At 58.1% G+C, this 57,364-nt stretch carries 54 protein-coding genes and 7 pseudogenes (1 of these 61 cut by a window edge); 30 read left to right on the plus strand and 31 right to left on the minus strand.

What is annotated here, in order from left to right:
• The 3 genes from NDI89_RS21890 to NDI89_RS21900 form a co-directional block, all read left to right on the plus strand.
• Positions 1-119 (plus strand): integrase core domain-containing protein (locus NDI89_RS21890; protein WP_277521295.1); only part of this gene is annotated, 119 nt, incomplete at its 5' end.
• A 221-nt stretch (positions 120-340) separates the two neighbouring features.
• The gene (locus NDI89_RS21895; protein WP_277524773.1) at positions 341-1,513 is read left to right on the plus strand and encodes a hypothetical protein; all 1,173 of its coding nucleotides are present in this window, start codon (positions 341-343) and stop codon (positions 1,511-1,513) included.
• The gene (locus NDI89_RS21900) at positions 1,513-3,267 is read left to right on the plus strand and encodes a GMC family oxidoreductase N-terminal domain-containing protein (RefSeq protein WP_277524774.1); all 1,755 of its coding nucleotides are present in this window, start codon (positions 1,513-1,515) and stop codon (positions 3,265-3,267) included. The genes NDI89_RS21895 and NDI89_RS21900 overlap by 1 nt, the downstream gene beginning before the upstream one ends.
• 191 nt (positions 3,268-3,458) lie before the next feature.
• On the opposite strand, the pseudogene NDI89_RS24005 reads toward NDI89_RS21900, so the two are convergent.
• Positions 3,459-3,649: pseudogene (locus NDI89_RS24005) on the minus strand (DNA polymerase subunit beta); the annotation flags it as partial.
• A 236-nt stretch (positions 3,650-3,885) separates the two neighbouring features.
• On the minus strand, positions 3,886-4,626 hold the full coding sequence (locus tag NDI89_RS21905; RefSeq protein WP_277524775.1) for a DUF5518 domain-containing protein: 741 nt from the start codon (positions 4,624-4,626) through the stop codon (positions 3,886-3,888).
• Between the two features lie 240 nt (positions 4,627-4,866).
• Here NDI89_RS21905 and NDI89_RS21910 point away from each other — a divergent pair, with 240 nt between their 5' ends.
• Positions 4,867-5,181, plus strand: coding sequence for a hypothetical protein (locus NDI89_RS21910; RefSeq protein ID WP_277524885.1), 315 nt, complete (start codon positions 4,867-4,869; stop codon positions 5,179-5,181).
• Positions 5,124-5,303, plus strand: coding sequence for a universal stress protein (locus NDI89_RS21915; RefSeq protein WP_425607774.1), 180 nt, complete (start codon positions 5,124-5,126; stop codon positions 5,301-5,303). The genes NDI89_RS21910 and NDI89_RS21915 overlap by 58 nt, the downstream gene beginning before the upstream one ends.
• A gap of 358 nt (positions 5,304-5,661) precedes the next feature.
• Here NDI89_RS21915 and NDI89_RS21920 read toward each other — a convergent pair whose 3' ends face one another.
• On the minus strand, positions 5,662-6,066 hold the full coding sequence (locus NDI89_RS21920; protein ID WP_277524882.1) for a DUF5518 domain-containing protein: 405 nt from the start codon (positions 6,064-6,066) through the stop codon (positions 5,662-5,664).
• Between the two features lie 354 nt (positions 6,067-6,420).
• Between NDI89_RS21920 and NDI89_RS21925 the strand changes: the two genes are divergently transcribed.
• Positions 6,421-7,449, plus strand: coding sequence for an AI-2E family transporter (locus NDI89_RS21925; protein ID WP_277524776.1), 1,029 nt, complete (start codon positions 6,421-6,423; stop codon positions 7,447-7,449).
• Positions 7,450-8,293: 844 nt separating this feature from the next.
• Here NDI89_RS21925 and NDI89_RS24120 read toward each other — a convergent pair.
• Positions 8,294-8,641, minus strand: coding sequence for a HalOD1 output domain-containing protein (locus tag NDI89_RS24120; protein WP_425607775.1), 348 nt, complete (start codon positions 8,639-8,641; stop codon positions 8,294-8,296).
• A 300-nt stretch (positions 8,642-8,941) separates the two neighbouring features.
• On the opposite strand from NDI89_RS24120, the gene NDI89_RS21930 reads away from it, so the two are divergent.
• From NDI89_RS21930 to NDI89_RS21945, 4 genes are all read left to right on the plus strand, one after another.
• Positions 8,942-9,484, plus strand: a complete 543-nt coding sequence (locus NDI89_RS21930) for an AI-2E family transporter (protein ID WP_277524777.1) — start codon at positions 8,942-8,944, stop codon at positions 9,482-9,484.
• A 428-nt stretch (positions 9,485-9,912) separates the two neighbouring features.
• Positions 9,913-10,545 carry a GAP family protein gene (locus tag NDI89_RS21935; RefSeq protein WP_277524778.1) on the plus strand — a complete coding sequence of 211 codons (633 nt, stop codon included), beginning with the start codon at positions 9,913-9,915 and terminating at the stop codon, positions 10,543-10,545.
• Positions 10,546-10,845: 300 nt separating this feature from the next.
• On the plus strand, positions 10,846-13,431 hold the full coding sequence (locus tag NDI89_RS21940; protein ID WP_277524779.1) for a PD-(D/E)XK nuclease family protein: 2,586 nt from the start codon (positions 10,846-10,848) through the stop codon (positions 13,429-13,431).
• Positions 13,424-16,270 (plus strand): UvrD-helicase domain-containing protein, encoded by a 2,847-nt coding sequence (locus NDI89_RS21945; RefSeq protein WP_277524780.1) that lies wholly within the window; start codon positions 13,424-13,426, stop codon positions 16,268-16,270. The genes NDI89_RS21940 and NDI89_RS21945 overlap by 8 nt, the downstream gene beginning before the upstream one ends.
• Before the next feature lie 393 nt (positions 16,271-16,663).
• On the opposite strand, the gene NDI89_RS21955 is transcribed toward NDI89_RS21945, so the two are convergent.
• Entirely contained in the window at positions 16,664-17,437 is a 774-nt protein-coding gene (locus NDI89_RS21955) for a hypothetical protein (protein WP_277524781.1), read from the minus strand.
• Between the two features lie 87 nt (positions 17,438-17,524).
• Here NDI89_RS21955 and NDI89_RS21960 point away from each other — a divergent pair, with 87 nt between their 5' ends.
• The 4 genes from NDI89_RS21960 to NDI89_RS21975 all read left to right on the plus strand — a co-directional run bounded on the left by NDI89_RS21960 (position 17,525) and on the right by NDI89_RS21975 (position 23,374).
• Entirely contained in the window at positions 17,525-19,003 is a 1,479-nt protein-coding gene (locus NDI89_RS21960) for an McrB family protein (RefSeq protein WP_277524782.1), read from the plus strand.
• Positions 19,004-19,011: 8 nt separating this feature from the next.
• The gene (locus NDI89_RS21965; RefSeq protein ID WP_277524783.1) at positions 19,012-20,259 is read left to right on the plus strand and encodes an McrC family protein; all 1,248 of its coding nucleotides are present in this window, start codon (positions 19,012-19,014) and stop codon (positions 20,257-20,259) included.
• A 145-nt stretch (positions 20,260-20,404) separates the two neighbouring features.
• Entirely contained in the window at positions 20,405-21,763 is a 1,359-nt protein-coding gene (locus NDI89_RS21970) for an FAD-dependent oxidoreductase (RefSeq protein ID WP_277524784.1), read from the plus strand.
• Between the two features lie 174 nt (positions 21,764-21,937).
• Entirely contained in the window at positions 21,938-23,374 is a 1,437-nt protein-coding gene (locus NDI89_RS21975) for an SLC13 family permease (RefSeq protein ID WP_277524785.1), read from the plus strand.
• A gap of 10 nt (positions 23,375-23,384) precedes the next feature.
• Here NDI89_RS21975 and NDI89_RS21980 read toward each other — a convergent pair.
• Positions 23,385-24,639: pseudogene (locus NDI89_RS21980) on the minus strand (RNA-guided endonuclease InsQ/TnpB family protein).
• Between the two features lie 220 nt (positions 24,640-24,859).
• On the opposite strand from NDI89_RS21980, the gene NDI89_RS21985 reads away from it, so the two are divergent.
• The 6 genes from NDI89_RS21985 (at position 24,860) to NDI89_RS22010 (ending at position 33,091) form a co-directional block, all read left to right on the plus strand.
• On the plus strand, positions 24,860-25,510 hold the full coding sequence (locus NDI89_RS21985; protein WP_277524787.1) for a helix-turn-helix domain-containing protein: 651 nt from the start codon (positions 24,860-24,862) through the stop codon (positions 25,508-25,510).
• Between the two features lie 125 nt (positions 25,511-25,635).
• On the plus strand, positions 25,636-27,546 hold the full coding sequence (locus NDI89_RS21990) for an ABC transporter substrate-binding protein (protein WP_277524788.1): 1,911 nt from the start codon (positions 25,636-25,638) through the stop codon (positions 27,544-27,546).
• Positions 27,547-27,730: 184 nt separating this feature from the next.
• A complete protein-coding gene (locus tag NDI89_RS21995) occupies positions 27,731-28,726 on the plus strand; it encodes an ABC transporter permease (RefSeq protein WP_277524789.1) in 996 nt (331 codons plus the stop codon).
• Positions 28,723-29,643 carry an ABC transporter permease gene (locus NDI89_RS22000; RefSeq protein WP_277524790.1) on the plus strand — a complete coding sequence of 307 codons (921 nt, stop codon included), beginning with the start codon at positions 28,723-28,725 and terminating at the stop codon, positions 29,641-29,643. The genes NDI89_RS21995 and NDI89_RS22000 overlap by 4 nt, the downstream gene beginning before the upstream one ends.
• The gene (locus NDI89_RS22005) at positions 29,640-31,733 is read left to right on the plus strand and encodes a dipeptide ABC transporter ATP-binding protein (RefSeq protein ID WP_277524791.1); all 2,094 of its coding nucleotides are present in this window, start codon (positions 29,640-29,642) and stop codon (positions 31,731-31,733) included. Before NDI89_RS22000 ends, NDI89_RS22005 begins: the two co-directional genes overlap by 4 nt.
• 5 nt (positions 31,734-31,738) lie before the next feature.
• Complete coding sequence (locus tag NDI89_RS22010) at positions 31,739-33,091, plus strand: hemolysin family protein (RefSeq protein WP_277524792.1); 1,353 nt, start codon at positions 31,739-31,741, stop codon at positions 33,089-33,091.
• A 75-nt stretch (positions 33,092-33,166) separates the two neighbouring features.
• On the opposite strand, the gene NDI89_RS22015 is transcribed toward NDI89_RS22010, so the two are convergent.
• Positions 33,167-34,186, minus strand: a complete 1,020-nt coding sequence (locus NDI89_RS22015; RefSeq protein ID WP_277524793.1) for an NADP-dependent oxidoreductase — start codon at positions 34,184-34,186, stop codon at positions 33,167-33,169.
• Between the two features lie 557 nt (positions 34,187-34,743).
• On the opposite strand from NDI89_RS22015, the gene NDI89_RS22020 reads away from it, so the two are divergent.
• The 3 genes from NDI89_RS22020 to NDI89_RS22030 all read left to right on the plus strand — a co-directional run bounded on the left by NDI89_RS22020 (position 34,744) and on the right by NDI89_RS22030 (position 36,998).
• A complete protein-coding gene (locus NDI89_RS22020; RefSeq protein WP_277524794.1) occupies positions 34,744-35,553 on the plus strand; it encodes a DUF7847 domain-containing protein in 810 nt (269 codons plus the stop codon).
• Between the two features lie 90 nt (positions 35,554-35,643).
• The gene (locus NDI89_RS22025; RefSeq protein ID WP_277524795.1) at positions 35,644-36,096 is read left to right on the plus strand and encodes an ArsR/SmtB family transcription factor; all 453 of its coding nucleotides are present in this window, start codon (positions 35,644-35,646) and stop codon (positions 36,094-36,096) included.
• A complete protein-coding gene (locus NDI89_RS22030) occupies positions 36,093-36,998 on the plus strand; it encodes a DUF7847 domain-containing protein (RefSeq protein ID WP_277524796.1) in 906 nt (301 codons plus the stop codon). Before NDI89_RS22025 ends, NDI89_RS22030 begins: the two co-directional genes overlap by 4 nt.
• Before the next feature lie 132 nt (positions 36,999-37,130).
• Here NDI89_RS22030 and NDI89_RS23960 read toward each other — a convergent pair whose 3' ends face one another.
• On the minus strand, positions 37,131-37,655 hold the full coding sequence (locus NDI89_RS23960) for a hydantoinase/oxoprolinase family protein (protein WP_277524884.1): 525 nt from the start codon (positions 37,653-37,655) through the stop codon (positions 37,131-37,133).
• A 422-nt stretch (positions 37,656-38,077) separates the two neighbouring features.
• Here NDI89_RS23960 and NDI89_RS22040 point away from each other — a divergent pair, with 422 nt between their 5' ends.
• Positions 38,078-38,392: a YbjQ family protein gene (locus NDI89_RS22040; RefSeq protein WP_277524797.1), complete on the plus strand. Its 315-nt coding sequence runs from the start codon at positions 38,078-38,080 to the stop codon at positions 38,390-38,392.
• Between the two features lie 49 nt (positions 38,393-38,441).
• On the plus strand, positions 38,442-38,915 hold the full coding sequence (locus tag NDI89_RS22045; protein ID WP_277524798.1) for a hypothetical protein: 474 nt from the start codon (positions 38,442-38,444) through the stop codon (positions 38,913-38,915).
• A gap of 115 nt (positions 38,916-39,030) precedes the next feature.
• On the opposite strand, the gene NDI89_RS22050 is transcribed toward NDI89_RS22045, so the two are convergent.
• On the minus strand, positions 39,031-39,219 hold the full coding sequence (locus tag NDI89_RS22050; protein WP_277524799.1) for a multidrug transporter: 189 nt from the start codon (positions 39,217-39,219) through the stop codon (positions 39,031-39,033).
• A gap of 94 nt (positions 39,220-39,313) precedes the next feature.
• Between NDI89_RS22050 and NDI89_RS22055 the strand changes: the two genes are divergently transcribed.
• Both NDI89_RS22055 and NDI89_RS22060 read left to right on the plus strand, forming a co-directional pair.
• The gene (locus NDI89_RS22055; RefSeq protein WP_277524800.1) at positions 39,314-39,667 is read left to right on the plus strand and encodes an ArsR/SmtB family transcription factor; all 354 of its coding nucleotides are present in this window, start codon (positions 39,314-39,316) and stop codon (positions 39,665-39,667) included.
• Complete coding sequence (locus NDI89_RS22060) at positions 39,664-39,978, plus strand: DUF7521 family protein (protein ID WP_277524801.1); 315 nt, start codon at positions 39,664-39,666, stop codon at positions 39,976-39,978. Before NDI89_RS22055 ends, NDI89_RS22060 begins: the two co-directional genes overlap by 4 nt.
• Before the next feature lie 54 nt (positions 39,979-40,032).
• Here NDI89_RS22060 and NDI89_RS22065 read toward each other — a convergent pair whose 3' ends face one another.
• The 13 genes and pseudogenes from NDI89_RS22065 to NDI89_RS22125 all read right to left on the minus strand — a co-directional run.
• Positions 40,033-40,377 (minus strand): Ig-like domain-containing protein, encoded by a 345-nt coding sequence (locus NDI89_RS22065; RefSeq protein ID WP_277524802.1) that lies wholly within the window; start codon positions 40,375-40,377, stop codon positions 40,033-40,035.
• Positions 40,378-40,732: 355 nt separating this feature from the next.
• The gene (locus NDI89_RS22070; protein WP_277524803.1) at positions 40,733-41,140 is read right to left on the minus strand and encodes a hypothetical protein; all 408 of its coding nucleotides are present in this window, start codon (positions 41,138-41,140) and stop codon (positions 40,733-40,735) included.
• A 73-nt stretch (positions 41,141-41,213) separates the two neighbouring features.
• Positions 41,214-42,034 (minus strand): annotated as a pseudogene (locus NDI89_RS22075) (IS5 family transposase).
• Positions 42,035-42,233: 199 nt separating this feature from the next.
• On the minus strand, positions 42,234-42,446 hold the full coding sequence (locus tag NDI89_RS22080; protein ID WP_277524804.1) for a HalOD1 output domain-containing protein: 213 nt from the start codon (positions 42,444-42,446) through the stop codon (positions 42,234-42,236).
• Positions 42,439-43,380, minus strand: a complete 942-nt coding sequence (locus NDI89_RS22085) for an ArdC-like ssDNA-binding domain-containing protein (protein WP_277524805.1) — start codon at positions 43,378-43,380, stop codon at positions 42,439-42,441. The genes NDI89_RS22080 and NDI89_RS22085 overlap by 8 nt, the downstream gene beginning before the upstream one ends.
• Before the next feature lie 87 nt (positions 43,381-43,467).
• The gene (locus NDI89_RS22090; RefSeq protein ID WP_277524806.1) at positions 43,468-43,815 is read right to left on the minus strand and encodes a DUF8013 domain-containing protein; all 348 of its coding nucleotides are present in this window, start codon (positions 43,813-43,815) and stop codon (positions 43,468-43,470) included.
• A gap of 131 nt (positions 43,816-43,946) precedes the next feature.
• The gene (locus NDI89_RS22095; RefSeq protein WP_277524807.1) at positions 43,947-44,168 is read right to left on the minus strand and encodes a DUF8129 domain-containing protein; all 222 of its coding nucleotides are present in this window, start codon (positions 44,166-44,168) and stop codon (positions 43,947-43,949) included.
• A gap of 82 nt (positions 44,169-44,250) precedes the next feature.
• Complete coding sequence (locus NDI89_RS22100; protein WP_277524808.1) at positions 44,251-45,513, minus strand: DUF6498-containing protein; 1,263 nt, start codon at positions 45,511-45,513, stop codon at positions 44,251-44,253.
• A 64-nt stretch (positions 45,514-45,577) separates the two neighbouring features.
• Complete coding sequence (locus tag NDI89_RS22105) at positions 45,578-47,644, minus strand: hypothetical protein (RefSeq protein WP_277524809.1); 2,067 nt, start codon at positions 47,642-47,644, stop codon at positions 45,578-45,580.
• 429 nt (positions 47,645-48,073) lie between these two features.
• A complete protein-coding gene (locus tag NDI89_RS22110) occupies positions 48,074-48,529 on the minus strand; it encodes a toxin-antitoxin system TumE family protein (RefSeq protein ID WP_277524810.1) in 456 nt (151 codons plus the stop codon).
• Complete coding sequence (locus tag NDI89_RS22115) at positions 48,526-49,038, minus strand: winged helix-turn-helix domain-containing protein (RefSeq protein WP_277524811.1); 513 nt, start codon at positions 49,036-49,038, stop codon at positions 48,526-48,528. Before NDI89_RS22115 ends, NDI89_RS22110 begins: the two co-directional genes overlap by 4 nt.
• 243 nt (positions 49,039-49,281) lie before the next feature.
• Positions 49,282-49,395: pseudogene (locus NDI89_RS22120) on the minus strand (transcription initiation factor IIB family protein); the annotation flags it as partial.
• 182 nt (positions 49,396-49,577) lie between these two features.
• Positions 49,578-50,045 (minus strand): annotated as a pseudogene (locus tag NDI89_RS22125) (DNA-binding protein); the annotation flags it as partial.
• Between the two features lie 41 nt (positions 50,046-50,086).
• Between NDI89_RS22125 and NDI89_RS22130 the strand changes: the two are divergent.
• Together NDI89_RS22130 and NDI89_RS22135 are read left to right on the plus strand one after the other, a co-directional pair.
• The gene (locus NDI89_RS22130; protein ID WP_277524812.1) at positions 50,087-51,319 is read left to right on the plus strand and encodes an FG-GAP repeat protein; all 1,233 of its coding nucleotides are present in this window, start codon (positions 50,087-50,089) and stop codon (positions 51,317-51,319) included.
• A gap of 193 nt (positions 51,320-51,512) precedes the next feature.
• Positions 51,513-51,632: pseudogene (locus tag NDI89_RS22135) on the plus strand (MarR family transcriptional regulator); the annotation flags it as partial.
• On the opposite strand, the gene NDI89_RS24165 reads toward NDI89_RS22135, so the two are convergent.
• The 9 genes and pseudogenes from NDI89_RS24165 to NDI89_RS22175 form a co-directional block, all read right to left on the minus strand.
• The gene (locus tag NDI89_RS24165) at positions 51,592-51,795 is read right to left on the minus strand and encodes a DUF8150 family protein (protein ID WP_486641870.1); all 204 of its coding nucleotides are present in this window, start codon (positions 51,793-51,795) and stop codon (positions 51,592-51,594) included. The pseudogene NDI89_RS22135 and the gene NDI89_RS24165 overlap by 41 nt on opposite strands.
• 119 nt (positions 51,796-51,914) lie before the next feature.
• Positions 51,915-52,481, minus strand: coding sequence for a hypothetical protein (locus NDI89_RS22140; RefSeq protein WP_277524813.1), 567 nt, complete (start codon positions 52,479-52,481; stop codon positions 51,915-51,917).
• Positions 52,478-52,834 carry a ribbon-helix-helix domain-containing protein gene (locus NDI89_RS22145; protein WP_277524814.1) on the minus strand — a complete coding sequence of 119 codons (357 nt, stop codon included), beginning with the start codon at positions 52,832-52,834 and terminating at the stop codon, positions 52,478-52,480. The genes NDI89_RS22140 and NDI89_RS22145 overlap by 4 nt, the downstream gene beginning before the upstream one ends.
• A 93-nt stretch (positions 52,835-52,927) precedes the next feature.
• Positions 52,928-53,263 (minus strand): DUF8158 family protein, encoded by a 336-nt coding sequence (locus NDI89_RS22150; protein ID WP_277524815.1) that lies wholly within the window; start codon positions 53,261-53,263, stop codon positions 52,928-52,930.
• Between the two features lie 31 nt (positions 53,264-53,294).
• On the minus strand, positions 53,295-53,807 hold the full coding sequence (locus NDI89_RS22155; RefSeq protein WP_277524816.1) for a PIN domain-containing protein: 513 nt from the start codon (positions 53,805-53,807) through the stop codon (positions 53,295-53,297).
• Entirely contained in the window at positions 53,808-54,110 is a 303-nt protein-coding gene (locus NDI89_RS22160; protein ID WP_277524817.1) for a hypothetical protein, read from the minus strand. It lies immediately after the preceding gene.
• A 26-nt stretch (positions 54,111-54,136) separates the two neighbouring features.
• Positions 54,137-54,508 (minus strand): annotated as a pseudogene (locus NDI89_RS22165) (DUF7558 family protein).
• Complete coding sequence (locus NDI89_RS22170; protein WP_277524818.1) at positions 54,508-54,798, minus strand: DUF8069 family protein; 291 nt, start codon at positions 54,796-54,798, stop codon at positions 54,508-54,510. Before NDI89_RS22170 ends, NDI89_RS22165 begins: the two are co-directional and overlap by 1 nt.
• Before the next feature lie 218 nt (positions 54,799-55,016).
• Positions 55,017-55,457 (minus strand): DUF8030 family protein, encoded by a 441-nt coding sequence (locus NDI89_RS22175; protein WP_277524819.1) that lies wholly within the window; start codon positions 55,455-55,457, stop codon positions 55,017-55,019.
• Between the two features lie 755 nt (positions 55,458-56,212).
• On the opposite strand from NDI89_RS22175, the gene NDI89_RS22180 reads away from it, so the two are divergent.
• Positions 56,213-57,364, plus strand: partial view of an ABC transporter substrate-binding protein gene (locus NDI89_RS22180; RefSeq protein WP_277524820.1) — the 5' portion only. The gene runs 33 nt beyond the window's last position; only the first 1,152 of its 1,185 coding nucleotides appear in the window; it begins with the start codon at positions 56,213-56,215; its stop codon lies beyond the right edge, outside the window.

Consider the following 57,364-nt stretch of genomic DNA (forward strand, 5'->3'; position numbering starts at 1 on the left):
CGTGGGTGGGCAGTCGGGTGAGCGTCAGAGAATGGCTTGAACAGTTCATACACTACTACAACACACAACGACCGCACCAATCACTTAACGAACAGACGCCAGCGGAGGTGCTAAACTAGACAGTGCCGAATAAATATAATAGTAAAAAAATTGCTACGTTATTACTATTAACCATATTCTTTTAATGATACCGACTAATATGGGCTTATAGAGACTATAAATGTCTTAGAGTTCGTGAAAACCTCCACCATCTTTTGGTGTAATTTTGTAATAATGTAGTTTATATCAGTTACATAAGTTTATAAAATGTCGTGTTATTCTCTTGCGGTGGAGTCACACAGTGACGAACGACGGTTGCTGGCGTGACCCGAAACACACCATGCAAGAAAACGATAGAGAGCAAGTGAGCAGACGAGGCGTCGTCAAAGGCATTGGCGGGCTCGCAGCGCTGTCGATGTCGAACGCGACGTTCGAGACTGCGCAGGCAGCGATGGATGGTCCACTGCAAAGTGACCCTCATACCGCGGACACGTACCGATCGATCGTCGACGCGATCGTCCCACGGACACCGGAACTCGAGGACGAACTCGGGCCCGAGCACGTCCCCGGCGGTCTCGACGCCGAGTTAGAGAAGTTCCTCATCTGGGACTTCAACCACTTCCAGGAGATTCGCGCCGAGATGGTGACCGAGAACTCGCTGCTCGATCTCTCGGGCGATTCTGGACCGGAGATGCCGCGGGCCATGTTCGAGGTGACGGTCGACACGACGGGGTTCAGCTCAGATCTGGACGCGATGCTGGACCTCGCGGACATCAGCATCTTGGATCTGGATCTGGACGGCGAAGCGATGGAGGACTACCTCACGTTCGGCCCGGTCGAACGGTTCGAGATCGGATTCGCTGACTTCGACGACGCGACGGAGGGGCCGGCGGAGTTCGAACTGGCTGTCGAGACGACGAACGAATCGGTCCACCGGATCCTCCAGAATTACCCCTATGCGCCGACCTTTACGCTCGTGTTCGATCTCGTGGCCGCTGAGTTCCTCGCTCTCGGGAAGAACGAAGATCCGGTCTCGCCGAACGAGCAGTTCCCGGGCGGCGGGACGTTCACCCGCCTCTCTCGAGAGGACCGACTCCGGTGTCTCTGGACGATCGTCGACGGCGGTGCCATCGATACGATCGACGATCTCCTATCGCCGCTGGTGCCAGACGTCGGCATCCTGAAGTACGTGGTTATGGCCGTCAACGGCCTCCACGGCTTCGGCTACTACACCGAGTGGTCCGGATACGGGGACACGAAAACGAACACGCCAAACGAGCGCGAAATGCAACGGGACCCGGCCGAGGTCCAGAGTCGTCAGCAGAGCGGCTATCCTGGCCCTGCTCCGGGATACGCGGCAGACTGGCGTCACGCCGTTCCGGGCGGGTTCAAGGACCCGAAGGCCAAGAACCTGAATCTCCCGGACGACCTGACCGGCGATGATGTCATCGACGGGATCGGAGGTGACACCTGATGAACGATCCCGACGTCGTCGTCATCGGTGCCGGTGCGGACGGTCCGGCCACCGCGTCACGACTCGCTCGTAAACACGGCCTCGACGTCCTCATCCTCGAGGGCGGCCCGTGGCACGGCAACGAACAGTGGCCCGAACCACACGCCGACGCAGGTGGGACGGTGAGTACGGATCCCGACGATCTCGATGGAAAGTTACTGGACGATCAGTTCACCCATCGGGAAGCCGATGCGAACGACCCTACTCACGGCTACCTCCGCGTGGGACCGGCCGACCACTCGCGAGCGCCGTGGTTCCGGAATCTCCATCAGAACGCGTTCATCTGGCAGGTCGGCGCGGTCGGTGGGACCTCGCTCCACTACTTCGCGAACCACCCCCGGGCGTATCCGTACGCCATCGACGAGCAGGACCACTGGCCGATTTCGTACGAGGACCTCGTCCCGTACTATCAGCTCAACGAGGAAGTGACGAGTACCCAGCAGGCACCGATGACGGCCAAGGAGGAGGTGTTCATCGAAGGAGCGACGAACGCCGGCTACCCGCGTCTCGACACGAAGAACGTCACGGAGACGGGGTGGCGACCTCAAGCGAATGCCGTCGCAGTCCCCGGAGAGGAAACGGCGACCGACCAGCCCCTCGATTCCGACTACGAAGGATCGTTCAGCTACGACGACGGGTTCCGCGGGGACACGCTCGTGGGCGACCACTTCCAGGGCTCGTCCACTCCCGTCGACGCGCCAGTTCGCGAGAAGGCTCGCAAATCCGCGAACGTGAGTTGGGTGCCGCGAGCGCTCGATACGAACGACGAACCCGAACCGGGGAACGTCGCGATCCGCCCGAACGCATTCGTCACGAACATCGAAGCCGAAGAAGGACTCGGAACGATGGAAGCGACGGGCGTCACGTTCCGTGACTCCTGGTCCGGTAGCTCACAAACGGTCTCGGCCGACGTCGTCGTCCTCGCTGCCGGCTGCATCGAATCGCCTCGGCTCTGGCTCAATTCGGGCCTGCCGGACGACGGCTGGGTCGGCAAGGGACTCACGACCCATTGGTTCGACTGGGTCGTCGGCGTCTACGACGACGACACCGTCGCCGAGATCAACCCCGAGAACGAACATATGGACCCCTACGTGGGTCAGAACTCGGCAGTTCGGTTCGACAAACCCGGCGTCGGCGGCATGGAAGACATCGGCATGTCACCCGGGCTCGTCTCCTACGCTGACTACCTCTTCACCGAGGCCGGGTACAGCTTCGACACGCCGGTCGATCCCGGCGAGCCGTGGGACACACGCGGCTACGTCGTCGGCGAAGAACTCAAGCGTCGGATGTCGGACTACAGGCAAACGAAGGCGCTCCTGATCCTGACTGACGACCTCCCGCGTCAGGACAACGGCGTCTCGCTGGACAATACGTTCAGCGACGAACACGGACCGGTTCCGAAGGTCAAGTACGAACCTCACCCCGACGACGATGCGAAGCGCGATGAACTCGCACGTATCGCCGCGAACATTCATCGCGAGGCAGGTGCTGAGCACGTCCACCGCTGTGAGTGGCCTCCGCTGTTGCTCCACATGCAGTCTACGATGCGAATGGGGGAGGTGCTCGACGAGAACGCCGAGGCGAAGAACGTCTCGAGGCTCTTCGTCGCGGACCACTCTGCGATGGCGAACGGGGTGGGTGGTCCGAACCCGACCAACACCGGGCAAGCGCTCGCACTGCGGACTGCCGATCGAATCGGCGACCTCTACTTCTAATCTCTACACTCTGGCTTTGCTCTGTTCTCTGTGTACTGTGGTCGCGAATTCCACTTCGGTACAGAAATTCTCCGTTGCTGAAGTACTGGTCCTGTCCAATACGTTTTTACGATGCCGATGTCCCTGTCAATCTCAAATTTGGAACTCGAAGAGTGTCAATCACGCGGACAACTCCTCACGAGACTCTCTACCAGCAGGTCGAAGGCCCGCCAGATCGTCGGCGAGTCACGTCCGTTGCATCGACGAGATCGGGGATCGTGAACTCCGTTTCGTGGGCGTCGACCAGTAGACGAAGGATATCGTCTGCTGCTTCGATGCGAAATGCGTCAGTGTCCGCGTTTGGATACGCATCGATGCAGATCGTTATGTCTTGTTTCGCCATCTCAGACACTGTCTGATTTTGTGCAACGAGATAAAAAAGGTGGCCACGATCCACTGAGAGGCATACTACTATCAAATTTCTCATATTCGACAGCGGGACCAGGACCGCCACTATCTAACTACCTGTCCCTCTAGGTCGTAGTGAACCCATAATTATATTGATAACCGCTCCGCGGTACGACAGCGACCAACTGCCTGAAAGACGTGGATTTCCGCGTTGCACCGCTGTGATGAGCGTCAGTTTGCTGTAGTTCGGCGTTCCGCAAACCAGCCACCAAGGTATCCGCCGAGACCGCCGAGTCCGGCCCCAAGGGCTGCGGAGACGACCAACGATAGAAGTGCCGTTATACCAACAAAAGCCGCGTTGCCGCCCTGTTCAATAGCAAGAAGTCCGGTGGCTAATCCACCGACACTGAACAGGCCGACTATGAGCAGTGGGAGTAAGGGTAAGACACCTGCAAGCGCCCCGACGCTGATCGTTCGATCAGACTCGCTCTTTTCTAGATACCCCGCGACAGCCCCGCCAAGGGCCGACGAGACCGGGATAAAGGAGAAAATTGCAGTAATGACTGCCCCGAGAACGGCAAACGAGCCGTACGAATTGACGGTGCCATCTGTCCGAGCCCGCCGGTGTGCGCGGTGTCTCACAACAATATATCCGATCGCAAAGACGATCATTCCGAGACCCGTTATGAGCAGGCCTGGACCCATCCACGAGATGACCGCGTCAGTTACTTCAAGCGCTTCCGCGTCAGTAAGTTCAGTCGTACCGACTGTTACCGTCGTGGCTTCTTCTTCGATGGCCTGTTCGAGCAACTCTCGATCAATACCAAATACAAGGGCGGCCCCGACTGCTACAAAGATCAACCCACTGAGCGCAATGAGGGCTCCTAAAAGCCAGTCAACGATCTCCGGGAGTGGGGTACTAGACGTCGTTGATCCGTCCACGTTCGAACTCTCCGATGGCGTAGAACTCATGACGCTTCGTTTTATCACGGCTCTCACACTTAAATCCGGTATTCATCCCTCAGAGAACGTCTGTACTCTATTTCTGGCAACGCACCATCCCTTCTGAGGACGGTGGGGAATAATCGCTGAGTACTGTCCGAGGAGTATCTATTTATCAGAGAATACGTATTGATACTAGAATTATTTTTGAGACTGGTTGCTGTTGGAAAGCGTATTGCTGTGGTATCGTGAGACCATTCTCACCGGGCCATGGTGGCAGGCAACGAACTGCGCTCCCTCTCCATCACACATCTTGGAGTGGGAACCTCGAACGTCACACTCGACGGACATCTCATGGTGGGATTCCACGTCCTGACGGGCATGGGGGAGGTCAAGACCGAGGCACCATTCATCGAGCGAGCGACGGCAGTACAGTGGGACGACACCGGTGACGCACTAGGTATCCTCTACTACGTTCTGGGCGACGCCGAGAACTCCTCGAGAGAGCAGCGGAGATCAGACGGAACTTGGAGACGGAAATACGAACGGAGTCGATCGATGGAAAAGCGGACTCGACTATCGTAACCTATGCGGAGGAACACGACGTCGACCACATCGTCCTCGGCAGTCACGGCCGCAACGGGTTGGCCAGATATCTGCTCGGAAGTGTTGCCGAAAGCGTGGCGCGGAGAGCACACGACCCGTGACGATTATCCGAGAGGATGACCCCCCCACGAGACTCGGAAGGCTGAGTGTCGATTCCCAGAGCGGAAACGATATGTTTCCGGCCATCTCGTTGCGAACTCTCACGTTCGAGTACCGGCCTTCCGGCGAGATGCCCGGTTTCCGTTAGCCCACCCTCCGATCGAACCACCGAGCGCGTCGGGTACCGAATTGAACGCAAACAGGGGGAAGCCGACGGCGAGAGATCCGAATCTCGAGGCGGGCACTGAAAGAACAGCGTCAGGAGTGTTACGATTACCAAAATGTGTTATTTCGATCACTGTCTTTGCGAAGCAGGAGTCCGTTGTTCGATAAAAAGCGATCGGTGGTCTCGGTAGTCGCTCAGGCCCGTGCACCGACTACTTCCCTGGAGGTCCGACGACCCTTTGCCCACGATCCGATCGCGCCACCCAGCGCGCCGGGGATGGCGTAGAACGCGAGCATGAGCAAGCCGAAGACGATCACGCCGAACGTCGGGACAACGCCCGCGAACAGAAGCGTCGTGAACGCCGCGATAGCTAACAGGATGAGCGATCCGAAGACGGTCGCGATACCGCCGTGGAACGCGCCGGAACCCACTGTTCCGCCGACGAGGTAGCCGGCGACGAGGCCTCCGAGGACACCGATGGTTCCCCAGTACAAGACTACGACCGAGGCTTCCGATCCTACGTAGATCACACCGCTGATGAACCCGAGAACGAGGGTCACTACAAATCCAGTTACGACTGCTGACCAATTGATGTTCATGATCAATAATAACTAAGCTGTCATAGTATATATACCCCATCTCAGGGAAGACGGATAGTACGATCATCCTGAGCAGAGATTTGGAAATATTACACTATTCAGAGCAGACACACGAGTCCAGAATCAGGACGCTTGATTCACGTACGCTACTGAATTTTCGGATCCGCTGTACGCCGAGACGCCCTCATGGTATTAAATACGGACCCATGGTATGCTAGCTCAAGATACTCACCGTCCGCCGGTTCCAGAGTACCCGTGATAGAACCCGCGAAAGGACCGATCTCTCGTTGATAGAGTGGAAACCCATGTCGGTACGAGATATCCTCACCCCCTGAGCGGTACCGGTGACTACCCATGACCGAGGATGACGACCTGTCCTCAACGACCTTTCTCCGACTTCTCTTGGTAGTGCTCGGGACGCTGTCCGTCGTCCTCGTATTGCCGTTTTTCCAGCCCGTGCTGGCGGGTGCATTACTGGCGTATCTGGTCGCCCCGATAAACGGTAGACTCTCACAGCGTCTGGGTGCGACCCTCGGCGCAGTCGTGACGATACTCGTCACAGTTATCGTCGTTCTCGTCCCGCTCCTGCTTATCCTCGCCGTCGCAGTGGACCAGGCGGTTTCGATGGCGAGCGGTGCCGAACTCCCCGACATCGCCGCCGTCGAAACGATCGTCCAGGAGCAGCTCGGACCGGATGCGGACCTCCAACGCCTCCTCGAGCCGTTGTCCGGTGCCGTCGAAACCGGTCTCCGCGGCGTTCTGGGGGGCGTCATCGGTATCGTCGGTGGGATTCCCTCGTTCGTCGTCGGCGTGGTGATCTTCCTGTTTACGTTCTACTATCTCTTACGAGACGGAGACGCATTCGTCGCGTGGCTCCGAACGGCCGCCCCGCTCGAGTCGGACGTTATGGATGAGTTGATAGAACGCACTGACGACCTCCTCTGGGCGGCCGTCGTCGGCAACGTTATCGTCGCCGGCTTACAGGCGATACTGACCGTTCTGGCCTTTGTGGTCATCGGTTTCGAGAATATTATCTTCTGGGGAGTAGTCACGTTCATCTTATCATTGCTTCCGCTCATCGGTGCGTCGATCATCTGGATTCCAGCTGTCGGCTATCTCGTGATCTCGGGAAACATTCCAGTAGCCGTGGGGCTACTCATATACGGCTCCGTCGTCGTTAGCGGCTCGGACAACTTCGTCCGACCGCTCGCAATGCAGCGCGGAGCGCGCCTCAACTCTGGGCTGCTCGTTCTCGGCATCTTCGGTGGAGTGGCCGTCTTCGGATTCCTCGGGCTCTTTATCGGCCCGGTCATACTGGGGCTGTCGAAAGCCGTCGTCGATCTGCTGGTGGAAATACGAGGTACGTCTGGAGAGATCCGGTAAGCGGCTGGCCTGTGCGATCCACTGCCCGACGGTAATACTCCACCATCGCTGAATCGGCCGGCGACCGCGCGACGGTACATTAGAGATGGATTGCTTTATTGAAACCATCACTCGGTGATAGGTTTCAGCGGGTGTGCTGAATACAAAGCGCGAATGTGGTACAGTCCGAGACGGGATCTACAGGTGGCATAGCTATCGAGGCGAGACTCACCTTCACCAAATGTTGATAGGATTGGTATACTGACTACAAGGATGTATTCACCACTGACTCTTTTGGCTCACCCACACGAGTGTTCATCAAGAGTCGTCGGGCATGAACTCGCTTCATAGAACGAGACAGGACTGAGGGATGTGTCTACCTCGTTAATCACGATTTTTTTGCATAGCTTCCCTGCGTCACTCCACGTGATCGTCTGCCATTCGTCTTGATCAGTTGGTCGGACAGCCATCTCGTAGCTCCACGCTGTACGGGGCCACTCACAGGACAGATGCAGCAATTTATCCGGTGGTACATCACGGGTCGATTGAAGGACGGTTTCGCCGTCAGCATTCAGTCGCACGTCGACACTCACTGATTTTGCCTGGCGGTTGTCAAGCCGTACATCATATAAATGAGAACGGATCGGAAAGACCTGCAGTCCCACGTCGATAGTAGCAGAACCACATACAACGCCGCCGGCTTTGAGGAGTGTCCGTCGCTTCACCATAGTTTTCTGTTGGAAGATGACTATTGTAAGTGTAGGGTAATATCTGCGCTGTATGTTTAGCACCGCTCTGTCAAAACATTAGATATTTATCAAAATCCCCATCGTTCCATTCGCAGACCGAGACCTCCCCGATTGAGCTACGCAGGCTCGTGAATGACGATCTCCCCATCGCCGTGGACGGTAGTCTGTGTCCCCTCATAGGTGAACGTCACCGTGACCTCATCTCCAGTATTGACGAGTGCATTAAGTGCGTTACACGGAATCGCGTCAGCTAATGGAGGGAGATCTATCGGTCGCTTGTCTCGAAGAGACGCGTGGCTGCGAATCACTGCCTTTGTTGGTGTCTCGTCCGCTATGGAGTTAAATCGGTGAATTCTCCCATTTCCGTTCTCAGTCATAGTCTCCCTTGAGTATTGATCCGCTCGGTGGATTTCTGATCCTACCCTTCGAAGGGAGACGATGAAGAATAATTGTTCACCCAACATTAGTGGGCTCTATATTTTTACCGATGACAAAGATGACCTCGAGTAACGCTTGGACAAGGCGTCGCGGTCCCAGCCTAGTACCGGCGACGATTTGACTTGGTCAAACTGTTCCGCAATAAGATCAAACGAAGTTGTCGTGCTGAACTCATCCTCTGGGCCTTGTTTGAACGCGTGATTTCACGGCTGTGAGTCCTCGATGGCGCGTTCGATGTCATCATCCTCTCGGCGATCATCTACACGGTATTCAACGTCGTCGCGCCCGGCGGACTGGCGATCCCGTCGGCGGTATTGTTCGCCGTCGTGACCGGCCTCTTCACGCTCGTCCCGCTCGTCGGCCGGTCGATCATCTATATCGCGATTGCCGGGACCCTCGCGGTCCAGGCGGCGACGGTCGACCCGCGTCTCCTCTGGTTCCCGATCGCGTTCCTCGCGGTCATGATCGTCGCGTTCGACAATCTCGTCCGGACGTACATCCGGCCGTACCTCTCGGGGCGACTGCTCAACACTGGGCTCGTCATGTTCGCGTACCTGTTCGGCCCGCCACTGTTCGGCTGGTACGGTATCTTCCTCGGTCCGTTCCTGATGGTCTTCATCGTGACGTTCGTCCGAATGATCCTCCCTGTGTTGGCCGATCCCGAGTGCGAACGCGTCGAACTAAATCCCGAACACACGCTCGACGAGTACGCCGAGAATGTTGGGGATCAGCAGAACGTTCCCCGTCCGAGGTGGATCGGACCGACATCGGAACGGGGTGAAATCTACCCACACAAAGTCTCGTCTCCGCTAGTGAGCGCCCCCGTCACCCATTTCAGCACGGACGTTCGTCGAGTGACACCGTGGTGAGAGACGGCCACTGCTTCGTCGGCGATCTGCGAGTTCGTATTCACCCGGGTTCGAGCCTCCGGGTGGAAAGCCTCTGTCCGGTCGCCAAACGCGAACGACGAGTTCTAAGAAACGCCGGTCTCTCGAGACCCCGTGACCGGCTATTCAGCCCGTCACGGACGATCACGATACATTCTCGAGCGAGTCACTCGTCAATATCACGATGGCGCACACTGCGGTGCTGGGTCGAATCGGGAGCGGAGCAACCGCAAGGGAACGCAGTACCTGTAAGAAACCGGAAAATGATCGCTATGTGATCTAAACCACATTAATTGCTTTCGCCGTCCTATTTCTCTGTAGAGAATCGCAACGATGGTGGAAATCGTACGCAGTAGTGAAAGTAGGGCATCTGGTCACGAGACTAAATCGGCACACCGCGAGTGCGAGCTATGAGTCTCCTCGAAGTTCTCCCGCTGGCTATCGTGATGATTGCGGGTCCGCAGATCCTCTCGCCCATCTTCCTCGCCACGAGCGAGAAGTGGCGGACGAACTCGATAGCATATGTCTTCGGTGCGTTCCTCTCGATCAGTCTCGTCGTCGTCGTCGCGTACCTCCTCGGGAACAGTTTCGGCGGTGGTGGCGGTCTGCTCGGTGCGAGCGCGAAGCAACTGCTCTACGTCGTCGTCCTCATCCTCCTCCTCTACGCGGCAGAGGAGACCTACCGAAAGCGGAATGTGACGGAGCCACCAGCGTGGATGGGCAAGTTGACCACCGCGACACCACGGTTCTCGTTTCGACTGGGGTTTCTTCTATTGGGCGTCTTCCCGACCGATATCGTCACCTCGATGAGTGTCGGTACCTATCTCGCAGCGAACGGCGACCCGGTCACGGACGCGACTGGGTTTATCTTACTCACACTGTTCATCTTAGCGCTTCCGTCGCTCGCGGTGGTCGTGGTAGGCGAGCGAGCGGAAGCCGCGCTCCCGGAGATCCGCGACTGGATGAACGACAACTCCTGGATCATCTCCGAAGCAGTGATTGCTCTCTTCATCGTTCTGACGCTGCAGAACCTTCTCGGATAGGTGCGTACGAACTCACAAACCATCACCCGGAAGGACGCTCAGCCACAACACTGGAAAGGTACTGTTCGCCTCTCGGTGGAATCCCTCTTCTGTATCGCACTGTGAGGAGCGTCTATTTTTTGCCATAAACCAACGCCAATGCCTGTCTCGACGCCGCTGATCAAGGATACTAACACAGTTTCCGTCACGTCATCACCAGTACGCTGCCTCGCGGTTTCCGTCGTCTGGATAGTACCATTCCGTCTAACACGTTCTGAAAATGCCGATAGTCTTATCTATCCTAAATTGTGAACTCGAAGAGTGTCAATCACGCGGGCAACACCTCTCGATACTCTCTACGAGCAAATCTCGGACTACGACCTCGTTCTCGTTCCCGATGCACCGCTTGCCAGTGCGCTGAACCGTCGATTGGATAGGCCTCACTTCGGCCCGTTCGCGGTTCCACCTCGGCGTCTCGCGGCAGGTCGACGCGAGACGGCCGAGGATCGAACTGCGTTCCTCGAGCTCGTCGAACACAGCGACCTCGATTGGAAACGCAGCGCTTACGCGATTGGGAACATCCTCCAGTGCTGGGAGCATCAGGGGCGGCTGGATTCCATCCTCGAGTACAATGGCTACGCCGACGCGGTGACCGAAGAAGCGGTAGCGTATATCGACGACCTCGAGACGACGTCGGGACGACTGACCGAGTACCGGATCGATGCCGATACAGACGTCGCGGTGGTGGGTGAAGACCAGCTGACCGCGCTCGAGCGATCGATACTCCCGGCGGAGTACGATACCTACAGTCCATTCAGCGACCAGGCGTTCGAGCGACCACCGTTCCGGATCTTCGAGTCGACGTCGGCGATCGTCGACACAGTGGTCGATAGTATCGCGGGGAACGATTCCGAGAACGTCGCAGTCGTCCTCGACCAGGCGAGTCCGTATTCGACACTCGTGGAATCCGCGTTCGAATCGGCCGAGATACCGTTCTATGGCGGCCCTGGCTTTATCGACGATTCGGACCACCGAGCGTTCTGCCAGTTGCTCCGCGTGGCACATCGCGGAACGGATACCGAGGTCCGCGACGTCAAACCGGTTCTGCGTACACTCGGCGTCGATCTCGCCCTCGAACACGACGAAAAACGGCTGTCCGACCTCGATATCGCTGAGATCGAGTGGGTTCGCGATTTCTGTGACACCATCGAAAATCGGACCGTCGACGAGTCGATCACGGCGTTCGAGCAGCGAACCGGGTGTTCGATGGACGCCTTCCGAGACGAAGTGGCCGCATTGTGTCTCGACGACGAGTTCGTCACCGAGGAGACGGTCGATCGACTCGAGTTTTATCTGCAGACCTACGAGGTTCCGGTCGACCGAGAAAACGAGGGTGTGCTGCTGGCCGACGCGAAGTCGGCCGCGTACGTCGATCGGCCCGTCGTGTTCTTCCTCGGGCTCGACGAGAACTGGACGCACTCCGCACCGCGCCGTCCGTGGGTCGATCGCGATGCCCAGTACACCAGAAACATCCAGCAGTTCCAGCTGCTGTTGCAGAGCGGCGTCGAGCAATATTACCTCGTTCAGGACACGAGTGGCGGGTCTCCGGTTACGCCGTGTCTGTACTTCGAGGAACTTCTGGAGGAAGAGTTCGACCGCTTCAGTGACCTCGAGTCGATACAGCACGCAAAAGCGCCCCGCGAACGAGGGACCGGATTCGAGAAAGAACCCGTCGACGCTACCGCGACCGAGGTGGAGACGATTAGCCAGTCCAGTCTCAGTACGTACGTCAACTGTCCGCGCGATTACTTCTTCAGTCGTCTCGTCGACGGCCCCGACAAGGACTATTTCGAAGAAGGAAATCTGTTCCACGATTTCGCCGAGTTCTACGTCGAGCACCGAGATGCAGTCGACGACGCGCTACTCGACGAGACGGTCGAAGTGATGCTCGAGGAAACGCGGCCGTTCGTCAGGCGCGTCGACCGGAAGACGCGACGAACGAAGTACCGTGTGGGGCTCGAAACGATCCGCGACTTTTTGGATGAAAACGTCCCGACCGACGGGACCTTTCTCACGGCCGAAAGCGGCTGGGGATCGAACTTCTTCGCCGAGCGGTACGACCGACCGATCGAGACGCCGATCACCGAGCGGTGGTTCGAGAACGACGATCTCGGCCTGAAGGGGAAGATCGATCTGATTCACGGCCCGACCAGACTCGTCGATCACAAGAGCGGCAGCCGAAAGCGAGCTTCCCAAGTCGTGACGAACTCGGCGATAGATCCGCCCGCCGAGTCGCCGAACTTCCAGGCGCTGCTGTACCTCACACACTGGCGAACGGAACGGCCGGAGGACGAACTGGAGTTCACCTTCTTTCACTTCCTCGAGACGCTCGACGACGTCGTCGCCGGTGACGCGGACCTCGAGGACACGCTCACCACGGTCACGTACCACCCGACGTCGTTCGAAGGACACGCTGAGTCACGAGCGGTGTTCGAGGATCTCCGCGAGGACGGCGCTGGGAACTGTCGAAAGACGCTCGAGAAGGTCACGTACGACGACTACAGAGCGGTCTTCGAAGTGACACCGATGCCGGACACGCGGGACAGTGACGAACTCATCGAGTCGGAGTTCGGCCAAGTGTTGATTGAGCGGATGAAGGAGTGCGTCGGTGACTACAAGTACGTCTCCTCGGGGTGTAAGCAACTGATGCGCGAGCTGATGCGGGTTCGGAGTCGCAACTACTTCCGCGAGGACCTCGACGCTTTCGAGGAGTTCGTCGACGATCGGATCGCAGAACTGAATCGCCGGCGTCGCGGTGAGGAGCGCTTCCCGGTCGAGGGACTCGCCGGCGAACCCAACTACCGCTACGTGGACAACCGCGATCTCCTGCTGAACACTGATGACTGAACCCAACACGCAACAGCGAGAACTCATCGAAAGCACTGAGGGCACCTATCTCGTCGACGCCGGTGCCGGAACCGGGAAGACGTTCGCCGTCACCCGGCGCTACGCGAATATCGTCGAGCAGTCGGGGGTCGAACCGGACGATGTCCTCCTGGTCACCTTCACGAACAATGCCGCGACCGAAATGAAAGAGCGAATCGTCGGCCAGTGCCAGTACGGAATGCGCGAGCTCGCCGACGCGCCGATCCGGACCTTCCATTCGCTGTGTCACGATCACCTTCAAGAGCACGGTCACACTGCCCCAGCGTATCTCGGTATCGACGACACGATCACCGGCTCGACCCGGATTGTCAGCGACGACGTCGTCGAGGACGGGCTGTTTCGGGAGTTTATCGACGGCTTCAGCGATGACAATCCCGCGTATGACGACCTGTTTCGAGCGATTTCCGCTCCGATGGAACTGCTCGGCCTCATCGAAGAGTTAGCTTCGAAGGGAGTGTTCCCGACTGCCGACGGCTGGTATCGCAACGGAGAGCGCTATCTCGATGGTAACTTCGACGCGTTCAAACGCCTCTTCGACGATCGCAACGAACCGCGGAATGACGGAAGCAAACAGTCGCGGCTGCGATCGAAGCTCTACAGCTACGGGAAGAACAAGAACTACCTGCCGGCCGCTCCGGACAAGGCCGAGATCCGAGGCGACGGGAAGCAGGTTCCGGACGCAGTCGCTTGGGCGGCGTTCGAGGAGGACCGGAGTGATCTGAAGGGGTTCGTTCACGACGTCTACTACGACTATCTCAGATTCGCCCTCCGGCGCAATTACCTGAACTTCGGCTTCCTCCAGCTGTTCGCGTTCGTCCTGCTCTGTGAGAACCACGAACTCCGCGGCGAGGCCGCCTTCGAGTACGTGATGGTCGACGAGTTCCAGGACTCGAGCGAGATTCAGTTCAAACTCGCACTGCTCCTGGCCGGGACCGACAACGTCTGCGTCGTCGGCGACTGGAAGCAGAGCATCTACGGCTTCCAGTACGCCGACGTGGACAATATCGTCGAGTTCGAAACGCGGTTGAACGGGTTCGCCGAGGAGTTGAATCGGGACGCCGATCGCGTTCGCTTCGACACGACCGACGTGACCAGAATCGAGTTCGTCGAGAACTACCGATCGACGCAGTCGATCCTGGATTTCTCCGAACACGGGCTCCTTGTTCCGGCAACCGGCAGCGAGGAGATCGACGTCGAGGACACGCGAGACCGGATCGTCTCGCTCGAATCGAACGCCGATCACGAGAACACGACGATCGAAGCGATACAGAGCGAGGCGGAAGACGAGGCGATCCTGGCCAAAGTACAGGAAATCGTCGGAAACGGCGACTATCGAGTAGAAGACGACGATGGGAACCTCCGAGTACCGGAGTACCGCGACATCGCAGTTCTGACTCGAACGCGCGACTTCGGTCGCGAACTCCTCGAGACGGCCGAGGAGTACGGAGTTCCCACGGCGTACGAGGGTGGGATCGAACTGTTTCGGACCGATCAGGCGAAACTCCTGCTGGCGTGGCTCAGGATTCTCGAGAACGACCTCGATCGCGGGTGGGCCGTCGTCCTCGAGGAAGCCGGATACACGCTCGACGAGATCGATCGGATTCTGGATCGTGGAGACTATCCCGAGGACATGACCGCCTTCCGTGAGGAATTGGGGGCGATGGAGACGCTCGGTGGGATTACACGGCGTGTCTTCACTCGATACGGGTACGACGGGGAGACTGCCGACGTCATCCTGCACACGATTCAATCGATCCACAGTACGACGACGATGACGCAGGGCGATCTCATCCGTGTGATCGAGCGCAGCATCGACGCGGGGAGTACCCACGAGGTCAGCGCGAGTGCGGGAGCGAATTCGGTGACGGTCCAGACGATTCACTCCGCGAAGGGACTCGAGTACCCGATCGTGATCCTCGCGAATATGAACAGCGGCCGCTACCCGCCGTCCGGTGGTGGCAGTAGTTCCATCTCCTATCAGGACCCAGTTGGCCTCCGGCAGCGCAAGGTGTACACCGAAGCGGCACAGGGCCACCCCCACGTCTACGACAATTGGCGCTCGGACGTGCTTCGTCGCTGTCTTCCCCGCGACTACGACGAGGAGCGACGGTTGCTGTACGTTGCCATCACACGGGCCGAGAGCCACGTCGTCTTCACCGCGGGTGACGACCCCAATACGTTCCTCGAGGAGCTTCCCGTGGATATCGAGTCGGTCGTGCCGGACCCTGAGACGGTTGCAGTCGACCAGAGTGAACAGCCCCACCTCGAGATCGACATTCGAGACCCGGAGGGACCGGTTCGGTATTCGCCACACTCACTGATGGACGAGGACGTCTTCGAAGCGGTCGAGGCGGGGCGAGGCCTCGAGTTCGGCTCTCGCGTTCACGATTTCGCCGAGCGATATGCGTTGGGCGAGGCCGTCGAACCCCAGAGCGAGGACGAGAAACGCATACGAGATCTGTTGGATTCGATGGACGGTGAACTCAGGGTCGAAGAGAGCGCGTATCTCCCGCTCGAGGTCGATGGGGAACGAGTGAGTCTTCACGGTATCGTCGACCTGGTTCACGTGACTGGGGATACGATCGAGATCGTCGATTACAAGACGGATCGCGGGCGGCATGCAGAATCCGAATATCGCACGCAGTTGAGCGTCTACTGGCATGTGCTCGATGCGGTGTATTCCGATCGGGAGATCGCGGCGAGTATCTTCTACACGGCGGACGGTGAGCGGGTGGCGGTTGCGCCGTTCTCGAGGGACGACCTCCGTGAACTCGTTCGCGATCAGACCGAGCGGATGTGACGGATTGTACGCATATGGGAGTGCGGTACGGTGTCTCTCGGATCCGACCGGCACCGATACTCTCACGCAGGTCGAAGGCCCGCCAGATCGTCGAACGAGTTGAGTCCGTTGGATCGACGAGATCCGTAGCAGTGACGTAGACACTCACACAGAACTATGTGTCACTGGCCGTAACCATGGATCAGGATGTACAGCGCACTTCGCGTTGGCGAGTATGTTTTTGATACATGGGCACTACAAACGGCATTTGGCAGTATTTCTCTCGCGACGTCGGAGGCCAAGGGCGAGTACAGCGAAGAAAACCTCAGAGCACTTCTCGAACTCTTCTGTGACTGGGGGCCGGCACGGGGAACCGCGTCGTACGCCTCGGCTGCGGATTCGATAGACGAACTCTCACCCGCAGAACAACGCGATCTGTACGAACGGTGTTGTACCGAACTGGCTCGAAACCTCGAGGCCCAGTACGGATACGATGCTTCCGAAAGCGACGTCCGTCGATTTGCCGAGACACTTGCTATCGACGAGACCAACGCCGACGTCGCGGATTTCCTCCTGACGTATCTGTGGCGCTTCTCGCGACAACTCCACGAGTTTGATCCCAACACGGACGGGGTCGATGATGCCCAACCCTTTCTCAACGCGGTTCGAAACCTTCCGGAGGAGTATCAATCGTCTAAACGCGCTCAGTACGAGGGAACGAAGAAAATCAAGCAGGTTCGCTACCAGATTCTCGAGGCCTTCCACGACGACGGCGAGGTCCCGATCGACAAGCTCGAGGATATCAAACGGGAAGAAAACGAGAAATACGACAGGAACATCCACCAGAACTGGCGAAATTATACGATCCTCGGCCAGCTCTATTTCGACTTTTACAAGCCCCGGATCGATGCGTATCTCACGCGTCTCGTCGAGTATCTCGCTACAGAACTCGGCGTTTCGGAGTTCGAAACTCATACGGTTCACTTCACGGATCCGCAAGCGTACCTGTCCGATTTCGCTTGGATGGCAATATATCCAGAGGGTGACGGAGACCAACGAGAAAGATACCAACTGTATCTCGGTATCCACTGGAACCGACTTTCGTACGGACTCCACGTCGGTGACAACATCCGAGGAGATGACTGGAAAACGCACCGTGATCTCGATCAGCTCAACGAGATTGAACATGCGTCGATCGCGACGGTCGTCGAAAAACTCCGTGCTGTCAAGTCCGATTTCCGTTCGCTCAATGGCTTAGACGGTGGCGACGATCCGGTGGAAAAGCCGTCACGTGCCGACGAGATCGCACGACAGTTAGAGAGCTCGAAGCAGGCGGTGTTCTACGGCCCGCCCGGCACCGGAAAGACGTACATCGCGAAACGCTTCGCAGAATGGTGGGTGCAGGAGCGAACCGATACGGAACCGATCGACGAACAAATACAGACGGTCACGTTCCACCCATCGTTCGCCTACGAAGACTTCATGGAAGGCCTCACGGCCACCGCGAACAACGGAAATGTCACGTACGAAGTCGAGGAAGGCGTCTTCAAACGGGTCACAGCGACGGCTCGAGCCGCCTATCTGCGCGCCCGGCAAAACGACGAATCGCCGCCACCGTACGTGCTCATTATCGACGAGATCAATCGTGGGAACCTCGCGCAGATCTTCGGTGAGACGATCACGCAATTAGAAGCCGACAAACGTCTCGACGAAGAGAACGAAACCGCCGTCCAACTCGCGCACTCGGGCGAGTCGTTCGTGATACCGCCGAACCTCTATCTCATCGGGACGATGAACACGGCCGATAGATCGATCGCGCTCGTCGATGCAGCACTCCGACGACGCTTCCGTTTTCTTGCGTTCCCACCGACGTTCGATGACGTTATTGCCGCATATGATCTTCCGGACGATCCGCTTCAGGACGGTGATGCGTTCGAGGCACTGCTCTCGCTCTCCGTCCAGTCACTTCGAGAGTTGAACGATCGAATCACGACGATCGCGGATCTCGGGAAGGGGAAACAGATCGGCCATGCCCGCCTGTTCGGACTCACGACCACCCAAGAGATCCGGGATGCCTGGCGGTACGATATTCTCCCGCTCCTCGAGGAGTACTACTTCGGTCAGTTCGATCGAATTCGCCAAGAGTTGTTCGACGGCAGTGGCGACGAACTGTTCGACTGGGACCGAAAGCAGATTCGAGATTTCACCGAGCAGGAGCTTGCGGATGCCCTGAGTAATCTGGTCGGAGATGACGTCGAACTCTCGTATTCCGCAGCCGATTCGGACACCGATCCGTCGACTGACTCGCGAAAACAGTGGGACGAGGAGTCGTTCTTCGACGAACTGGAGTCGGAGTACGACCCCGAAATCGTTGCCGTGTACAAGGATCTGTACGACTTCGCGGAGAAGGAAGCGGACGAGACCGATTACGGAACCGGCGTCAGGACGGGAGCGATGCAGTTCTACTGGGACGAGTTCAACGACGGTGACTATCTCGTGTTCGAATCACGAACCAACGGCACCGTCCAGTTTCGATTCTGGGGACGCAGCCAGTACGACGACTACGTGTTCGAAAACTTTGCTGAAAACATCGCGTCGGTTCTCGAGGACCCTATCGATGCCAAATATATGCTTTCGGAGGAGTTCGAGGATCTCGAGATTCCCGCCGAGCGACTCATCGATGACGATGCCAGAGAACAGTTCAAAAATACTGTACGGGAGTTCGTCAACGACTGTGCGGCAATGACACAGTAGGGGAGCTCATGGCATCCACAGAACAGGGTCCGTTGCGGACGATCGAACTCGCCGAACACGAGACGTCACACCCGCTAGACCTTCCAGAAGCGGTGCTCGAGACGATCGATTCCAAACTCAACCGATCGAAGCACCGCCTCACGTACGAGTACACGGCTGACGGACAGGTACGCCTCCGGACATCGTCGTACGTCGGTCTCGTCTCGCTCCCGGAGGGGACGCAGGTTCGGATCCGGCCGAAGGCCGCAGGTGGGAACTTCCTCCGGCTGCTCCTCTACGCACAGGGCGCCTCATCAGCGACGATCGATTCGACTGTCGAGGCGCTTTCCGGTGACCTATTCCTCGACGCGATTGGTGCGCTGTTTCTCGAACGTCTGGAGGAACTCATCCAACGCGGCCTCGGGAAAGACTACCGGACACAAGAGTCTCGAGAATCGCATCTCCGCGGGCGGCTCGATGTGCAGCGCCAACTCTCGCGGGGGGACGTCGTGACGACTCAGTTCGACGTCGAATACCAGGAATTGACACACGATACGGTTCCGAATCAGGCCGTGCTCTATGCGACCCATCTCCTGACACAGCTCGTCGACGAGCAATCTCTTCAGGGGAGTCTCCGACAACGAGAGCAGCAGCTCAGACGAGACGTCACGCTCCGTCCCGTCCCGTTATCCGAACTGGACGCAGTCCACCTCGACAGGCGAACTCAATATTACGAGGACATCCTTCGACTCGCCGAACTCGTGATCCAGTCGACGTTCGTGGATAACTTCCGGTCGGGGACGCGGGAGACATACGGGATGCTCGTCAATATGAACCGGATCTTCGAGGCAACTGTCGAACGCGCTGCCTGCGACGCGCTCGAGGGTACTGCGTGGACGATGGACGCACAGTCCCGGCTCGATCGGCTCGTAACCGGGGGGAACCCGTCGATAAACATGTATCCGGATTTCGTTATCAGCGACCCGAACGGAAATCTCGAACTCGTCGGTGATGCGAAATGGAAAACAGGACGGCCGAGCCAATCCGATATCTATCAGTTGACGTCCTATCAGTTAGCGGACGACGTTCCCGGATTGCTTCTTTATCCGTCACAGGACGGTTCCGTTGAAACCGAGTATCGAGTTGACGATCGGTTGCCGCTCCACCTTCGAGAGTTGCCGACCGGAGCGGATGTATCTAATTTCAGTTCGTTCGCAAACAGGCTCTCCGACGTTTTGAAGCAGGAACTAGAAGCGGTCGGAATGAATATCAGCTAACGAAGTTCTCGTATTAACAAACCGAATGGGCATCTGGTGTCATTTCGATAGACACAACCACCATTGCAGGCCATGAAAGTTGGCCAGTAGGTGCGTGATAGTCACTAGCTAACTACCTGTCCCTCGAGGCCGTAGTGACCTCATCATGACTTTGGCAACCGTTCCGCGGTACGACAGCGACCAACTACCTGAAAGACGTGGGAAAGCGGTGGTGAGTGGAGCGAGCATAGCCGGCCTGCTCGCAGGTCGCGTGCTAGCTGATATATTCACCGACGTCACGATCGTCGAACGAGATCGCCTTCCAACCGATCCAGTTGTACGCCGAGGAGTGCCACAAGGCGCACATCCCCATGCGCTGCTCGAGGCCGGACGAGCGACGTTGGAGGACCTGTTCCCCGGATTCGGAGAGGATCTCATCGCCGCTGGAGGCGTTGTCGTCGATTTTGCCAGCGATGTGAATTTCTACAGCGAGGGTGACTTCCTCGCCCACGGTCCGACTCCGATGGAGACGTACTCCGCGACTCGGCCGTTGATCGAGCAGGTAGTCCGAGAGCGCGTTTCCACTCTCGACGGCGTTCACATCCGGTCGGGCTGCCAGGTCACTGACTACCTCCTCGACGATACTCGGACGGCCGTGGAAGGCGTGGTACTCCGTGAGGGTAGTGAGCAGACGGAGATCACCGCGGATCTGGTCGTGGATGCCACCGGACGGACGAGTCGAACACCGACATGGCTCGAAACTCACGGCTACACGCCGCCGGAGGTCGAGGAGGTGCGCATCGACGTGGCCTACAGCACCACCTTTATCGAGCGACCTGCCGACGACCTGCGTACGTTTCTCGTTCCGCCGTCTTCCCCGCACACACGCGGTGGGATGGCTGCGCCCGTCGAAGGAAACCGCTGGGTAGTTAGCGTACACGGCGTCCACAGTGATCATCCCCCGACGGATCCTGAGGGACTGGTGGAGTTCGCAGCAAGCCTTCTGGCACCTGATGTGAAGCATCTCCTCGACGACCATCGACAGGTCTCCACGGACATCGAGCAGTACCCGTTCCCGACCAACAGACGGTACCGCTATGGGGACCTCGACCGATTCCCCGATGGATTGGTCGTTATCGGTGACGCGATTGCGAGCTTCAACCCGATCTACGGGCAGGGTATGTCTGTGGCGGCTCTCGAGGCACTCGAGCTTCATCAGGCCCTGGCTGGGGACGGTCTTGAGGATCTCGCGCCTCGGTTTTTCGATCGGGCCGAAGCGGTCATCGACATGGCGTGGTTGTTGGCGGCAGGCAGTGACTTCGCGTTTCCACAAACGACCGGCCCCAAACCGTTCGGCACTGACCTCATCAGCTGGTACCTCACTCGGTTGATTCACAAAGCTCACACCGATAGCACGCTGTCCAGTGCGTTCTTTCGGGTGCTGACGATGGAACAGCCACCGACCACGCTATTGCGTCCACGGAAAATGTGGCGGGTGTTCAACCCTATTAGCCGAGCAGCCTGATGGATGATCTATTTCACTCGACACGTGGGGTCAGATAGAATATCCCGACACCGTATCGGCTCTCTCGAGGATTCGAGGAAGTCCTCGAGCGGAAAATAACGGCTCTGAAACTGCTCAGTGATTGCGGCAGCGGTGTCACCAGATTCTTCAGCCAGAGCAGCGACGGTGACCGTAATGGGAAATCGGTTCGACGTGCGGGGAATGTCGAAGACGGAGCTGTTCTCGTGGCAATCTTTGGGATTGCTCACTGCCGCTATCGTACTCGCGCTCGGTGTGATGAGTTCCCCACCGACGGCCCTGACTCTCGAGGGACAGCGGACGCTGGCGGTGTTCCTCTCTGCGCTCGTGCTGTGGTTGACCCGACCTGTCCCGTACGTCGTCTCGAGTATTCTCAGCGTCACGTTGTTGTTCGCACTGGGTGCCGTCGATTCGTTCGGTGCGGCGACGACAGGGTTCACGTCGACGCTCGTGTTCTTTCTGCTCCTGTTGCTGTTGTTGGGCGACGCCACGACGAGTGTCGGTCTTGACCGCCAGCTAGCGAGACGATTACTGTCTGCGGATAGTACGCCGCGCCGCGCGTTACACTCCGTCGCCGGGAGTGTCCTCGCACTGGCGTTCGTGATGCCCTCCGCGATGGCCCGCGCGGTAACGTTCATCCCAATCGTGAAGCGGCTCGCCGGCGGGTTCGAATCTGACACCGACGGCGGGTTCGAGAGCGCGGCGTTTCTCGTTCTCGGTCACGTCAACCCGATCGCGTCGATGGCGTTGATGACCGGCGGGGGAATGGCGCTGGTCACCTCCGAAATCGTCGCGACTTCCGTGCGGCCGATAACGTGGGTCGACTGGGCCGTACTGATGCTTCCGCCGACGATTCTCCTCTATACGCTGGCGGTGGTCTGCGCTGGCCTGTTCGCGTTGGTCGACGAAGACGTGACGATACAGACGGACGATACCGCGCGACTGGAAACGGACGGGGACGGAACGACACGATTGACTCGCGACCAACGCCTCGTCGGAGCGGTTCTTCTCGGGGCTATCGTGAGCTGGATCGTCGGCTCGTTCGTCGGGATCCCGACCGTGTTGCCGGCCGTCGCCGCGGTCGTCGCACTCTCGATCCCGTCCGTGGGCGTTATCACGACCGAGGACGTCTCGGAGGTGAGCTGGGGGATCGTCTTCCTTATCGGTGCGATGTTATCGATTCTGGACGCGATGGAAGCGACGGGCGCGATTACGGCGGTGGTCGACGGCCTCACAGGATGGGTCCCGTTCGCAGTGCTCGCTCAGTGGCAGATCGTCGCGGTACTGATACTCATCGCGATCTGTATTCGGATCCTGTTCTCGACCGCGTCGGCCGCGATCGTCGTCGTACTCCCCATCGTCCTCGAGTTCGCGAGCGTCTTTGCAATCAATCAACTATTCCTCGCGCTCACCGTGTTACTCGTCGTCGGCTCGACGACGGTTCTTCCCTTCAATACGACGGCGGTACTGGTATCGATGGACCGAGGGCCGCTGTCGCATCGCGACGTCGCCTCGTTCGGTCTCGTGACGATGGCACTCTCTATCGCCGTCGCCATTGTTTCGTGGCTCGTCTACTGGCCGCTCGTGGTCTAACCTCGTTGAGCTACCCACGACTGAAGTCGTGGGATTCAGCGTGGACTCCCGTTCTGGCCACTTGCAATGGCAGGAGAATAGCCACCATTCACGTTCAACATCCCGCTGTTCAAGCGCACGCCCAAGGGTGCGCCTCCGCCAGACCCAGTTTGGTTCCGACGGAGATACCGTAAGCCGATGTTCTTCGCAGCGTTGTAGTCTGCGTGATTCTCGTACCCGCACTTCAGACACGCGAACTCCTCACCGGTGCGGTTGTCAGGGTGCGTGAACCCGCAGTGCGAGCAACGCCGACTGGTGTTTTCAGGATCTACCTGATCGACCGTGATGCCGTGTTCTTCGGCTTTGTACTCGACATACTCGTATAGGCGGTCGAACGCCCACTTGTGCCCCCACGACGCACCAGTTCGCTCACGGATGTCGGTCAAGTCCTCGAACACGATGACCGTACACCCGTTCTCACGGGCTTCATCGACGAGTTCGTTGGCGATTCGGTGCAGCAGTAGCGTGAACCGACCGTCTTCCTTCTGTCCGACTGACTGGATGTTCTCGTGCGCCCAGCGCGTCCCACACTGCTGGAGTGAACCACGGCGTTTCTCGTACTCGCGCCGCCAGTGGTCGAACTCGTTGCCCGTCCAGAACGTGCCCGTGCTGGTGACGGCGAGGGTGTTCACGCCGAGGTCAACCCCGAGAACTGTTCCGTTCTCAGGTGTTGCCTGTTTCGACGTGTCGGACTCCACGTCCTTCTTGCAGTGGATGTGAAGTGCCCAGTTGCCGTCGTGGTAGTGTAGTTCTGCACCCGTCGTTTCGTATTCGTCTGCAAACAGGTACTTCGAGTGTGGCGTGTCACTATCCTCGCCGGGCAGTACGTAGTCGGCTTCGATGCGACCGTCTGTGGTGGCGAGAGACACGTAGTCGTCGTGGAATGTGGCGGTTCGGTGGTCGTAGACGACGTGTGGGCTGGTGAACGTCGGCTTCGAGGCTTTCTTGCCGTTTTTCCAGCGTGCGACGACGCTTTTGCAGGCTTCCGCGGCCTTGTTCCTCGCTGCTTGGACGAGTCCACCGTTGAACCCGTCTGTGTTCTCTCGCACATCGTCGTATGTTTCGTCGTCGAGCGTCGTCTTGCTCGTGGTGACGTACTCGCCTGTGAAAGCGTGGTCTACGACGTACTGTGCTGACCAGAGGAAGGTGTCTACGGTGTCTTCGAGGAGTACGGCGTCGTCGCTGTCCACGTCGAGTGCAACGGGGACAGTACGCCGCACCTCCATACCTTAAATGTAGAACGAATGTTTCTTAAACGTTGGGAGGAGGACTGCCACTGTCGCGTGGTTTGATTCAGCAGTGACGGATTCATCCCACGGCTAAAGCCGTGGGTTTTCTCCTGTATTTTGTATAAACGTGAGCTATATATGACCGGATCGGATTCGTCCCTGTACGGAGGATTCCCCTATTCTACGCGTCGAGTTTACGACTGTGCCGACGGGCGTGATGGCGAAACTCCAGCAGACGTTAGACGACGTCCGGAGTATCGAGCTCGACAATGCGTTCTACGTCGAAGACGGCACGTGGATCGAATCGCTGACCGTCGCGTCGAACACCGAATTCGATCCCGAAACGGTCCTCGAAGAGATCTCGGGCGTCTCGCTGTTTTACAGTAGCAAGATCCCGACCGCCTCGGAGGAGCTCGAGATCCGTCGACTCACGATTTTGGCGAACGAGTCGTACCCGTTCATCCTGAGTCTGATTCTCCGTCAGGAAGCGATTCCGAACCGAATCGTCCTCCAGAACGACGTCTTCGAAATCGTGGCGACAACGAGGGACTGGGATCAGTTCCGATCGATGGCCGACGAGGTGCAGGAGACCCTCGGCGAGTTCGAACTGCTGTCTGTCACCCAGAACGAGGAGCCCGGGGAGCCACTGGATAGCGGACGATTAACGGAGGTACTCGTCTCGAAACTCACCAGCGATCAGCTCGAAGTTCTCGAGACGGCGTACAATCACGGCTACTTCGACGTTCCCCGAGAAACGTCGGAGACGGACCTCGCGGACGAACTCGATATTACCCAGTCGACGATCAACGAGCGACTCCGGACCGCCGAACGAACGTTGCTCGAACTCATTTACGGCCCTCGTGAATGAAACCGAGCCGAATCCCCCTCGATCACGAATATCCCTCTGTATTCTCTCCCCCGACTTAAAGAACGATAGCTATCGGTCGCTATCGGGAGTAAAACGATTCTAGTTAGCCCGTAACGTGGGAGTGGATGTCTCAAAGAGAAAACCATGACAGTTCGGTCACCGGGGCACGTGATCGGATCACGCGACGCGGCTACATCGCCACGGCCGCCGCGGCGCTCGGAACGAGCGCGCTGGCGGGCTGTAGCAGTAGCCGTGGCGAGAGCCTCGAGCCGGACGTGCCCGAGGGCGTCCCGGAGACCGTCGAGACGCAGTACTGGCGCGAGTGGGAGACCGTCGACGCCGAGTCGCCGCCGCTGGATTACAGCGCCAGGGCGGGTTCCGTCCTCGACTCGTTACCCGTCGAATTCTCGAGCGAGGACGATCCGTGGATGCGCGAGCACGCGTTGATGGTCCAGCGCGGGCTCGACGACCTCGGAATCGCCGTGACGCTCAATGACAGGCCGTTGAATCAGCTATACGCACAGAGTTGGACGGCGAACGGACTCGAAGCGGTCATTTCGATGAGCACACACGGGCCCGATCCACAGCGGGGACTCGATCCGAACCCGCTGTTGATGCGTCGGACGGAAGGGTCCCTCTCGAATTACGATAATTACTACCATCCCGAACTGCAGGAAGTCCTCACCGAGCAGGCCCGGACGACCGAGCGGGCCCGACGAGAGGAACTCGTCGATCGAGCACAGGAGATCTTCGCCGAAGACGTCGGGGCGCTCATCACGCTGTTTCCGAACATCATCACGGCCGTGAACACGGAGCGGTGGACCGGGTACGTGGAGACGCCGGGGAACGGCCCGACGATGGACTCGTTCGTCTGGACCGAGGTCAACCTCCAGCCCGAGACGGACAACCGGACCTACGTCAAAGGGGTTTCGACGTCGATGAACTCGCTGAACCTTCCGTGGGCCGCCGGCGGGGCCGAGGCGAAACGCCTGACGTTCATCTACGACGGCCTGTTCGACGCCACGCCCGACCTCGAGGTGGTCCCCGCGCTGGCGACTGGTGGCGGGTTCGTCGACGACACTACCGTTGAACTCACCCTGCGCGAGGGCGTCGAGTGGCACGACGGCGAGGCGTTCACCGCCGAGGACGTGAAGTTCACCGTCGAACTGTACGAGGAGTATGCCTCCACGAGTCAGGTACCGTTCTACGACCCGATCGAGACGGTCGAGGTACTCGGGGATCACGAGGTCCGGTTCAACCTGACGAACCCCGACGCGTCGTTCATGACCCAGCGGGTCGTCCGGAGCGTCATCCTCCCGAAACACCGGTGGGAGGACGTCGGGAATCCGTCACAGCACAACCCGGATGCCCCCGTCGGAACCGGCCCCTTCCAGTTCGAGGACTGGGAGCAGGGGACCCGATTTGAGGCCTCGCGCAACGACGGTCACTGGATGTTCGACGACGACTGGCGGGCCGACGCCCTCGGTGACCAGGCCGAGCGCGGGCCCGGCGTCGACAGCGTCATCTGGATCAACGTGAGCAACGTCGACGCGCTGATCGGCTCGCTCCAGAGCGGTTCGATCGACGCTATCGGAACGAATCTCTCGGACCTTCAGGCGGACCGCGCGGCCAACACCGACGGTATCGAGAAGATGTCGGCTGGGAGCTACGCCCCCCTGGACGCGAAACTCATGTTCTCCTGTCCGCTGATTCGGGACAAGGAGTTCCGCGTCGCGCTGGCGAAAGCGGTCGACTCCCAGGGGTTCGTCGAGGATTTCCTGCAGGGTCAGGCGACGGTACCAGCTGGCGAGAACCCGATTTCGTCGCTCACGCCGTGGCACAACGCCGAGACGACAGACTACGAGTACGACGTCGGCGACGCACGCACCGTCCTCGAGCGGGCGGGCTACACCTGGGACGGCGACGACAACCTGCGATTCCCCAACGGGGAGGCGTGGGGGGCGTTCGTCGAGCGGATCCAGCCCGAGAACACGAACAAGCGCCGCGCGGACCTCGACCAGCCCGATTTCTCATGAGGAGACGAAACCCAATGCATCCGATCATTGACCGATACTCACCGGAGCGGACCCGACCCGAAACGAACCGGCATCCTGACCGCGCCACTGCTCGAGCGGAGCGCGCCGCATTCGGCCGCCGTGCGACCGTCGGCGCGGCGACGCGGTCAGCGAACCACATCGCAGTCATTCGAGGGGACGACCGATGACGAAGTTCCAGCGGTTCCTGCTCAAGCGGCTCGCGATCTCCGTCCTGCTGACGCTGATCGCGGTCTCGGTCATCTTCGTCGTTCTGCGGCTCCTGCCGGGGAGCCCCTTCGAGGCGCTCGTGACTTCGGGGAACCTCAATCAGGCGCAGATCGACGAGATCCGTGCGATGTACGGGCTCGACGAGCCGATGTGGAAACAGTATATCAACTACCTCGGGAGTCTGCTGACCTTCCAGTTCGGCTACTCCATCCTGCGGAGTCAGCCGGTCTGGGAAGTCCTCGAGCCGCGGCTGATCAACTCGCTGATCTTGCTCGTCCCGGCCCTCGTGACGACGGCCGTTCTGAGTTCGGTGCTGGGTATGTACGCCGGCTGGAATCGCGGGAGCCGCCTCGAGAAGTTCAGTATCGTTTCGACGACGCTGCTGCGATCGACGCCGGTCTTCATCACGGCGATCTTCTTCATCATCGTCTTCGCATACAATCTGGAAATCGTCCCCGCGCTCGGGATGCGATCGATCCGGGCGACGCCGGACGGCTACCTCGAGACGTTCGTCTCGCTGGACTTCCTCCATCACTATATCTTACCCTTCACCGTCGCCGTCCTCTACTACAGCGGTGATTTCCTGTTGCTCGCCCGCAACGGCGTCGTCGAGAAGCGGGGATCGGAGTTCCTGAAGCTCCACCGGGCGAAGGGACTCTCGGAGATGGAACAGCTGGCCCGCGCGGGCCGGAACTCGATGCTGCCCATCCTGACGTACTTCACCCTCCGGCTGGGCATGATCTTCCAGGGACTGATCCTGCTCGAGGTGGTCTTCAGCTGGCCCGGCATCGGCCGCGAACTCGTCTTGGCCATCCAGCAGCAGGACTATCCGCTCGTGCAGGCCGCGGTCTTCATCATGGCGCTGGCAGTTATCATCGCGAACCTCACTGCGGACGTCCTCTACGCGTACTTCGACCCGACGGTCTCCACGAACGGAGGTGGGTCCGCATGAGTACCGAAACGAAGCCGAAGGCCGAGCTGTACAGACGCGTCGACGCGCTGTGGACGCTCGTGCGCGACCAGTTCGCGTTCCTGCGACGGGATCCGCTGGCGTTCGCGGGGATGCTCGTCGTCGCGGCGTTCGTCTTCCTCGGATTGTTCGGGCCGTTCCTGGCGCCCCACGACCCGATCGAACACACCGTTCGCAGCGACACCGGATCCGTGCTCCGGCTCTCTGCCCCGAGTCTGGACGCGTTCTTCGGAACCACGGCGTTCGGGAAGGACGTCCTGAGTCAATTCCTCGCCGGCGCGCGGCCGACGCTCATCGTCGGCCTGTTCGGCGGTCTGGGGACGGGCGCGCTAGGCTTCACCGTCGGCGTCGTCAGCGGCTACTACGGCGGCTGGGTCGACGAACTCCTGATGCGGCTGACCGATCTGACGTTCTCGCTGCCGTTCATGCCGATGGCGCTGCTACTGTTGACGTTCGTGACGCCGAACATCTGGCTGATCACGGCGATCATCGCCGGCTTCCTCTGGAAGATGCCGGCGCGGGTCGTCCGCTCGGAGGTGCTATCGGTCCGCGAGCGGACGTTCGTCAAGTCCGCTCGAGCCAGCGGCGCGAGCGATCTGCGGACGATGCTGTATCACGTCGCGCCGAACGTGTTGCCGATCGGGTTCCTCTACACCGCATACGGCGTCGCCTGGGCCATCGCCGCACAGGCGAGTCTCGCGTTCCTCGGCTTCGGCGATCCGACGATGACCAGCTGGGGGCGAATGCTCCGGCAGGTGTTCGCGTCGGGGAACATACGCGTCGCGTGGTGGTGGGTGCTCCCGCCCGCCATCGGTATCGCTGCGATAACCACCTCGGTGTTCCTCATCGGACGGGCCTACGAGGAAGTCATTAACCCCGAAATTCAGACCGACCAATGACGCTACTCAACGTCGAAGACCTCAAAGTCACGTACGCGACCGACGACGAAACAATCCACGCCGTCAACGACGTCTCGTTCAGTATCGACGAGGGCGTCAACTACGGCCTCGCCGGCGAGTCAGGCTCCGGGAAGTCCACCGTCGCGGAGGCGCTATTAGGATTGCTCCCGGGGAACGGAACCGTCGAGCGCGGGACGATCGAGTTCAACGGGACGGACCTCATGTCGCTCTCGGACGCCGAGCGCCGTGACATCCTCTGGGAGGACATCGCTTACATCCCCCAGAGCGCGATGGACTCGCTCGATCCCGTGATGTCGACCGGCGATCAGATCGCACAGGCGATCCACACCCACCGCAACGTCACGGACGCCAAGGCGCGCGATCGCGTCAAGGAACTGTTCGAGATCGTCGGCCTCGATCCGGACCGGATCGACGAATATCCCCACGAGTTCTCCGGCGGAATGCGTCAGCGAGTCACCATCGCGATGGCGCTCGCCCTCGAGCCGGACCTCATCATCGCCGACGAGCCGACGACCGGGCTGGACGTCATCGTTCAGGACAAGATCATCGACAAGATCCTCGAGATTCAGGAGCGGATGGACAGCTCCCTGCTGTTGATCACCCACGAGATCGGCGTCATCGCGGAGACCTGCGACGAATTATCGATCCTCTACGGCGGAAAGGTGATGGAACAGGGAAGTGTCGACAACGTGCTGGTCAATCCCACGAACCCCTATACGATGGGGTTGAAGAACTCCTTTCCGGAGATCGACGAGAGCGACGACCCCGTTGCGATCCCCGGCTCCCCACCGAACCTGAGCCGGGAACCAACCGCCTGCGTCTTCGAGGACCGGTGTCCGTTCGCCACGGACGAGTGCGGGGAGTCCCACCCCGAGCTGTTCGATCTCCCCAATCGGAACCACCGATCGGCCTGTCACCGCGTCAAAGAGGCGGCCCAGTTGCGACGTGACGCTCACGATCCGGAGACGTGGAACATCCCCGACGACGGGGACGACGACTCCGATCGCGGCGAGGTCATCCTCGAGACGGACGACCTCGAGAAGCACTACGAACAGAGTCAGACCCTCCTGAGCAAGTTCCGCGCCGAGGATCCCGATTACGTGAAGGCCGTCGACGGTGTTTCGTTGTCGGTCCGCCGATCCGAAGTACTGGGCATCGCGGGGGAGAGCGGCTGCGGAAAGTCGACGCTCGGCGAGACCATGGCCTTACTCGAGGATCCGACGGGAGGCGAGTTGTCGTTCGATGGAGAGTCCTACGAGCACTATCAGAACGGCAATCTGCAGGAGTTCCGGCGAAAGGCCCAGATCATCTTCCAGGATCCCTTCGACTCGCTGAATCCCCGCCAGACCGTCCGCAAGATCGTCGGCGAACCGCTGACGATCCACGACTATCGCACCGACGAGACGGAGCAGGCGATCGTCGAGACGCTCGAGAAGGTGGGACTGACCCCTGCTGAAAAATTCCTGGACAGCTACCCGCACGAGCTCTCCGGCGGGCAGCGACAGCGCGTCGCGGTCGCCAAGGCGTTGGTGCTGGACCCCGATTTCCTGATCTGTGACGAACCGGCGTCGATGCTGGACGTGTCGCTGAAAGTCAATCTGCTGAACCTGCTGCGGGGGCTGGCCGACACCGAGGACATTGGGATCGTCTACATCTCCCACGACCTCGCGAGCCTGACGCAGGTTTCAGACCGGCTGGCGATCATGTATCTCGGCCGGATCATCGAGGAAGGCGACGTCGATCGCGTCGCGAACCGACCCAGCCATCCCTACACCTCGTCGCTGCTCTCGGCCGCGCCGGAGAAGGATCCGACCGCCGATCGAGCCCGCGTCCTCCTCGAGGGGGAGCCACCGGACCCGGTCGATCTCCCCTCGGGCTGTGCGTTCGCTCCGCGCTGTCCGAAGGCCCAGGAATCGTGCTGGGAGAGCGAACCGGCAATCGACGAGACGGGAGACGAGACACATCGGGCAGCGTGTTACTTCCCGGACAGCGACGGCGAGCCGGCCGCGTCGGCGGTCGACGATCCGGAGTTGCCGGGATCCTCGAATGCCGATTCGATAGGTGACTGAGTTCCATGCCCGGCCTCAGGACGATCGCGGTGCTGGAATCCGTCGGCGCTCTCGGCCTTCCAACGAGTCTTGTGGCCGTCATCGGTGTCGGAACACTTCTGGTGTTGCTCGTCCTGTCGGGGTTCTTTTCCTCGGCGGAGATCGCGATGTTCTCGCTGGCCCAGCACCGCATCGAGGCGCTCGTCACGGATGGCACGCCCGGTGCCGAGACCGTGCAGGCCTTGAAGGACGACCCCCACCGGCTGCTGGTGACGATCCTCGTCGGTAACAACCTCGTCAACATCGCGATGTCGTCGATCGCGACGGGACTGCTCGCGATGTACCTCGGGCAGGGCGAGGCGGTGCTCGCCGCCACGTTCGGGGTGACGGCCGTCGTCCTCCTGTTCGGCGAGAGTGCTCCGAAGTCCTACGCGATCGAAAATACGGAGTCGTGGGCCCTCTCGGTCGCCCGACCACTGCGGCTCTCGCAGTACGCGCTGTACCCGCTGGTGGTCACGTTCGACAGGCTGACCCGCGTCATCAACGGGCTGACTGGCGGGACCCCCGTCGAATCGTCGTACGTCACCCGCAAGGAGATTCGAGAGCTGATTCGCACCGGCGAGAGTGAGGGAATCATCGAGACCGACGAGCGCGAGATGCTTCAGCGTGTACTTCGGTTCAACGACACGATCGTGAAAGAAGTAATGACGCCGCGGTTAGACGTCACCGCCATCTCTCGAACTGCGACGGTTGACGATGCCGTCGCCAAATGCATCGAGAGCGGTCACACTCGTTTGCCGGTCTACGAGGGCAGCCTCGACGCCGTCGTCGGCGTGGTCGCGCTCGGCGATCTCATTCACGACTATCGCGTCGGAGATTCGGGCGATGACAGCTCGCTCGAGAGTCATATCGAAGAGACTCTGCAGGTCCCCGAGAGCAAGCACGTCGACGAACTGTTCCGCGAAATGCGCCGGGAGCGTGTCGAACAGGTCGTCGTAATCGACGAGTTCGGGACGACGGAGGGCATCGTCACGACCGAAGACATCGTCGAATCGGTCGTCGGCGAGATACTCGATACGCAGGAGGCGGACCCGATCGAGACCGTTGACGAGCGAACGGTCCGGGTCAGCGGTGAGGTAAACGTCGAGGACGTCAACGACGCGATCGGCATCGAATTCCCGGAAGGCGAGGAGTTCGAGACGATCGCCGGGTTCGTGTTCAATCGCGCCGGGCGTTTAGTCGAACCCGGCGAGACGTTCGTGTACGAGGGCGTCGAACTGACCGTCGAACGTGTCGACGATGCGCGAATCAAACGCGTCCGCATCAGCGAATCCGCCTCCTCGAACGGTGACGATTCAAGCGTTGCTGCCGAGGGGTAGAGAGATCGTTTCGGCCCTTAGGTGTACCAGACAATGAAGCCCGTTCGTACTCGCTCGAGGGGGTCCCCAGCGGGCTCAGTCCGCGTCGATCCGGACGAGTTGTTTCCCAATGTTCGTCCCGTCGAACAGCCCCAGAAACGCATCGGAAGCGTTCTCGATGCCGTCGGTGACCGTCTCTCGATACTGGAGCCGGTCCTCCTCGACCCACCGCCGGAGCCGAGCATTGATGTGGTCGAACCGATCGGCGTGATCGCTGACGATAAACCCCTCGACGCGAGTGCGGGTCCGCTGGTGAAGGCGCCGCGGACCGCGTAGCCGGTCGTCGCCGTTTTCCGCGTTGTAGAGGGCGATCTTCCCGCAGACGGCCACTCGAGAGTGGTCGACGAGGTGGTCCATGACGGCGTCGGTCACCTCCCCACCGACGTTCTCGAAGTAGAGATCGACGCCGCGCGAGCAGGCGTCGGCGACCGCTGCCGAGAGGTCGTCGGTCGTTCGGTAGTTGATCGCCGCGTCGAAGCCGAGGTCGTCGGTGAGCCAGTCGGCCTTCTCGTCTCGGCCCGTGATCCCGACCACGCGGCAGCCGGCAATCCGAGCGATCTGGCCGGCGACGGAGCCGACTGCGCCGGCCGCGGCGGAGACGACGACCGTATCGCCGGGCTCGACCTCGCCAATGTCGACGGTGCCGACGTAGGCGGTCCGGCCGGGCATCCCGAGGACGTGGAGCGCCGTCGATACCGGCGCCGTTCCCGTGTCGACCGTCTCGAGGTCGGTGCCGTCGACGACCGCGTACTCGGCCCAGTACAGGTTGCCCAAGACAGTGTCGCCGGGCTCGAACGCGGCGTGGTTCGATTCGACGACCGTGCCGACGGCCCGTGCTCGCATCGGCTCGCCGACGGGCCACGGGTCGGCGTAGGATTGGCTGTCGCGCATCCGACCGCGCATGTACGGATCGACGGAGAGGTACTCGGTCCGGACGAGCACCTCCTTCGGTCCCGGCTCTGGGATCGGGTCGTCAGTCAGTTCAAAATTGTCGGCCGTCGGTTCGCCGGTCGGTCGTTCCGTGAGCCGCCACTGTCGATTGCGCGTTGTTACCATGGCTCTCAGCCACTTCGGCGGCTTCGATCATCACAGTATGGATAGAAGCAACGGGGTATATCAGCTACCCACGACCAAAGTCGTGGGCTTGTCAGTGGACACCTAGTCCGTGGCAGTACATTCTGCATCCACGGACGAGAATGGCCGCAATCTGGTCCTTTCGCCGGTGCTCGAGGGTGAGATGGGGGTAATTCTGTCCGACTCGATCGGATTCGCAGACAGGGTTCACTCTCCCCGAAGATTCGTGACCTGCATTTTGGACTCGAGGACGTCCGTCTGAAAATCCGAATCTGCAACGATGAGTGATTCGCTAGGTGATTTCCGGAGGTGTCTGTCGGCCTTACACAAATACAGCGCGAAAGCCCACGACTGAAGTCGTGGGAGGACGTCAGTGACGATGGCTTTGGAACGTATTGTACCCCCTCCCTACTCCGCACTCAAGCGCTTCGCTCCCTACGTTATTGCTTGAGGACGGAAACTCGGTACCCGTCTTCAGTTAAATCTGGTTTTGATACTACGCCCGAACTAATACGTACCGACGGTTATTCGTGGATACGATGGTCACAGTCTCCGCATTCAAAGATGGATTCGCCGCCCTCCGATCGAATCCGATCCTGCTCGTCGCTGGCCTTCTCATTGGGGCCGGAAACCAACTGCAATACGCGGATCAGCTGATCGAATCACCATTGCTGTCAGCAGGTGTCTCACTCGCGTGGTTGGTTGTTTTCCCGTTCGTTCTCGGGGGCTTCATCGGAACCGCTCAGGCCGCGATCGAAGGAACAGACACGTCGATCACCCTATTTTTCACTGCAGCGCGGACACAGTATCTTCCACTTCTCCTTGGAACCGTGTTGTTCGTGCTTCTCGTTCTCGGAACCGCTATTGGACTTGGACTCATCGGGTTCGTTCTAGGTATCGGTTCGATGGTGCTCGCTGTCATTAACGAGATGGCTGCCTTTGTCGCAGGTGTCGTTTCTATCCTCATCTGGTTGGTGTCGATCCTCGTTGTCATTATGTTCGTGCAGTTTTACGACACTGCGATCGTCATCGAAAACGAGAGTGTTACTGATGCGTTCCGAAGAAGTATTGCGCTCGTCCGCTCGAACCTCAAAAGCGTCGTCGGATTTTCATTGGCGTGGATCGTCCTGTTGAACGCTTTTCTCATCCCTGAGTACCTGCTACAGTTGACGCTGACGGACGCCGGGCCAGCTGACGTATTACCGGTCGATCTCGGGATTCCGATGGCTCTCCTAGTGCCGATCGGAGTTGCCCTTTCCGCGGTCGGTTTCGCATACTTCTATACGGTGTACACTGCCTACTACTTGCGATTAATTGCTTCCTCATCCGTTACCTCCCAATCAATATAAACACCCACCGACAACTGCATACTATGGTCTCGAGCAGCCTCCGATTCGATCCGATCCCCATGACCTGACCCCACATAATATAACAGAATCATGTCACGACTCCTTCCGACACAAACGGACGCCGCCGTCGAACGGAGCGATACCCCTGCTGTACTGAGCCTTGACGACGACGCGACACGAGACGTGATCGAAGCGTTGTCGTCAGAGACTGCCTACGAGATTTTCAGGCTGCTCAACGAGACGCCGGCGACCCCGTCGCGGATCGCTGACCAACTCGACCAGAGCGTTCAGAACGTCCACTACCACTTGGAGAATCTCGAAGCTGCTGGGGTAATCGAAGTAACAGACACCTGTTATTCGGAGAAAGGCCGTGAGATGAGCGTTTTCGTCGTTTCCGAGGATCCGACGCTTCTCTTCCTCGGTACCGAGGACGATCGACCGAGTCTCAAACGCGCTTTCAAATCCGTTGCGTCACTGCTCGGCCCACCATCGATTCTGCTTGCCGCTGGTGAATCCATCTCACAGTTTGTTACCGCTGAATGAGCGAACCCACCGACTCCCCGACCCGAAGCACTGCTACCGGCAACGGCGCAACCAATCGTGATGAGGCACCAACGGTCAAGGCACGAGATGATATCAATGAATGCGGATGTCTCGAATGCCGTAACATCGAAACGAGTGCAACTCGTCGAACCGTCCTCGATGCGTTAGTCTGGTCCGTTCGCCTGTTTCGATCCTATCCGTCGATTGTCGTCTTCGCGGGTATGATAATCCTCGCTAATCGTCTTCTCGAGATGGACAGCATCGATGTGCTTCCGATGCCTGCAGTCGGCGTGTTCGAGACCCTGACGGCGTTCGCGTTCATCTTCTTGGTACGAGCCTACGTGGGAACGATCGCTGCTGGAGAACTGATTGGCGAACCCGTAACGATACGCGAGGGACTACAGCGAAGTATCGCTCGGACGCCAGCGTTAGTCGGCTTGATTTTCCTTCTCGTTTTTTTGATCATGACGATTCCGTTCTTCAGCTTGCTCCCGCTTTTCGTTCTGGTCGGCGCTATCCCAGGAAATCCCGTGGAGGTGGTAGGCTTTCCCGTCGCAGCGGCAGTCGGTGTAATTCTCTTTGCCGTACCGTTTCTTCTTTTGGTGTTCAAGTTCTGGTTCGCACCGGAAGCCTGCGTTATTGGCCAGTACGGTCCCGTCGAATCACTTCAGGTTAGCTGGCGCATTACGGCGAACTACCGAGGAAAGTTGGTGCTCGTCACAGTGATCGTTATTGGGAGTGCAATCAGCCACTATCTGCCAATATATCTGCCCAAGATGGGGACAAGCCTGACATCGTTATATTTTGTTTTTGGCGTGCTCTCATCAAGCATCGGTGAACTGCTTTCTATTGTGTGGGCAAGCGCTTACGCGCACATCTACGTTCAGGAGATGGTGTCCTGAATTCTATGCTCTAAAATGTCTGTGCCCTCATACCAGGGGGTATTCCCATCGGTTGCGCTCCTCGAAGGCGTTCGAGACCCCACCCATTCTGGGGCGACAGACTGTCTCGAGCAATGGCTCAGTTTCTTCTCGTCAGTGACTAAACGTCCCATCCGGCGCAGGAACAAGTCCGGTACGGATCTCGAGGTCGTCGAGCATGCCGGTGTACTGCATCCGGACGGCGGGATCGAACTGCATCTCCTCGATATCGATCCCGTCGCGTTCGAAGGCGTCCTCGGCCTGATCGCGCAGCTCCCGGAGCGTGGCGGTCAGTGCTTCAGCGACGGCGTCGGCGTTGCTCAGGTCCGGCTGAATCATCAGATCCAGCGAGTGGTCGTACCGGTAGGCGTAATCGGCCGTCACACAGCCGAAGGCCGAGAACGCAGCTGCCCAATCCGGAATGAGGACGTCCTGGAAGTCGAGGTTCTTCGTATAGCCCGCCGCGTGGAGCGGACCACCGCCACCGTAGCTGACGAGTTGGTAGTTCTCCGGCGAGTAGCCCAGCCCCAGGATCATTGCGTTCAGTTCGTTTGTCATGTCCCGCTTGACGATATCGAGCACGCCGCGGGCAGTTTCGTACGGGTCTTGATCGAGCGGTCCGGCGACCTTCTCTTCGATGTACTCCTCGGCCCGATCGACGTCGAGCTCGAGATCGACACCAGTGAGCTACAGGAGAAAGCAGAGGAGATTCAGCGCCAGAAACAGCAAGTGCACAGCGGTTACAGCAGGCACAGGGCCAGCAGGAAGAACCCATCCAGGGCATGTTCCGATAGAGTACTACTCTATTTGGGGAAGCGGTGTTAGAAAAACAGATTCGAGTTAGCCCGTTCTCAGACGAAGGGTAGCCCCGTACTCAGGTTAAAATGGAGAGATAGTCCTCAGCGAGACCGATAGTGATAGAGTGACTGGCAGTAACTACATATGTCAGCCACGTCCATCTTGACAATCGATGATCTGTGCTGGGACAGTATTGGATTGACAGTTCCACGTCGTGGAACTCGGTACTGGGATTCATTACTGTCTCATGCGACGTATCGTCTATGGAGTTCGTCACCACGGAAACGGTTCCTGGTCGGGAAATCGAAGAGGCGCTTGGTATCGCACGAGGGAACACTGTGAAAGCACGGAACGTTGGTAGGGATATTACGCAGAGCATCCGCAATATCACTGGCGGTGAGTTGAAAGCCTATTCCGAACTGCTAACCGACGCGCGTGATGAGGCTCTCGAGCGCATGGCTGATGATGCCCGGTCGATGGATGCCGACGCTGTGGTCAATGTCCGTCTCGAGAGTTCTCAGATTGCAAACGGTGGCTCCGAAGTGATCGCATACGGCACGGCCGTGCGACTCCGATAACTCTCGCTGCCACCATCGGCGGTACGATGATCGCTAGGTGACGTCATCTATGGTCGAACGGACTGACCCAGCTAGAACCGGCGTCAAAGCTGGCCGTGTCGTCGGGCTGCTAACGGCCGTGTTTGCGGTTATCAGTCTGATACGGGTCCAGGGCTCGTACTATGAGAACGTCGCGACGGTATTCACGCTGCTCGGAATTGAGTCCCAGTTCTCGGTAACGGTGCTGTTCTGGGGAAACGTCCTTCTCACAGCTTCTGCGCGCTACGTTATCGGGTATGTTGTCGGCTCGCTTATCGGTGTCCTGTATGACTGGCTTGACCGCCCATCTCTACTGATTTTGATCGGAATCGTATTCGTCGTTGGTGCCGTCGACGGGCTTCTTGCAGCCATCGATACACGTAGTATCGGCATCGGATGTGCGTACGCCATAGCCTGGCTCTGTTACGTCCCGGTCTTCGCCTGGTTATTCGAGGATGATGCCGGTACTGTGGAGAAAGGCCCGCTCCGACTAGGGGATCTCTGATCGCATTGTGGCCGTGGTGCGAGAGCGTTCCAGAGAGTGCTCTCGTTACGACCACTGGGCCGAGCGGCATCACGAAAGAACTAGAGAGGAACGGTTTTAGCGAACAGTGCTCCATTCAGTTTCGGAATCGCTGGATCACGACAAGTCCGCCAGCGACGGCTGCGACGCCGCCAATGACGAGTGGGAGAACTTCCCCATCTGGATTACTCCATGTCCAGTCAAGGAACACGGTTCCGATGATGGCGATGACCATGACAAGGACGCCGAGTACGGTTCCAATCGAACTGCCTCGGTGGAAGACCATACACAACCTATACAGGGGCAGATAGTTAAATCGAATAACACAACTCCAGGACGTGGAACTGTGGTGTCGGCTTTACACCGAAAGGAGGATATCAATGGATCGTGATAATGAGGAGCTTCGGTCAATCGCGTCTCTCCTCGCAGATGAATGTACACAGACGATCCTCATCGAAACAGCTACTGAGCCAATGTCTGCTGAAGAATTAAGTGAGGTGTGTGAGGTGTCGCCCCAGACGATTTACCGTCGGTTAGATGATCTTTCCGAACATGATCTGATTGAGGAGGACCTGCAGCCAGATGCTGACGGGCACCACTACAAAGTCTATACTGCAACCCTTGATCGTGTTGTTGTTGATCTCACGACAGACGGATTTGAACTCAGTCTCTCACGCCGGGATCGGATGGCCGATCGGTTCACCCAGTTTGTTAACGAGGTGCGGGATCGATGATGCTCTTCCAGGTCAACCCTGCTCTCCAGACACAGATCGCGTTCGCCTTGACCCTGATATCAACTCTCCTTGGCTTGCTCGTCGGATATATTGCGCTGAGAGGCTACTGGCGGAGTCGGAAACGGCCGATGATGTTTATTGCGATCGGCTTTTTCCTCGTCTTCTGGACGCCTGTCTTGCTGCTCGCTGGCCCAGTACTTGTACCAGTAGTCGGCCAATTTATCTACGGAATGCTTGGAGAGATCAGCCGCATACTGGGTCTCATCTGTATTCTGTATGGGTTGCGAATACCGTTCACGCAATCCGACTAACGAAGAACGCGTCTCGTTATCGCCAGTACATCTCAGGCAGTAGTGGCAGCAGTGCTATGGGCCGTTTTCCTCAAATTCGATCGAATCCGGGTGGACCGTGATGTAGAGGTAGTGGTCCGGTGAAGGAAGATTCCATTCGTAGCTCTCTGACAGGCCGTCCTCGGTTTCAGCCTCAAACCGATACTGTGTTGCCGACTCGAACACGTCGTTGTACTTGGTGGCCTCTGATGCGGCGATATCCGTCGTATCTGAGAGGGGTTCCGTCTCCTCTGTGAGATTTGTGACTGTGGTCGTTACTGTGATTGTAGAATCGGTGTTATTGAATACGGTAACTTCTCCTGGATTGCCGCCGAAGAGTCCAGAAAGGGCTGAACAACCGGCGGTAAGCGGCAGTCCCATCACGGCAACGCCACGGCAGATTGCACGGCGAGAGATCGTTTGGGAAGAGTCTGAACGAGGTCCAGTTGACTGATTGTCCGATAAGGTACGTCTCATACTCGGATATAAGCCAGCAGTAAAAAAACAGTAGGACCCGAGTTCCATTGGCTGGAACTGTGTTACTCGCTTCAAGTCGTGATGTGTGTTGTTTCCGATACCATTCTGCAGATAGAGAGAAGACTATGATTGGCGAGAGATGTACTCTTACACTCCCTTAATCGTGTGGATCTGTTGAAATGATATTCTTCAGACACATTCCCGTCTGTAATGGTTGGTCACTGAAGAGTGCGAATCTATCGGCAGAATGGGTTCACGGTTAGCATTCGATGTCGGCGACCTGCGCCAACTGCGGTCGCTCGTCGCTTGGATGTGAGTACCAGAAATGGAATTGGAGACAGTAGTTCTCGTCGAGGTCATCAACACCTAAGATATCGACGCTCCCTGCGAAATCCTCGACGACTCCGTGTAACGCGACCGGGGAGACGTCTTCGTCCGGAGCTATCGTCAATAGCTCGTTGACGCCCGCGTCGACACGATGTGAGTCCCAGTCTAGCATGCCGGCTTCGGTTTCGAGCGCGAGGTGGAACGTCCGCGCTCCGCCGTCCGCATTCCGGAGTTCGACACTCACCTCCCTGAGGGATCCGCTAGACGTGAACGGAGTGATACAGCCGGAGAACCCGGTCAACACGGCGGTCGCAGCGAGGAGGGCGTGGCGGCGTTGCACATATCCGACTACTTTCGGCCGTAGTAAGTATGTTATCTGTACTGAGCGATTCTTGAGTCCCTGTATTGATCTCTCAGAGTGATCGGTCTACATTATGAGTGAGACATGCGATGGTGAGCTCACGGAACTGCTTCCACCAGCGTCGTGACCGGACAAACGCACCGTACTTCCGCTTGAGTGTTGAGTTGACAGTCTCGGATTGACTCCGCTGGCCGTCGAGGTCAGCGTCTAAGCGCGCGTTCCATGCCTTGTGGAACGATGTGAATTCACGATGCTTCATCAGTGGCCGAACCTCGTATTGACGGGCAAGCCGTCTGATCTTCTGGTCGTCGTAGCCCTTGTCACTGGGCAGAATGTCAATATTCTCGGGATTGCGCTTGATCAACGACGGAGCGATCTGGCTATCGTGTTTTCGTGTCGTCGTCACGTGTAAATCGAGACTCGCGTTTACTTTCGCATCGACCAACAACGTCACTTTGAGTTGCTGAATCGTAAGCTCAGCGCGTTTCGTGTAGTGTTTCGAAGCGTGACTGCGGTCGAATCCTGACGAATCAACACCAACAACTCCGCTTGTCGGAAGTAGCGTCGCTGAGAGGGTCAATATAACACGCCACACAGCCATATCAAGCCGGTTGAACGCCTTACAGAGTGTTGAAGGCGCAGGAAGTTCGGTAAGCCAAGGGTTCGACGGACGCGTGGCACCTCGATCAGTTCGTCAAGCAGACCACGATAGGTCGTGTTCTTCCGCACTTTGAGACAGATCAGAACAACGTGTTGCGGAAGTGTATAGCGGTGTTTGGAGAACTTTGAGGAGTATCGAGAGACCGTTCGGCGTGCCAGATGGATCGCTTTCTCAGTAAACCGGAGGATCTGTGACTTTGGGAGGGCCTTCATGCCGTGGAATTACAGGCCAAATATGTGACTCTCTGAGGATTTCAACAAAGCCAGATTATGAGAAGACACTGGACACGATGGGGTGTGGACACTGGATTAGGACTCGAGACACACCCCGTCCATAGCAGCCCGGCGGTGACTGTCGAGATCGGCGGCTCCTCGAGTACGATACGATAGGAGAACCAGCTAGATTCTCCTACTATGGGCTTTCAAGAACCTGCACATCGGACTGCGTCACGCAGAGACGGAACTCACCAACCGAGAATGTGACTTCGAGATCAGCACCTGCTGAGTCGACGAGTTGCTCGAGCGCTTCGACATCGATCACTCGGTGCAGTTGGTACTCGTCACGACCGAGTCCCTGTTCTTCGAGCGCAGTGACGAGCTCGAGGAGTAGATTTCGATCACTCATCATCCATCACCCCGTCGATGACATCAATGATCTCGGCAGCTGTCGAACTGATCCGTTCGAACCGGTCGCGAACGACCTCCGGATCGTCCGACTCCCAGGCTGCGAGGTAGAACGCAGAGCCGCTCGTGTCGAGACCGCAGTACTGGCCCACGACGTACGCGACGGCCTCAGCCTCGACTTCCCGCTTCGACCGCTCAGTGTTGTCGTCGACGTCGAAGTGGAGCAAGGCGTGCGCGTACTCGTGAATCAGCGTCCGTGCGAGATCGGCATCGTTCTCCCGATCACGAACCTCGACAAGCGGCTGCGCATCAAAGAGACTCAGCTGCTCACAGACACCCTTCGCCTCCCCGTGCGTCCACTCTTCGTCTGGAACTATCTGAACCGTCACGCCGAGTTTGTCAGCGGTCTCAGTCAGCTGAGCGACGAGGTCGCCGGCATCACCAGTCGCTTCCGTCTCGAGGTCAGGGAGCGGCTCGCCCTCGGTCTGAGATATGTCGAACACTGGGGTGGGCTTGAACCCAACGAGGCCTTTCGACCACTTTTTGGGCGGCGTCTCGTCGTAGTCACAGTTGCTGTCCTCGTGGTAGCTCGGCGAGTTCTCGCACTCCGGGCACTGCGTCGTGATGATCGGTGCCCAGATCCAGATGGCCGACTCGCCCTCCTTCACGTGGCGGTCGAACTCCTCCTGCCACGTCCGGTAGCCCGCCACCCGGCTCGCCTCGGGACACTGCCGCTTGATGAGGAGCGTATTCCGATAGGAGTAGTCGTGGAAGCGACTCTGGATGTCGAGCCACTCTTGGAACTCTGCGCTGGCCTGCGCGTCATCGACGCCGGCGACGAGGTCGTCGATCCACTGTTCGATGGTACTGTTCATCTCGTCGGATCGCGTGTCGGTCTGATTGAAGGAGACCGACGGGTCACTGGTCGTTGCCATTGTGCTCACCGAATCGAGTTCACGGCGACTGCGCCAGTTCAGGATACGCCGCACCCCTCAGGGGCGTACAAAAAACCGAGATCTCGGTTACTGGAGTTCGTGGGGTTCGTCAGCGAAGCCGACTGTGACGAGGTACTTGAGGAACTCGTCGAACCGCCCGACGTCGCTAGGCGTGTCGGTCGCAAGGTGACGCGCCCATTCGATAGCCCACCGGAAGGCGGGATCCGTTCCGCCCTTGCCGTGAATGTGCCACCAGCGAGCAGCTTTCAGCACGACCAGCGGATTCGTTGGTGGATGCTCGCCGGCAAGCCCACGGGTGATGGACTTGATTTCGTCGGGGACGTCAGCGGGATCGATGTCCTCTGATTGCGTGTTATCGATATCAACCGGGATGTCGTCGATTGAGACGTTGTCGGCACTCTGTTGTTGACTCACAGGAAGTCACCTCTGGACGAGGACCCTCGATGGAGCCCTCGCCCTCTCTGGGGGCGCAAAAAACATGGGACTACATACTGTTAACCAACAATAGGTGAACCAACTCGCATATTGTTGGTTAAGAGCGGACCTTACTCTTCATTTTCACGCAACTCTTCCGCCTTCCACTTGAGCCGTCGCAGAATTTGCGTCCGGTTCTGGTGTGCGTTCTCGTAGGCAACGCACTCCTGGAGCGTCTCCATATCTGGAATCGTCGCGACACCAGCCTCGATCAATCGGTGATTCGGTGCTTCGAGACGCTGCTTCGGTGTAAGACCACCTGATTCTCCAGATTGATCTGACGAGTCATTCACTGGTGTTCGCCTCCGCGTTCTCAAGGCGACGACAAACAGCACCTGCTCACTCTCTGTCCGGCTGATCTTCGGCGACGGTTACTTACTTCCGAATATGCCCTAATTCGCCCTCAATGATCTGCTCGAGACGGTCGATGACTTCGTCGTAGTCCCGGAGATACGACAGCCGAGCGGGTGGACCGTCGTCCGTCTCGATGACCACTGTTCCGTATCCTCCGATTCGAGCATCGAGCCCGCGCTCGAGGGACACTCCCGTCATATCCTCGTATGCGAGTCGCCAGACCGGTTCCTCGAGCCAGTGATCGTGACAGACCAGTTGCTCGTCGTAGAACTCGTACACCAGAGTCGCGTGTCGTGGTAATATAAACACCAATACGGGCACCACAGCGAACACCAGTGCAGTAGTGAACGAGATAAGTGGAAGAATCAGTTGAACATCCAATACGAGGGTAAATAGTGCGAAGATAAGGAAGAAGATGGCACCACCAGTATGAGAAATTAATAGCCCGTGAATCGGGCTAACTCCGAGAATCCGCCAGATACTCGGACGGGCCGTTGCTTGCGGCTGCGTAGTCGGTCGCTCCACACGAGGTAGTGTAGTGGCCGTCACGCCAACAGCCTGGAAGTCTAACCCACCACCGGTCTGATCTTCGAACGGGTTCACGTCGTGGTCGGTCACCTCGAACCGGTTTCGGTCACGACACCGGAACAACAATGTCATCGCGATTTTTCCGGCAACGAGTACGTATGCCAGTCCGGAACCGGTGATATCCCCATCTCGAAGCCACAATAAGACAACGACAAGAGTAACGCCTACGCCGGTCCTGAACCACGATTGAAACGCTTGCCTCGCTGGGGCTCGATCGTACTGTTGCTTGTCAAAGTATATCTTTGCGGTCAAGAAATGTGTCCCCGCTAGGATGCCAGCGATGACTGCAACGCTCTCGACCGTCTCGTGTGATGAATAGTAGACTGAAGATGACGGAACGAACAGCGCGAGCCCCGAAATGCAAAAAGCGGATAGAAACCCTAACTGAGCACCAATAACTGACGCGTTTCGAACGCAGCCTGTGAGAGGCCCAATACTGAGTGTTCCATGTCGGCTCTTGAGCAACGGCTTGGAACGTGGCTGTGGCAACGGGATGTCTACAAGTCGGGCCGGAAACGTTTTTGCAATACTGACAATGGTGCCGATCACGGCCTCAATCCAGTAGACAACCAGTAGCTCGGTCACTCCCCACTGGAAACCTACGAACCCGATCAGCGGAAGGAGATTTGCGATCATAATAGCGTACACCACCCGCAAGGGAAATGCGAAAAAGCTGTTTGCTTCTTCAGAATTCATACTAAACGTAATATAGTGGTATTTTCACATATTCATCTCTTCTGGGTAATAGATGATAAATCTATCAACAAAGATTAGCCTCGGAACATGTTTTTTCCAGTGCTACCTCTACTTTGTCATGTTGCACGAGCATATCTGATAAAACGTTAAAGAACACCGAACAGGTAAGACCTCCAACAGGACCCCCAAGAGCGGTACAGCCCATTGTCGCTGCTGTTCCGACCCCTTCACTAAGAGCTACTGTTCCGAAAGTTATACAACAACTGCAGGTAGTGACTTCCCCTTGTTGGTTGAATTCATTAAGAGCAGTTACGAATGGGCTAGGGGCAGCCAATGCCTTATTTAGTGCCATCGCGCCTTTCTTAGAAAAGCCTTGGAATTTACCGGCTTCATACGCCCAGTCATTGAGAGCTCCGTACCCAGACAAGCTAACTTGTACTCCGCTGTTCGCGATATCCACAGCGACATCAACACCGTCGTCGATCATCTCTTTCACTTGATCCGGAATGAGCCAATCCGGAATATCAATGAGGCCGTTGGTGTTAACGGCTAGATCACCTACTTTCTGCGTATTTGCCTCCTGAGTGACAGACTGCGGTGACAGCTGATCCGTATCATATTCCACAGCGGCACTTTCGAATTCTGCAGATCCTGAGGTCGTAGCCGTTCCAAGACTTTTGGTATCGAGTTGTTCTACTTGTACCCCCTCTGGAACGTTGTTTTCCGTTCGGAGCCGTTTGATGATCTGGCCTTCCACTACTTCTCCAGTGGATGTGTTCTTTGCGATCTTTGCTGATACGATATCTTCTCCATCGACATCTGCGAGATCGAATTTAGCCCCAATGAACAGAGTTCTTTGTGCCGGATCAGCAGAGTTGCTACCTCTACTTATGCGAAAAGCCGTTATCCCGGCCGAATCGTATCGAATCCGGCCACTCGTCGATTCCGCCCGTCTGGCGACCGCTTCGAACTCCGGTTCTCGCTCTAGCTCGGCAGCCAAGTGAAGCTTCTTGGCACGTTCGGCCGCCTCGGCCGTTACGTTTGGTTCCAAGTTAACCTCAATTCCTTCAGGGCCTTGCTGATCCTCAGGTTCCATTCGGATATTCGTTATCTGAACGTTCACTTCGGATTTATTGAGAGCTTCCGATGTAGCTGATAATTCTTTTGTGGACCCGTTAGAGGTAACAATTGTGACTGACAGTTCCTCATCGGCCAAGGAGATACATGCTACGGTGTCGTCTTTCGGGTTGTTCTTAACAAGTCCGACATCAGGAACGACAACGAATTGGAAAGCGCCGCTGTACGAATAGGTAGTAGTCTGGGACGTTGCGGTCGCTTGAGCCATCCCGTAGTCGGTACGATCGACAACTTCACCGCCGGATTCAGTAGCGACGTCCCATCCCAGATGCAGGTAGTAATCATGCGCACTCCCAAGTGACTCGACCCTTGCACGACTGGGCTTAACCGAAGGGAGTGGGCGATCGGGATCGATTTCGGTACCGTTCTTGACGACGACTACCTCTGAACCATCCGTTTGGCTCCCAGTATCGAGATAGGTGAGTTCGCCAGCGTACGTGATCGCATGGAATGACCATCCATGTGTACTGTGAACCGTGCCAGTGACGCGCCGGTCGCTGGGCCGTTCTGATGTCTCAGACTCGACCTCCACACGCCCGGTCGCCGAAATATCATAGTCCACAGTCCCACCGGTAGCAATCACAAGCGTGTTGTGTGGGAACGTCTCGTAATCAAATGCTTCTCCATCAACCCTAACAGTAGCATCACCGGCAATATCGAAAGCAGTGAACTCACCGGTGAATGAGAATTCATGTGTCTCGTTCTCCAGCGTAGCTGAGCCGGTCCCGTTGCTGATGGTCTCGGACGGTGCATCATTCGCCGACAAGAGCCCGGTCACAGTGAATTCATACTCAACTTTACCAGAAGATTCGATTACGAGTGATCGCAACGACGTGTTATCAATAGTGCTAGGGGTTGCACTGGCATTACCGAATACCTGAGCCTCAGCAAGCGAGGAAATCGATGGTAATGCAGCGACTCCCGCGCTGGTAGCACCTATTGATTTGAGAACATTCCGTCGTTTCACACCTTTTTCTGGCTTTTTCTTCTGCATGTACCATGGGATTAAATATTAGATATAAAATGTTTTTCGATTTAAAATACAATTTGAAAATAATGTCATAAAATAGCATATATGGATATATCAAGTGGTAAGTACTGCTATGTTCGAACCGAATTCACGTTCGTGATTTTGATGGGGTGCAAGTGACCGGCTGGCTTACCAACCAGGCAACGCCGGAGGACTGTACGGACATCGAGCCGGTCGTGCTGCTGGCCGTCAGTGCTCTTGAGATCATTACTGGTTGCCCCGCTGGCAACCGCTCCGATCGCTGCTGAAGAAATTCAGGGCTACGAGTGGGTCAACGAAGAACTGTGTATTAGCTCGGGGAACAACGTCCTCGATGCAGCTCATGCCCCTGGTCTTCGGCATGACCTTCGAGCACTTCGATGAGTGCCTCGCTTCGGTCTTCTTGACTCATATTCAGGCTGATCCCATCCGGGAGCTCGCGTCAGTGTCGACGTCGTCGTTCTCGTACGCTGCTCGCCACATCGCATGGACGGCACGAGTGACGAGTGACACCTCGGTCACGTCGATACAGGACGGCTCGGCGGCCGTCGTAGCGGCCTTAGACGGGGGATGGAAATGGATCTCCGAGGAGTGTGTATTCGGGTGGCGATCGAAGCGCCAGTTGACGTCGTCGCTATCGACGTAGTGAAACGAATACATTCCCAGTTCGCTCCACTGGATATCGAGCCGAGCGTTCTCGGCGTCGCCGAGCCCATCACTGAGACTGATCTGCAGTTCCGTGGGAGCGACGACGTCATCGTACGAGGTTGCGTCGACTAACGGCTCAAGCTCGAGCCAGAGATCACGAATTCGTTGGAGCGCCGGGAGATAGATCGGCCCAAATTCGCCGGCACGGTCGTCCTCGCTCATACGGCAAGCTGGTGGCTGGCCTCGTCGTAGGCGAGTGCCGCCTGGGCGACGGCGAGATTCTGCCGTGTCGTTCGCCACGTGGTGAGGTCGTCCCAGCCCTCCGTCTCGTCGGCGTCGAGTTGCTGACTGAGCTCTTCAGGCGACACCACGTCGTAACGGTCCTCATAGCGCCGGATCTCGGCCTTCATGTCCTTGATGCCCTCAAGCAACTCCGGCCGATCGGCTTCCTCACGAAGCTCGCGGATCCGGGACATCAAAACTCGGTCGCTGTTTCGCTTGTACAGCGTCGTTTGGCCCTCTTGTTCCGTCTCGGCAAACCCGGTGTTTACAAGCGCCTTGCAGTGTCGACGTGCCGTCGGTTCGCTCACGAGGGCGCGGTCGGCGATATCGGCTGCCGACTGCCCATCGTGGGTCTGTTCGACGATTTCGTACACCCGCTCGAACGGCGTGGTGTCTTCTTTCCAGTCCGCTTTGACCTGCTCGTTGACGTCGTCCCACGTCTCGGTCATACTGGGTGCTACGCGATCGAGGAACAAATAGTTTCCTGAGAAAAATATCTAACGGTAGCGATTGTACAGGAGTGTTGTCGGGCTACCTGCTCCGCTAACGTCTCGAGATGCATCCGGACCGTAGTTGACGTGGCGTTTCCGGACTCGGAAACATCACTTTGTGTCACCCGCTGCCCCCGTTCCTACCCCGCCTTTAAGGCCACAGTCTTCGCAGACCGTTTCGACCGCGTTCGTCGTGACTCATCCGTCGCATTTGGGGCATTGGTTCGGACTCGAATCTGCTTGCACATCCTCGTCGAAGCCAGTTTCGTAGATGTCTCTAGTTGTCATCGTTCTCACCGTGGTCAGGGACCCCATTAGTTCGGCGAGTTCCTCACCTCTTGAGGAGACAATAGACTCTATAGGGGATCCTCGCCGGGGTCAGACCGTTTTTCAAGGTCGTGGCTGCGTGCGCAGCGAAGCGAGCACGGAGCGGAGGGTGGGATGGCGGGGTTTGGGTCGGTCCGGCACACACCAAAAAAGAAGGCTGCTCCGACTGGCTATTCTTCCCACCACCGACCGCGTTCGGGGAACATAACGGTGCTCCAGCCGGTTAGAGCGACTGAGACGCGCCCATTGTACCAGTTCTTCGCCGCCCCGTGAATGCGAACGCGTTCACCCTCTTCGATCTAGGGTTGGTCACTCGCGACCCACGACGTCAGCTTCGTTTTCCCACTATCGTCCTCAATGAGTCCGACTTGTTGAATGCTCGGCGAGTCGCTCTCCCACAGGGTCGTCACGCGACCGTCGATACTCACCTCCTTGCGATCGACGTCCTCGAGCTTCCCGATGGGAACAACCTGTCCCGGCGCCGTCTGCAACTCCTCGAACACCCGCACGACCGCACTCGTCACGTCCGTGCCGTCGACGATTGCTTCGGCCAGCCGTCGACTGATCGCCGCACGCGACCAGCCATCTAACTGCGTCGCGAGTCGGTCCGCTTCCACGTTTACTGTCGCCAGTTCATCTAGTACAAAGAATATACCCCATTAGTCATCGAAAGAGAACTATGATGAGAGACGAGTATACAAGGCGGACAATCCTAGGATATCTCGCAGGGGGCACGTTCGCCGGAATCAGTGGCTGTCTGGAGGTGTTCTCGGAGAACGGAACCAGTCCCAAATCCGAAGGCGAGAACTGGAAGACTGTCTCACCAAAGCCGTTCACCGAGGTTTCCAAACCCCGCTCTCCAGTAGCCACACTCGGCAGCTCCGACCGATCGGAATCGTTCGGGCAGGAGGTCGCTACGACGGGTGATACTGTCTTTGTCGGCGTGCCCCAAGCTGCTCCCGATGGCGTCAAAAAAGCCGGAATCGTGGCCGTCTTTGAACGATCGGGGACTGGATGGGAGCAGACAGCGACGCTGACTGGTCGGAAACACAAACGCGACTATTTCGGCGGACAGATCGCAGCCAGCGGGTCGACGCTGCTGGTCGGCAACGAGTACAACTATTCGGGGACGTCGCGAATTCCCGTGTCGGTGTTCGAGCGATCGAACGGTGACGGCTGGCAACTGACGACGGAGCTAACCGAGGGCGTCTACATCGAATCAATGGCGGTGGCCGATGATACGGCTGTCCTGCGGACAGCAGACAGCGACGGGCTCGTAGATGTCTTCGAGCGCGAAAGCAGGGAATGGAGGCGGCGACAGACGCTGTCTGATACTAGTCGGGATGACGGACGGATCGTCAGATCAATCGCGACTGATGGCAAGACGATACTGGTCGGAGCGCCACCGAAGTCAGGACCGAAGCGTCGACGCACGGGATCGGGCGTCGTTCACGTCTTCAGCCGATCGAGCGGTACCTGGAGTCATCGGACGACTCTCTCCGGAGCGACAGGGAAGGATCACTTCGGCTGGTCGGTCTCGGTGGTCAATGGGAAGGCATTGATCGGCGATTATATCAACGATACAGCGTACGTGTTCGGCCTCTCAGATGAACAATGGTCTCGCGAGCAGATGTACACTGCAACCAGTGGTGGCTCACATCAGTATTTCGGTAACACAGTCGCAATAGATGGCGATACGTTGCTCGTCGGCGCACCGCATGCTCAGTTCGGCGACTCGGTCGGTGCGGTTTACAACCTCGATCAGCCGTCTAGTACAAACGAATCGCGAGGAATATATTTCACAGCGCCCGATACGACCGAGCAGTTCGGCGACGCGATAGCGACCAGGAACGGAACGACGATCGTCGCAGGCAGAGATTCCGAGGAGAGTTTTGTCTATATTTACGAGTAGTGACTTGCGGTCGCTCTCAGAACGCGAATCCTCTGAATTCAGCAAACGCTGACACTATGTTCGAAAAGCGAGTGTTAGAGAATCGATATCTACTCTAGGTACTCAGAGCATCCGTCTTGGTCGTCTTCCGACAGCTGGCCTCGTTGAGGCAAGCCGCCAAGGGAAAACAAAGCAGATTCGACTGTCGGACGCAAAGGCGCTCGTCGTATACGGACTCCTCGTCCACCTCGGGAACGGTGTCTATGATATCACCCGTAAGGGGGAGCAGTACCTTACCGGTGAGCTCGATGCTCGCAACCTCGAGGCCGAATGAATTCAGCTGGCGACAACCTCGGCCGGCGGATAAGGCGATTCTGCTGGCGTGACCACTCACAATCGTTGCGCGTCCGAACATACTCGGCCCAGCGCTTGATCATGGCACGCCGTCGCTCCGTGTTCCGGCGTTGATCGTCCTCAAACTCCTGTGAGTTCAGCATCGTAGTCTTCAACTCCAAGCTCTTTGGCGTACGTTTCGAGCTGCTCGGTGTTAAATTGTTTCTCAAAAGACAAATACAGTCCTTTCCACCCAGATACGTCTGTAACGTTCGATTGGGGCTTACTCGAGGAGATCTCGCAACTGAGCGACGTAGGGGCTGTTTTCCCAACTCCGATGTGGACTAATCGTTGTCAACAACTTCCGGGCTTCGTCGCTGGTCATATAGCCGTTCCGAGCATAGTCGCAGATGAGCCGCGGTGTCGGGACGATACGCGGCCCTTTGAGCACAGCGTGAATCAGTGGGAAGTTCGTGCCGCCAAATTCGTCGGTGAGAAACCCGTCGACGTCGAGCGCGTTCGCGAGGACGATGCCATCAGTTTCGCCGTCATCGAGGCCGAACGTCGGTCGCGCGTCTGGGGTGTCGTCGTGCGCATACGGATCTTCGACCGTGTAGTGGCCACGGGCCGCGAGGACGTTACTCGCGGCTGCGGCGTGGATGTCCTGATACTGCGTGATGTCGCGGAGTTCTGCGACTACTTCTGGAGGGACGAACACGTCACAGGAGGTGAGCAGGTATTGGTACGGGTCGGGAACATCGGTACCGATGGCTGCATCTGCACGGGGCACTGCGAGACTGACGAGCGCACTCGTATCGGCGACGACTGTTCGCAGTCGTGGACCGCTCATCGATCGTCGTCGACCGTCGTCACATCCCCATCGTAGACGTCGACGTCATCGGGGGTGCCGAGATCGAGTGGTTCGCCCTCGAGATCCGCTTTGAGGAGGCGGAGCCGCTGGGCGGTCTCGGCGCCGACCAACTGCTTGACCGTCTCGAACTCGAGTTGACCGTCGTAGTACTTCGTCGCGACCAGCTCCTGGAACGTCTCACTGTCGGCCGTATCTTCGATGTACTCGCGAATAGCCTCGACAAGCAGATCCGTCCGATCTTTGTCGAAGAGCTCCGCGATCGCGTCCAGCCGGTCGACGAGATACTCCGGCGACTGGAAGTGAACCCGTCGCGGATCGTCGCTTGCACTCATCCTATGTGCAAGTTCTGCACATAGGCCCATAACGGTTTCGGGGATTGCACAGAGCTTGCCCCATCAACATTCTGGCGACAGGAATCAATCTCGCTAGACTCGGTTGTTGCGCTGTGCGTTGAGTTCTTCGAGGAACTGGCTGGCTGCCGTCCCGATACGAATGCCATCTACGTTGCGCATCTCGAGGTCGTGCGTGGCAGTCCGAAAGGGGTAGTGGTCGACGAGGATTCGATGGATAACGGTTCGGACGGGCTCGGTCCCGTACCTGTCGACGACAGTAGTCATCATCTCGTCGAGATGCGCGTCCCGGTGCTCTGTCCGGGGATGCTGTGCGCGTTCGAGGATGAGTTCGACTACATCGTCAACTGATGCGTGCTCGGGATTCTTGGTTCGTTCACGAACGTCGTAGAGAGCGTCGCTATCGGCCATTTCTGTTCACTTCGAGGTATCCTTCTCGGTGTCAGGGATCCTTGAGCAATGAGCGAGCTCGCTGCACATAACTGTTCGCGCCCCAGCTACGGGCGTCGCTGATCTCATCGAGGAGCAGCCGCGCATCGGCAGCTGATAGGTGTTCAGTTCGAACGAGAACCGAGAGCAGCGTCGGTGTCGTGACGAGTCGGGTATCAGCGAGTGAGGCATGGATCAAGCCAAGTTGGTTGAACTCGTCACAGAGGAAGAGTGCAGCATCGAGATCGTTCGCGAGCGTGACTGCCGCGTTTTCACCGTCGTCCAGCGGAAACTCGGCATCGAGGTCGATCGACTGTGTCTCGAATGACTCCGCTTGGTCGAGTGCGGCGGATGCGGCGTGTCCATGGACGTCATCGTACGAGGCAATCTCTTGGAGTTCATCGATGACTGCCGTTGGGACGACGACCTCGTACCGGGAGAGACAGAGTGTGAGTGGATCGGAGTCATCGTCAGTAACGATGCCGAGACTCACGAGGGCGGAAGCGTCTGCGATAAGCCGCGACATCTATGCGTCGGCGACCTCGTCGATGAAGTCCTCGTCCAACTGCTGTTTCAACACCCGGAGGCTTGCCGCCTCCTCGGCTCCGACGAGCGCTTTGAGCTGCTCGAAGGTGATCTCATCGTCGTAATAGGCGGCGGCGATCTCCTGGGTGAGTGCGTCGTCGTGAGCGGCGTCTTGGAGGTACTCCCGAAGCGCGGTCACGAGGACGTCTGTTCGGTCTTCCCCGAGGACTGCGGCCAGTGCGTCGGCCCGGTCGATGAGCCGATTGGGGGCCCGAAACTGCACGCGCTTCTTATCGGTGCTCATGATGTGTACATTGTGAGCCAACGCACTTAGCCGTTTTCGCGTGTACGATGTGAGCCTACCTCGGCTGAGCGCCACTTGTTCACGAGATTCTCCTCGAGGTCGCGCGTCCAGTACGTTGCAAGCCCGCCCGGACTACAGCGCTCGTACAGTTGCAACGGGCCTTTGAGAGACCCAAGTTCGACCCGGAATCGCGTGAGCGCTGCAAGCATGTCAACGACTAGTCCACAGCCGTCACAGGCGACGTGATCGCGTTCGTTGGGATCCGGTTCCGTCTGAATCGCGCAGTCGACGCAGATTGGGTGGGTGACCCGCTCGTCCTGTCCTCAGGTGTGGGCCTCGCCAGTCTCGGTACCGGGTAAGACATCGCAGAAGGCACAGCTGACGAGGGTTCGTTGCATCACTCACCCTCCGCGTCGGCGTCGCGGCCGGCCGTCCAGCCACGATGGAAGACGGCCAGCTGGGTCGATGAGTCGAACGCGGCGCCGCTCGGCTCGTGGACCAGAACTTGGTCTTCAGGAACCGAAGTGACGACGTCCGCGTCGACGAGGTCGTTGACCAGGTTCTGGGCTGCCGTGTCGTCGATGTCCGCCGTGTCGACGCCGGCGGCGTCGCGGTCCTGGGCGAGCAGTTCTTTTTCGAACTGTTCGTAGTTGCTATTCGTGTCGTCGTGAGGATCGGGACCAGGCATGGTGAGTCACGCAGCGCACGCCGTCGCGCGCTGCACGCCTCCCGGCGCTGACAAACAACTCATGGCGTACAGATTCGGCACCTCCTCGGAACGCCCATCCGCCAGGATACACTCACTCGAGGAGTCGGGCGGTAGGTGGGGGCGAGGGAGTGGATCCAGCCCCAGCGTTAACCAACACTGTGCCGACAGCGGTCGGGAATGTTGGTTAAATCTAGCCGCTACGGCGTTCGGAGATCTCGAACTGGCTTCACGACGAACGTGTCTGGCTCGCTGGCTGCTTCTTCATCTGACCGCTCCGCCGGTGTCGAGGCCGACCGCGTAAGCTGGGTGATGAGCTCGTCGCGAACGGTTCGGCGAGGGACGGTGGTCTCGTGCCAGCCCAGCCGGTCGTCGAAGTGCCGCTTCTGGAACTGCTCGCCGACGTCGTCGACGGCGACGTACTGCGTCCGCGCCGACCGCCCGACCTGCCGGGAGACGAAGACGGCGCCCACGGCCTCGTGCGTGAGCTCGACGAGAGCACACTCCACGAGGGCGACGACCGACGCGTGATCCCGGTTGATCGGGACCGTCACCTCGAGATCCGTCCACGGGGCCTCACCGTCGGGGTTGGTTCCTGCTTGATACGCTGATCGTGTCTCACTGAGTCGTTCCGAAGCCATCGTCCATCGGGGGCACGTGATGCGCCCTGCCACCCCTCGCGGGGCCGATGGACACCACCGAAACGCACCCGCTCAACCTATGCGTAAATCTGATACTTTCTTGACTTCAGTACCCCTGTGACGGCCCCTCGGCCTAAGAGAGCCGGCGGCCTTCGCACACTGCATATCGCCTCTTTCTTTGGACGAAAACCGCGATATGCAAGGCGAAATAACGCCCTCAAATCGCAGAAGAACCTCGTCGGGATGATTTGAGTCCGTAGAAAGTGCCTCGACGAGTTCCAGGATAATGCTGTGATCTCAAAAATTGCTCGACGGCGGGGTAACGAAGGCGATATCGGACGCTTCTGTGTTCTTGGTGGCCACTGCTTCACCCGTTCTGAGTCTCTCGAGGTACTCTGGCTCGGCATTTCGAATCGTGAAATACCCCGATTCCATCGATTCTGATCGTGTTACCCGCTGAAATTGCTCGACGAGGATTTAGATTGATCTGGCTCTGTGAAATACTTTGTATATGATACGCTCCAGCGGTTATGCTGAATACACAGCGCGAATGTCGCACGAGATTCGGCTCGATTTACGAAGATGGTGACCGCTCAGTACAGGGGATAAATTCAGCGACGAACGGATATCTCGTTCGACTTCGCTCGTCTCGTCTAACAATATCGAATTCCGAAACCTATTTGTGGAATTTAGGCTAGCCTAAAAATATGGCGCGTAATACTAACGAAGCAGACGCACCAACGCGACGTGACTACATGGAGTACGGCGGAGCAGTCGTCGGTAGTGGATTATTGGCGGGTTGTTTTGGGGACAACGGCTCTGAACCCACGGAGAATACGGCGGACACGACTTACACGGCGACGATGGAGCCGGTCGGGACACTCGAGTGCGAATCTGTCCCCCAGAGCTTCGTCGGCGGCTGGGGGGCCGCGGCCGACGTCATGACCGCCCTCGGGCAAGGGGAGAAGATTATCGCGGCTGAAGGCCCACAGTTCTGGTTCACCGGATTCTACGACAAGCTACCCGGTGTGTCCGTCCCTGATCCGGACTCACTCGACCGCGTCCTGACCGAAGACTGGGGTGTCCGAAAGGAACTCCTGTACGAACTCGACCCGGACCTGCTCGCTACTGACCCGAACCGCTACATCGCGTACTACGGCAGCGACAAGGACGAGGTTCAGGAGATCCATGACACTATTGCGCCGTTCTTCGGGAACGTGAGCCGCCGCAAGAGGGGTGACGGATGGCCGAACTGGCCGAACGGTGAGTCGTATCCCTACTACACGATTCCTGAGTTCGTCGAACGTTATGGTGAACTGTTTCAGGCGTCTGAGCGTGCTACAGCGCTCAACGAGTTCTATCGAACGGCCCAGAAGGAGATGCGCTCGCGGGTCCCGTCGGAGTCGGACAAGCCGACCGTCGCTGTCTTGAACGCACGGAACAACCCCGAGACTGCGGAAGGGTTCACCGTATACAACCCCGACACGGGGCTCGAGAAGACGTACGGGAAGAAGCAGTACCGTGACATGGAGATCGTTGACGCGTTCGACGGGCAGTACGACGGACAGTCGGGGATAACTATTGGGTATGAAGGGCTTCTAGAGGCAGACCCTGACATTATCATCCTCCACTTCGCCGTAAACTACCGTGACTGGGACGGGAAGGATGCCACGCAAGCGACTGTCGAGGAGCTACGAAGCAGTTCTCTGGGGCAGAAACTCACGGCCGTTCAGGAAGACAACGTCTTCATCGGAGGGACACCCTATCAGGGCCCAATTATCAACCTCTTCCAGACGGAGATGCTCGGCAAGCAACTCTACCCCGACGAGTTCGGTGAGTGGCCGGGTGATGTGACCGACGATCAACTCCCCGATATTCCAGCGGAGGAGCAGTTGTTCGACCGTGAC

Source organism: Natrinema salsiterrestre, from assembly GCF_029502005.1.
Lineage (GTDB): Archaea > Halobacteriota > Halobacteria > Halobacteriales > Natrialbaceae > Natrinema > Natrinema salsiterrestre.

What these genes read in the sequence shown, in the direction of transcription:
- NDI89_RS21900 (WP_277524774.1), top strand. Translation starts at nt 1,513, where the DNA reads ATGAACGATCCCGACGTCGTCGTCATCGGTGCCGGTGCGGACGGTCCG.
- NDI89_RS21905 (WP_277524775.1), bottom strand. Translation starts at nt 4,626, where the DNA reads ATGAGTTCTACGCCATCGGAGAGTTCGAACGTGGACGGATCAACGACG.
- NDI89_RS21910 (WP_277524885.1), top strand. Translation starts at nt 4,867, where the DNA reads ATGGTGGCAGGCAACGAACTGCGCTCCCTCTCCATCACACATCTTGGA.
- NDI89_RS21920 (WP_277524882.1), bottom strand. Translation starts at nt 6,066, where the DNA reads ATGAACATCAATTGGTCAGCAGTCGTAACTGGATTTGTAGTGACCCTC.
- NDI89_RS21925 (WP_277524776.1), top strand. Translation starts at nt 6,421, where the DNA reads ATGACCGAGGATGACGACCTGTCCTCAACGACCTTTCTCCGACTTCTC.
- NDI89_RS24120 (WP_425607775.1), bottom strand. Translation starts at nt 8,641, where the DNA reads ATGTTGGGTGAACAATTATTCTTCATCGTCTCCCTTCGAAGGGTAGGA.
- NDI89_RS21935 (WP_277524778.1), top strand. Translation starts at nt 9,913, where the DNA reads ATGAGTCTCCTCGAAGTTCTCCCGCTGGCTATCGTGATGATTGCGGGT.
- NDI89_RS21945 (WP_277524780.1), top strand. Translation starts at nt 13,424, where the DNA reads ATGACTGAACCCAACACGCAACAGCGAGAACTCATCGAAAGCACTGAG.
- NDI89_RS21955 (WP_277524781.1), bottom strand. Translation starts at nt 17,437, where the DNA reads ATGTTCAATCTCGTTGAGCTGATCGAGATCACGGTGCGTTTTCCAGTC.
- NDI89_RS21965 (WP_277524783.1), top strand. Translation starts at nt 19,012, where the DNA reads ATGGCATCCACAGAACAGGGTCCGTTGCGGACGATCGAACTCGCCGAA.
- NDI89_RS21970 (WP_277524784.1), top strand. Translation starts at nt 20,405, where the DNA reads ATGACTTTGGCAACCGTTCCGCGGTACGACAGCGACCAACTACCTGAA.
- NDI89_RS21975 (WP_277524785.1), top strand. Translation starts at nt 21,938, where the DNA reads ATGGGAAATCGGTTCGACGTGCGGGGAATGTCGAAGACGGAGCTGTTC.
- NDI89_RS21985 (WP_277524787.1), top strand. Translation starts at nt 24,860, where the DNA reads ATGGCGAAACTCCAGCAGACGTTAGACGACGTCCGGAGTATCGAGCTC.
- NDI89_RS21990 (WP_277524788.1), top strand. Translation starts at nt 25,636, where the DNA reads ATGTCTCAAAGAGAAAACCATGACAGTTCGGTCACCGGGGCACGTGAT.
- NDI89_RS21995 (WP_277524789.1), top strand. Translation starts at nt 27,731, where the DNA reads ATGACGAAGTTCCAGCGGTTCCTGCTCAAGCGGCTCGCGATCTCCGTC.
- NDI89_RS22000 (WP_277524790.1), top strand. Translation starts at nt 28,723, where the DNA reads ATGAGTACCGAAACGAAGCCGAAGGCCGAGCTGTACAGACGCGTCGAC.
- NDI89_RS22005 (WP_277524791.1), top strand. Translation starts at nt 29,640, where the DNA reads ATGACGCTACTCAACGTCGAAGACCTCAAAGTCACGTACGCGACCGAC.
- NDI89_RS22010 (WP_277524792.1), top strand. Translation starts at nt 31,739, where the DNA reads ATGCCCGGCCTCAGGACGATCGCGGTGCTGGAATCCGTCGGCGCTCTC.
- NDI89_RS22015 (WP_277524793.1), bottom strand. Translation starts at nt 34,186, where the DNA reads ATGGTAACAACGCGCAATCGACAGTGGCGGCTCACGGAACGACCGACC.
- NDI89_RS22020 (WP_277524794.1), top strand. Translation starts at nt 34,744, where the DNA reads ATGGTCACAGTCTCCGCATTCAAAGATGGATTCGCCGCCCTCCGATCG.
- NDI89_RS22025 (WP_277524795.1), top strand. Translation starts at nt 35,644, where the DNA reads ATGTCACGACTCCTTCCGACACAAACGGACGCCGCCGTCGAACGGAGC.
- NDI89_RS22030 (WP_277524796.1), top strand. Translation starts at nt 36,093, where the DNA reads ATGAGCGAACCCACCGACTCCCCGACCCGAAGCACTGCTACCGGCAAC.
- NDI89_RS22040 (WP_277524797.1), top strand. Translation starts at nt 38,078, where the DNA reads ATGGAGTTCGTCACCACGGAAACGGTTCCTGGTCGGGAAATCGAAGAG.
- NDI89_RS22045 (WP_277524798.1), top strand. Translation starts at nt 38,442, where the DNA reads ATGGTCGAACGGACTGACCCAGCTAGAACCGGCGTCAAAGCTGGCCGT.
- NDI89_RS22050 (WP_277524799.1), bottom strand. Translation starts at nt 39,219, where the DNA reads ATGGTCTTCCACCGAGGCAGTTCGATTGGAACCGTACTCGGCGTCCTT.
- NDI89_RS22055 (WP_277524800.1), top strand. Translation starts at nt 39,314, where the DNA reads ATGGATCGTGATAATGAGGAGCTTCGGTCAATCGCGTCTCTCCTCGCA.
- NDI89_RS22060 (WP_277524801.1), top strand. Translation starts at nt 39,664, where the DNA reads ATGATGCTCTTCCAGGTCAACCCTGCTCTCCAGACACAGATCGCGTTC.
- NDI89_RS22065 (WP_277524802.1), bottom strand. Translation starts at nt 40,377, where the DNA reads ATGGGACTGCCGCTTACCGCCGGTTGTTCAGCCCTTTCTGGACTCTTC.
- NDI89_RS22080 (WP_277524804.1), bottom strand. Translation starts at nt 42,446, where the DNA reads ATGAGTGATCGAAATCTACTCCTCGAGCTCGTCACTGCGCTCGAAGAA.
- NDI89_RS22085 (WP_277524805.1), bottom strand. Translation starts at nt 43,380, where the DNA reads ATGGCAACGACCAGTGACCCGTCGGTCTCCTTCAATCAGACCGACACG.
- NDI89_RS22100 (WP_277524808.1), bottom strand. Translation starts at nt 45,513, where the DNA reads ATGAATTCTGAAGAAGCAAACAGCTTTTTCGCATTTCCCTTGCGGGTG.
- NDI89_RS22105 (WP_277524809.1), bottom strand. Translation starts at nt 47,644, where the DNA reads ATGCAGAAGAAAAAGCCAGAAAAAGGTGTGAAACGACGGAATGTTCTC.
- NDI89_RS22110 (WP_277524810.1), bottom strand. Translation starts at nt 48,529, where the DNA reads ATGAGCGAGGACGACCGTGCCGGCGAATTTGGGCCGATCTATCTCCCG.
- NDI89_RS22115 (WP_277524811.1), bottom strand. Translation starts at nt 49,038, where the DNA reads ATGACCGAGACGTGGGACGACGTCAACGAGCAGGTCAAAGCGGACTGG.
- NDI89_RS22130 (WP_277524812.1), top strand. Translation starts at nt 50,087, where the DNA reads ATGATGAGAGACGAGTATACAAGGCGGACAATCCTAGGATATCTCGCA.
- NDI89_RS24165 (WP_486641870.1), bottom strand. Translation starts at nt 51,795, where the DNA reads ATGCTGAACTCACAGGAGTTTGAGGACGATCAACGCCGGAACACGGAG.
- NDI89_RS22140 (WP_277524813.1), bottom strand. Translation starts at nt 52,481, where the DNA reads ATGAGCGGTCCACGACTGCGAACAGTCGTCGCCGATACGAGTGCGCTC.
- NDI89_RS22145 (WP_277524814.1), bottom strand. Translation starts at nt 52,834, where the DNA reads ATGAGTGCAAGCGACGATCCGCGACGGGTTCACTTCCAGTCGCCGGAG.
- NDI89_RS22150 (WP_277524815.1), bottom strand. Translation starts at nt 53,263, where the DNA reads ATGGCCGATAGCGACGCTCTCTACGACGTTCGTGAACGAACCAAGAAT.
- NDI89_RS22155 (WP_277524816.1), bottom strand. Translation starts at nt 53,807, where the DNA reads ATGTCGCGGCTTATCGCAGACGCTTCCGCCCTCGTGAGTCTCGGCATC.
- NDI89_RS22160 (WP_277524817.1), bottom strand. Translation starts at nt 54,110, where the DNA reads ATGAGCACCGATAAGAAGCGCGTGCAGTTTCGGGCCCCCAATCGGCTC.
- NDI89_RS22170 (WP_277524818.1), bottom strand. Translation starts at nt 54,798, where the DNA reads ATGCCTGGTCCCGATCCTCACGACGACACGAATAGCAACTACGAACAG.
- NDI89_RS22175 (WP_277524819.1), bottom strand. Translation starts at nt 55,457, where the DNA reads ATGGCTTCGGAACGACTCAGTGAGACACGATCAGCGTATCAAGCAGGA.